Genomic DNA, 57,443 nt, shown 5'->3' on the forward strand with positions numbered 1-57,443 from the left:
GAGACGACGTGACGGCATGTAGCGAGAAGGACGCTAATTCAGCGCTTTGCCCTATTCCTGTCGCGATGATACATCACGTCATAATAAGCGGCGGCTGGCACGCCGTTTCCAGCGGTGGGGCGCGTCAGGGGTGGCGCGGACTGCCGGCCCACAACTCACCCCACCTGTTGAAACGGACATGAACAAACCCATTCGCAAGGCTGTGTTTCCCGTGGCGGGACTTGGTACGCGCTTCCTTCCCGCGACCAAGGCAATGCCCAAGGAAATGCTGACTGTCGTCGACCGGCCCGTGATCCAGCATGTGGTGGATGAGGCGCGCGCTGCCGGTATCGAGCATTTCGTGTTCGTCACGGGGCGCAACAAGGGCGTGATTGAGGACCACTTCGACAACCAGTTCGAACTTGAGCGCACGCTTCTCGAACGCGGCAAGAAGCGCGAGCTGGAAGCGTTGCTGCACGATCTGCCCGGCCCCGGCCAGACGAGCTTCACGCGCCAGCAGGGGCCGCTCGGCCTCGGCCATGCGGTGTGGTGCGCGCGCGACATCGTGGGCGACGAGCCGTTCGCCCTGCTCCTCCCTGACATGCTGCATCATGCCGAGACGCCCTGCCTCAGCGAGATGATCGATGCCTACGCCAACCACGGCGGCAACATCATCGGCGTTTACGAGGTGCCGGCCGACCAGGCGCATCAGTACGGCATCGTCGACGTTGCCGATGCCGGCGCCAAGGTCTCGCCGATCAGAGCCATGGTCGAGAAGCCCGCAAAGGGCACCGCGCCCTCCAACCTCGCCATCTCCGGGCGCTACATCCTGCAGCCCGAAATTTTCGACATCCTCGCGAAACAGGAGCGGGGGGCCGGCGGCGAGATCCAGCTCACCGACGCCATGATCACGCTTGCGACGTCGCAGCCCTTCTTCGCGACGCGCTTCGACGGCGAGATCTACGATTGCGGTTCCAAGATCGGCTTCCTCGCCGCCAACGTCGCCTACGCGCTGGCGCGCGACGACCTCGCGCCCGACTTCCGCATTGCCCTGAACGCCCTGCTCAGGCAGTGAACGGCGCCGATCGCGCCTGAACCCTCGCCGCCCGCGCCTTTCGCGCGCGTGCGGCGCGAGGCCGTTTGAAAACCGGGGAGTAATGCGATGAATCTGCCGTCGTCCCAGACCGTTATCGGTATCAGCGAACCCGGCGAGCCGGATGTCCTGCGTCCGGAAACGCGCCCGGTGCCGCGCCCGGCGGCGGGGGAGGTGCTGGTGCGGGTGCATGCGGCTGGCGTCAACCGGCCGGATGTGGTGCAGCGGCAGGGCCATTATCCGCCGCCGCCCGGCGCCTCCGACATCCCCGGCCTCGAAATCGCCGGCGAGGTTGTGGCCGCGGGCGAGGGCGCGGACGTACCCGCGCCGGGCAGCCGCGTGACGGCGCTGGTGACGGGCGGCGGCTACGCCGAATATTGCCTGGCCGACGCCGCGCTCGCGCTGCCGGTTCCCGACGGCCTCGACTTCGTCACGGCGGCGGCCGTTCCGGAAACCTATTTCACCGTGTGGTCGAACGTTTTCGACAGGGGTGCGCTGAAACCGGGCGAGACGCTGCTCGTGCACGGCGGCACGTCCGGCATCGGCACCACCGCGATCCAGCTCGGCAAGGCGTTCGGCGCGCGGGTGCTGACGACGGCGGGCTCGGCGGAAAAATGCGCCGCCTGCATGCGGCTGGGCGCGGACGCCGCCATCAACTATCGCGAGGAGGATTTCGTCGCGGCGGTAAAGGCGGCGACGGCCGGGCGCGGCGCCGATGTGATTCTCGACATGGTCGGCGGCAGCTACATCCCGCGCAACTATCAAGCGGCGGCGCAGGACGGGCGTATCGTGCAGATCGCGTTCATGCAGGGATCGAAGGTCGAGGTCGATTTCATGCGGCTGATGCTGAAACGGCTCACGCACACCGGCTCCACCCTCCGCAGCCGGCCGCTGGACGAGAAGGCGTCAATCGCCCTCTCCCTGCGGCAGCACGTATGGCCGCTGCTGGCCGAAGGACGCTGCTTGCCCGTGGTCCACAAGACCTTCCCGCTGACGGAGGCCGCCGCCGCGCATGCCCTGATGGAAACGGGCGAGCATATCGGCAAGATCGTGCTGCGGGTCGCCGGGTGAGGCTGTATTACAGCTTGCTGCCGATGGCCAGGAACTTGTCGGCGCGCGCGCGTTTCACGTCGTCCGCGGACAGCCCCGCCAGCTCCTGAAGGGAGGCGGCGATGGCGTCGCCCGTCGCGTTGATGGCGGCGTCGGGGTCGCGATGCGCACCGCCGGCGGGTTCGGGGACGATGGCGTCGATGATCTGGAAACGCAGCAGATCCTGCGCCGTGATCTTCATGGCGGTCGCTGCGTCCTGCGCCCGTGTGGGGTCGCGCCACAGGATGGACGCCGCGCCTTCCGGCGAGATCACCGAATAGATGGCGTGCTCCAGCATCAGCACGCGGTTGGCGGTGGCGAGCGCGATGGCGCCGCCCGATCCGCCTTCGCCGATGACTATCGAGACGTTGGGCGTGGGCAGAAGCAGGCATGCGTCCGTGGAACGGGCGATGGCCTCGGCCTGGCCGCGCTCCTCCGCGCCGATGCCGGGATAGGCGCCCGCCGTATCGACGAAGGTAATGACCGGCAGATCGAACCGCCCGGCGAGTTCCATCAGCCGCACGGCCTTGCGGTATCCCTCCGGCCGCGCCATGCCGAAATTGTGCCGGATGCGCGTTTCGGTCGACGAGCCCTTTTCCTGCCCGATGATGCAGACACTCTCGCCCCGAAACCGGCCGAGCCCGCCGACGATCGCCTGATCCTCGCCGAACTTGCGGTCGCCGGCGAGCGGCGTGAAATCGGTGATCAGTGCCGAACAGTAGTCGACGAAATGCGGCCGCTGCGGATGGCGGGCCACCAGCGTCTTCTGCCAGGGGGTGAGGGAGGCGTAGACATCGTTGAGCGCCTTGCGCGCCTTGGCCTCCATATGCGCGATCTCGTCGCCGATGGCGACCGCGCTGCCCGAATCGGCCAAGGCCCTCAGCTCCTCGATCTTCGCTTCGAGTTCGGCGACGGGTTTTTCAAAGTCGAGATAGCTGCGCATCGGTTAGCCAGTCGTTGCCTCGTGAACGCCGCGGACGCACGCTCTGGCGAACCGCGCCGGAGCGCTTCCCGATCGGAATCCGCTCCAGGAAAGAATCGGGAGGCGCCTGCCGGACGGGCCGTCCGGCAAACGCTCTTGTGTGCGCGGAACTTGGCGTCCGCGCGTCTTCAAGTCAAGGGCGGCGATGGAGCCCTTGCCGCGTCTCCCGCGTCTGTGCGGGCCGGGGGATCGTCAGGTGCACGGAAGACGCGGGCGCGAAAACCGGTGCCATGCGTGCGGATTTGCGCGTCGCCCGCAGCGGGATCGGCCGGTAGAGTTGTTTGACCGCCTCCATCACGTGCACCCCGGCGAACGGCAGCGACAGGCCCGCGCCGATGCGCTCCCACGCCACGGCGGAGCGCAAGGCCAGGCGGCGCGGCACGGGCGGAATGTAGAGTGCCTCCCCCCACGTCTCCGCGGAGAACAGGCTCGCCTGCATCAGGCGGGCGAGCTGCGAGCGGCTGAAGGGCTGGCCCTGCCCGAAAGGCGTGGTGTCCATGCGTGTCCACAGGCCGCGCCGGTTGGGAACGATGACGATCACCCGGCCTCCAGGCGTCAGGACGCGCCAGATTTCCTCCATCAGCGCCTGCGGGGAATCCGTGGTTTCCAGCGCATGCGCCAGAATGACGCGATCGACGCTGCCGATCTGCAGTGGCAGCGACGTCTTGTCGACGAGCGCCGTCGCGTTGGGGCCGTGGCGGGGCCAGTGCATGACGCCCTGTGCCGCCGGCATGAAGGCAAGGAGCCGGTCCGCGCTGCTGCGGTAGGCCGAGAGGTAGGGCGTGGCGTAGCCGAAGCCGAGCACTGTATGGCCGCGCGCATCCGGCCATATCCGCTCGACAGCCTTCTTCACAAGCCGGCGCGCGACTGTGCCGAGCGGGCTCGCGTAGAAATCTCTCAGTTCGACGATGTCCACATCCATGACCGATACAGCTTTAGACCATTTCCAGCGCCAGATGTAGTCTTGTATTATAAAGCGTAAATATCACGGGTGTGCGGGCGCCGGGAGAAAGATCGGCGGGCGGCTGCCGCTTTTCATACGGAACGGAGGCACTGGCACGATGACGGCTGAAACGCATGTATTCCTGGCCCGCACCGACAACATCGGTGTGCTGCTGCACGATCCGCAGACCGGCGCAACCGCCGCCATCGATGCGCCCGAGGAGGCCGCTGTCGTCGATGCGCTGGCGCGCACCGGCTGGCAGCTCACCGATATCCTCGTCACACACAAGCATGCCGATCATATCGACGGCATCCTGCCTCTGAAGCAACGCTTCCCCGCCGTCCGCGTCACCGCGCCCGCGCTGGAGCGGGACGCGATCCCGGCCGTCGACGCGACGGTGGGGGAGGGCGACAGCGTGCCGGTCGGCTCCCTGACGGCGCAGGTCATCGCCACGCCCGGTCACACGCGCGGCCATGTCGCCTACTGGTTCGCGCAGGACAGGGCGCTGTTCGCGGGTGATACGCTGTTTTCGCTTGGCTGCGGCCGTCTCTTCGAAGCCGACGCGGCAACGATGTGGGCGTCGCTCGAAAAGCTGCGGGCGCTGCCGGACGATACGCGCCTGTTCTGCGGGCACGAATATACGCTGTCGAACGCCCGTTTCGCGCTCGCCGTCGATCCGGACAATCCTGCGTTGCAGGTGCGCGCCGCCGCCGTCGAAGCCGCCCGCCGCGAGGGGCGGTTGACCGTTCCTTCCCTCCTTGGCGGCGAGAAGGTGCAGAATCCGTTCCTGCGCGCCGACGACGCGGCCTTCGCCGCCCGACTGGGGCTTGCGGGACAGGCACCGGCGCAGGTCTTCGCCGAACTGCGGGCCCGCAAGGACAGGGCATGAGCAGCAGACAAAGCCCCGGGGAAACTCCCCGGGGCAATCGTGAAACGTAGTGAAGGGCCTGTAAAGGCCGCTCAGCCGTTGGCGATGTACTGGGCGCCGTTGACGGTGAGCACCGATCCGTTGAAGAAGCTCGCCTTCTCGGAGGCGAGGAACGACACCGTGGCGGCAATTTCGTCGGCCCGACCGAGACGGCCAGTCGGGATGGTGGCGATGATCTTCTTCAGCACGTCCTCCGGCACGGCGGCGACCATCTCGGTGTCGATGTAGCCGGGCGCGATGACATTGGCGGTTATGCCCTTGGAGGCGTTCTCTTGCGCCAGCGCCTTGGTGAAGCCGATGATGCCGGCCTTGGCGGCCGAATAGTTCGTCTGCCCCGCCTGGCCCTTCTGGCCGTTGATCGACGAGATGTTGATGATGCGGCCCCAGCCGCGCGCCCGCAGGCCCTCGATCACCGGACGGGTGACGTTGAACACTGAATCGAGGTTGGTGCGCAGCACCTGCGACCACTGTTCATACGACAGGCGGTGGAACGTGGCGTCGCGCGTGATGCCGGCGTTGTTGACCACGATGTCGATGGGGCCGTGCTCCGCCTCGATCTTGGCGATGCCTTCCGCCGACGAAACCGGATCGGCGACGTCGAACTTGATGACCGGAATGCCAGTTTCGGCGTTAAACTTGGCCGCGGCCTCTTCGTTGCCTGCGTAATTGGCGACGACCTTGTGTCCGTCCGCCGCCAGTGCCTTGGAGATCGCCGCGCCGATGCCGCGCGTACCCCCGGTTACTATCGCTACCCGTGCCATGGTGATCCCTTTTCTTTTTTTGTGTGTGAGGCGGCACAGGTATTGTTGCTGAGGAGACCGATGCCGCCCGAAAGTTCTGCCAAGATCGCAGCTGTGGAGCCCTGATTCAGAACATTGTCAGGATATTACGAAACTTTAGCATTGTCTCCCGCTCAATCATTATTATGGATCAATTTTTTAGACTTGTTTCTATTGCGACTATTCAGGCGGAAGACAGAAAACGTTTACTCAAACCGAAATGCGCGCTCAGCCGGGGATAGCCGCCGGAACGCCGCGGAAAACTGCGTCATGCCAAGGCTCCCGATCCCCGGCCGCTCCGCGCAGGCTTGGCTCAAGCGCCGCACGGGCCAGTCCGATTTCCGATGAGTCGCGCCCGCCGGGAATCGGTCTTATGCTGTGGCCGCGAAATCATGTGCGCCAAGCGGACCGCCCCTTCGAGCGGACCGCCCCTTCGAAAAGTGCCGATCCGCTTCATCTTCCCGTCTCTTATCGCTGCCAGGGGAGAAGCGTCTCACGCCTCTCCCCAAACCGGCTTCAGCGTTCGACGGTCAGCGCGACACCCATGCCGCCGCCGATGCAGAGCGTGGCAAGGCCCTTCTTGGCGTCGCGGCGCTGCATTTCGTAGAGCAGGGTGGTGAGGATGCGCGCGCCCGAAGCGCCGATGGGGTGGCCGATGGCGATGGCGCCGCCGTTGACGTTCACCTTCGACGTATCCCAGCCGAGATCGCGATTGACCGAGATCGCCTGTGCGGCGAAAGCCTCGTTGGCCTCGATCAGGTCGAGGTCCTCGACCTTCCAGCCGGCCTTCTCCAGCGCCTTGCGGGCGGAGGGGATGGGGCCGGTGCCCATGATCGCCGGGTCGACGCCCGCGGTCGCCCACGAGGCGACGCGCGCGAGCACCTTCAGGCCGCGGCGCTCGGCTTCCGCCGCCGTGGTGATGACGAGCGCTGCCGCGCCGTCGTTGAGGCCGGAGGCGTTGCCGGCGGTGACGGTGCCGTCCTTCGTGAAGGCGGGGCGCAGCTTGGCGACCGCGTCATAGGTCGCGCCGTCGCGGATGTACTCGTCGGTATCGACGATCACGTCGCCCTTGCGGGACTTCACGGTGACGGGCGCGATCTCGTCCTTGAACTTGCCGGCGTCGCGGGCGGCTTCCGCCTTGTTCTGCGAGGCGACGGCGAACTCATCCTGCTCCTGGCGGGAGATCTGGTACTTCTGCGCGACGTTCTCGGCGGTCTGGCCCATGTGGTAGCCGTTGAAGGCTTCCCAGAGGCCGTCCTTGATCATGGTGTCGATGAAGTTCAGGTCGCCCATCTTTTGGCCGGCGCGCAGGTAGGCGGCGTGGGGAGCGAGCGACATCGATTCCTGGCCGCCCGCGACGATGAACGTGGCGTCGCCCGTGGCGATCTGCTGGGCGCCGAGCGCAACGGCGCGCAGGCCCGAACCGCAGACCTGGTTCAGCGTCCATGCCGTCTTCTCGACCGGGATGCCGGCGTGAACGGCGGCCTGGCGGGCGGGGTTCTGGCCCTGAGCGGCGGTCAGCACCTGCCCGAGAATCACTTCGTCGACATCGCCCGCCTCGATACCGGCGCGGGCGATGGCGGCCTGAATGATCTGCGCGCCAAGCTCATGAGCCGGCACGGTTGCGAAGGAACCGTTGAAGGAGCCGACGGCGGAACGCGCTGCGGCGACGATGACGATATCGTTGAAGGCCATGAGATCAGTCTCCAGTTGAGCGTTTTTTAAAAAACGTTCTGCGGGGCTTTCTGCCCGGAGCGGGCGGTGAAAATCCTCCCCCCGTCGCTAATGTGGACGCGGCACGTGGGGCGTCAAGCGTTGAAACCGTGAAGGGGGCGCCCGTATCCCTCGCGAGAGCTGCGGACACCCGTGTGAAACCACACCGAAGCAACGGGTTGCTGCGAAAAGTGTTTGCCAGAACGCGCGAACGGCCTATCGTCCCCGACTCAGGGGCCGGAGCAATGACTTGCGTCAATTCGCAGGACGCTGCAAAAGACCGGCGGGGACAAGAGACGGTAAGGATGCTCATGGCGACCGATAAACAACCCACGGTTATCAAGAAGTACGCTAATCGCCGCCTGTACCACACGGGAACCAGCACTTATGTGACACTCGAGGATCTGGCCGGCATGGTGCGCCAGGGAGAAGACTTCATCGTCTTCGATGCGAAGTCGGGAGAGGACATCACCCGCTCGGTGCTGACCCAGATCATCTTCGAGGAAGAGGGCAAGGAGGGACAGTCCCTGCTGCCGGTCGCCTTCCTGCGCCAGCTCATCCGTTTCTACGGCGACAGCATGGAAGCGCTGGTGCCGAGCTATCTCGAATTCTCCATCGAGAATTTCACGCGCGAGCAGCAGAAGCTGCGCGAGAAGATGGCGCAGTCGTTCGGTCCCGCCGCCGCATTCCACGCCATCGAGGAGCAGGTGCGCTCGAATATGGCGATGTTCAGCGAAGCGCTGCGGCTGTTCACGCCTTTTCCGCAGAAGACAGCCGAGGACGAACGCCGCGTCGTGCCGCCCGTCACCGATGCGTCTGATCTCGAAGTGCTGAAGAAGCAGATGGCCGACATGCAGGCGCGCCTCGATGCGCTGGTGGGGCGGAAGGGGGAGCAGGACAAAAGCGGCGGCTGAAAATCAACGGCTGCTTCGCTCAAGGCGAAGCAGCATGCCAACCCGGCGAGCGGGGTCAAGGCCTCGCTCAATCTCCGATTGCAATACAGCAGCAAGGTCTGGCGGCAGCAAGGCGCCGCTGACTTCGCGAAAACCCAGCGATTCGTAAAACGGTCGGTTGAAAGGCGCGAAGCGGTCGGTCGTCAGCGTGGCCGTCCGCAAGCCCCTTCGCCTCGTTTCCGCGATGGCCGCCAGTATCAGCGCGCGGCCGATACCGCGCCCCTGCCAGCGCCGCCACACGTCGATCTCGCCGATATAAAGCGCCCCGTTGCGCGCCTCCGCGGCCAGAAACCCGAGCGGCGCATCGTTTTCATCCGCGGCCACAAACAGCAGGCCATCGGCGGCGCACCGTTCCATCAGGTCGCGCTGCGTTGCCGATAGGTCGTCGGGCGGAATGGCGCCAGCCTCGATCAGCGCATGGGCGGCATCGATTTCAAGTGCCGCCAGGCGGTCCAGCTCGTCAAGCCGCCCGGGCCCGGACAGGGCCGGACCAGACTGCTCTTGCCGGGCGACCGCCGGCCGCGTCCATGCCGATCAGCCGAACGTGGGATCAAGCTCGCCCGAGGCGTAGCGCTTGGCCATGGTGGACAGCGGCAGCACCTTGATCTTCGAGGCGTTGCCGGCCGTGCCGAACTGTTCGAGACGCAGCTTGCACAGCTTCGTCATCGCCTCCATGGCGGGCTTCAGGTACTTGCGCGGGTCGAACTCCGCCTTGTCGGTGGCGAGCACCTTGCGGATGGCGCCTGTCATGGCGAGTCGGTTGTCGGTGTCGATGTTGACCTTGCGCACGCCATGCCGGATGCCGCGCACGATCTCTTCCACCGGCACGCCCCACGTCTGCGGCATCTCGCCGCCGTAGGCGTTGATGATGTCCTGCAGGTCCTGCGGCACGGACGAGGAGCCGTGCATGACGAGGTGGACATTCGGCAGGCGCTTGTGGATTTCCTCGATGACGTTCATCGCCAGAATCTCGCCGTCCGGCTTGCGGCTGAACTTGTAGGCGCCGTGCGAGGTGCCCATGGCGATGGCAAGCGCGTCGACCTTGGTCTTCTTCACGAAGTCGACGGCCTGGTCCGGATCGGTCAGCAACTGGTCGTGCGAGAGCTTGCCCTCGGCGCCGTGGCCGTCTTCCTTGTCGCCCTCGCCGGTTTCCAGCGAGCCGAGCACGCCGAGTTCACCCTCGACGGAGACGCCGCCCCAGTGGGCGATATCGGAGACGCGCCGGGTGATGCCGACGTTATAATCATAGTCGGCCGGCGTCTTGCCGTCTGCGAGCAGCGAGCCGTCCATCATCACGGAGGTGAAGCCGTTCTGGATCGCCGTGACGCAGGTGGGCTCACCATTACCGTGGTCGAGATGCATGCAGACCGGGATGTGCGGGTAGATTTCCACCAGCGCGTCGATCAGGCGCGCCAGCACGATGTCGTTGGCATAGGCACGCGCGCCGCGGCTCGCCTGGATGATGACCGGCGCGTCGACGGCGTCGGCGGCGGCCATGATGGCGAGGCCCTGTTCCATATTGTTGATGTTGAACGCCGGCACGCCATAGCCGTGCTCTGCCGCGTGGTCGAGAAGCTGCCTCAGGGTAATGCGGGCCACGATCGTCCTCCTGAACGAAAGGTGTAAGCGTCTGCAATAACTCGCCGACGGCGCAGCGCCACCGGCGACCGTTCATCAAGCCTGCCCGGCTGCCGCACGGGCGCGTTCGGCCGCCAGCGACAGGGCGGCGATGCCGGGCAGGGGCTTGCCCTCCAGCCATTCCAGAAAGGCCCCGCCAGCGGTCGAGACATAGGTGAAATCTTCCACGGCGTTCGCCTTGTTGAGCGCCGCGATGGTGTCGCCGCCGCCGGCCACCGACACGAGCTTGCGTTGCCGTGTGCGCTCGGCCGCGTGGCGGGCCGCCTCGACGGTGCCCCGGTCGAACGGTTCGAGTTCGAAGGCGCCGAGCGGCCCGTTCCACACCAGCGTCACGGCGTCGTCGATGGCGGCGCGCACCCGCTCGATGGACTGCGGGCCGATGTCGAGGATCATGCCGTCGTCGGGAATGGCGTCTAGGCCGTAGGCATGGCTTTCCGTGCCCGCCTTGAACTCCCACGCCACCACACCGTCGACCGGCAGGATGACGCTGCAGGAGTGCTTTTCGGCCGCATCGAGAATGCGCAGCGCCGTGGGCGCGAGGTCGCGCTCCGCCAGCGACTTGCCGACAGGCACGCCCTGCGCCAGCAGGAAAGTGTTGGCCATGCCGCCGCCGACCACGAGCGCGTCGACCCGGGTGACGAGGTTTTCGAGCAGCGCGAGCTTGGTGGAAACCTTCGCGCCGCCGACGATCGCCACCACGGGCCGCTGCGGTGTCTCCAGCCCCTTCGCCAGCGCCTCCAGCTCCGCCTGCATGGTGCGCCCGGCAAAGGCCGGCAGCACGTGGGCGAGCCCTTCTGTCGAGGCGTGGGCGCGGTGGGCAGTGGAGAAGGCGTCGTTGACGTAGAGATCGCCAAGCTTCGCAAGGGCCGCGACGAAGGCAGGATCGTTCTTTTCCTCGCCGTCGTGGAAGCGCGTGTTTTCCAGCAGCACGATGTCGCCGTCGCCGAGCGCAGCAACAGCCTGTTCGGCGGCCTCGCCGACGGCCTCGTCGGCGAAGGCGACGGGCCGCCCGAGGATTTCGGCGCAGACGGGCGCGAGCGCGCGCAGGCTTTCCTTCGGGTCGCGGCCCTTCGGGCGGCCGAAGTGCGACAGGACGACCACGCGGGCGCCCCTGTCGGCGAGTTCGCCGACAGTCGTCATGGCGCGGGCGATGCGGGTGGTGTCGGTCACGCGGCCATCGTCATCCGTCGGCACGTTGAGATCGACACGGACGAGCACACGCCGACCTTTCACATCGGCGTCGTCCAGCGTGCGAAAAGCGGTCATCGGGCATAACTCCGGTCGTGGAAAAGGCGCGGCATCCGCCGCGCCTCAGGTGATCAGATCAACTTGCCGAGGAGAACGGCGACGTCCGACATGCGGTTCGAGAAACCCCATTCGTTGTCGTACCAGCTCAGCACACGCACCAGCTTGCCGTCTATAACCTTGGTCTGGTCCAGCGCAAAAATGGACGAGCGCGGATCGTGATTGAAGTCCACCGATACGTTGGGCTGGTCCGTGACGCCGAGAATGCCCTTGAGCGCCCCGCCAGCGGCGGCCTTGACCGCCTCGTTGATCTCCTGCACCGAGGTCGCGCGGCTTGCGACGAACTTGAAGTCAATGACCGAGACATTGGGGGTCGGCACGCGGATCGAGCTGCCGTCGAGCTTGCCGGCGAGTTCCGGCAGCACGAGGCCGACGGCCTTGGCCGCGCCCGTCGAGGTCGGGATCTGCGACAGCGCCGCCGCGCGTGCACGGTAAAGGTCCTTGTGCACCTGGTCCAGCGAGGGCTGGTCGTTGGTGTAGGAGTGGATGGTGGTCATGAAGCCGCTCTCGATGCCCACCGCCTCATGCAGGACCTTGGCAACGGGCGCGAGGCTGTTCGTCGTGCACGACGCATTGGAGATGACGAGGTGCTCCTTCGTCAGCTTGTCGTGGTTCACGCCGTAGACGACGGTGAGATCGGCGCCGTCGGCGGGCGCCGAGACGATGACGCGCTTCGCGCCGGCCTCAAGGTGCGCGGCCGCCTTGTCACGGGCGGTGAAAATGCCCGTCGATTCGAGCGCGATGTCGATGCCGAGATCCTTGTGGGGCAGCTGTGCCGGATCGCGCACGGCCGTGACCTTGATCGGCCCGCGGCCCACGTCGATGGTGTCGCCGTCGATCTTCACCTCGCCGGGGAACCGCCCGTGCACGGAATCGAAACGCAGCAGGTGGGCGTTCGTCTCCACGGGAGCGAGATCGTTGATCGCCACGACCTCGATGTCGGTGCGGCCGCTCTCGACAATCGCGCGCAGAATGTTGCGCCCGATACGACCAAACCCGTTGATTGCTACCCGAACCGCCATTTTCTCGTCTCCTCGCAATAGATGCTCACTCGGTTATTCTGGCTCGGCCGAATTTTACAGCCCATATCGTCAGCTATTGTGGCGCTTGATCACCTTTTCGACGACGGCTTCGGGCGTGATGCCGAAATATTTGTAAAGTTCCTTGTAGGGAGCGCTGGCGCCGAAGCCGCTCATACCGACGAAAATGCCGTCCGAATCGATCACGGCATCCCAGCCGAAGCGCACGGCCGCCTCGATGGCGACCTTGATCCGGGCGTTGCCGACGACGGCCCTGCGCACGTCTTCCGGCTGTTCGAGGAAAAGTTCCAGCGACGGCACAGATACGACGCGCGCCGCGATACCCTGTTCCTTCAGCAGTTCCTGCGCCTTGAGCGCGATCTCGACTTCCGAGCCCGAGGCGAACAGCGAAGCCACCGCCACGCCTTCCGCCGGCGACAGTTCGTAGGCGCCGGTGGCGGAAAGGTTCTGCGGCGCGGGCTCGGTGCGCACGGTCGGCAGGTTCTGGCGGGTGAGGGCGAGCAGCGTCGGCCCCGTGGTGCGGCCAAGTGCGATCTGCCACGCTTCCGCCGTCTCCACTGCGTCCGCCGGCCGCAGCACGCGCAGGTTGGGGATGGCGCGAAGCGCCGCCAGATGCTCGACGGGCTGGTGCGTGGGCCCATCTTCGCCGAGACCGATGGAATCGTGCGTGAACACATAGATCGCCGGCGTTCCCGTCAGTGCAGCAAGGCGGATTGCCGGGCGCGCGTAGTCGGAGAACACAAGGAAGGTGCCGCCGGCCGGGCGGTAGCCGCCGTGCAGCAGGATGCCGTTCATTGCCGCGGCCATGCCGTGCTCGCGGATGCCGTAGTGGATGTAGCGCCCCGCATAGTCGCCGGGCGCGATCTCCTTCAGGCCTTTGGTGCGGGTGTTGTTGGAGGGCGTGAGGTCGGCGGAGCCGAGCAGCAGTTCCGGCACCTCGCCGACAAGCGCTTCCAGCGCCAGCTCGCTCGCCTTGCGGGTGGCGATGGCCGGCTTTTCGCCGTTGAAGCGGGCCTTCAGCGCATCGATGGCCGCATGCAGGCGCCGCGTGTCGGGCTCGCCGGTGATGCGGCGGGCGAACTCGGTGCGCACCGCCTCCGACTCGCCGGCGAGCCGCTTCTGCCAGGCCTCGCGCGCCGCCCGCCCGCGTTCGCCGAACGTCCGCCACGCCTTCAGGATGCCGTCGGGCACCTCGAACGGGCCGTGGTGCCAGCCGAGGGCCTCCTTGGTGGCGAGTATCTCTTCCGCGCCGAGCGGCTCGCCATGAGCCTTCGACGTGCCCGCCTTCTTCGGCGAGCCGTAGCCGATGACGGTTTTCGCCGCGATCAGCGTCGGCCGGTCGGCATTGCGCGCGGACTCGATGGCGGCGGCGATCGCGTCGGGGTCGTGGCCGTCGACATGCACCGCGTGCCAGCCCGCCGATTCGAAGCGCTTCGCCTGATCGACCGAATCGGAGAGCGACAGCGGCCCGTCGATGGAGATGCCGTTGTCGTCCCACAGCACGATCAGCCGGTTCAGCTTCAGGTGGCCGGCGAAGGCGATGGCCTCCTGGCTGATGCCTTCCATCAGGTCGCCATCGGAGGCGAGGACATATGTAAAGTGATCGACGAGGCCGTCGCCGTATTCCGCGTTGAGCAGCCGCTCGGCCAGCGCGAAGCCGACCGCCGTGGCGAGCCCTTGCCCGAGCGGGCCGGTGGTGGTTTCGACACCGGCGGTGACGAAGTTCTCGGGATGGCCGGGCGTCTTCGAATGGAGCTGGCGGAAGTGCCTGATTTCGTCGAGCGTCACGGAAGGCGCGCCCGTCAGGTACAGCAGCGCGTAGAGCAGCGCGGACCCGTGGCCGGCGGAGAGGATGAATCGGTCGCGGTCCGGCCAGCTCGGATTGGCGGCGTCGAACTTCAGAAAGCGGGAAAACAGGACCGTCGCGACGTCAGCCATGCCGAGCGGCAGGCCAGGATGGCCGGATTTCGCCTTTTCCACCGCGTCGATCGCCAAAGCGCGGATGGCGTTGGCAAGCTCTTTGTGCTCGACTTGTGCTGTCACGGGTGAAATCCTCTGATCGTCAAGTGCGGGTGTGGAGGAGCGGTCGGGTCCGGTGAACGCAGGCCGCAGGCCATGCTGATGAACTGGCTTGATAGCAGGCTGTATCCCCATGTCAAAAGGGAACATGACAATCAGACGTATTGACGCGCGGAAAACTGCCGTTCACCCTGCGGCGAAGTGCGTGTCGTCGTCATGTTCCGGTTCAGGGGCCATATTATGTCGCTTGCGGATGCGTTGAAAAGGCTCGACGCCGCCGTCGCGGCGCTGGAGAGAGCGACCGTGCGCAGGCTGGAACTGGACCGGCGCGGCGGCGACCTGCCAACCGAGCTTGCGCTGATGCAGGACGATCGCGCGCGCCTTGCCGTCGAACTCGACGGGACGCTGGCGCGGCTGGCGCAGCTCGAAGCGGTGGCGGGAGACGTCGACGAGCGCCTCGCCACGGCGCTCGGCAAGGTAGAGAGCGTGCTCGCGGGCGAGCGGGGGATCTGATCGTGTCAGTTGGAAGCGGCGGCACCGTCACGCATGTCAACGTCACCATCGCCGGGCGTCCATACCGCATGGCCTGCGACGCCGGCGACGAGGCGCGGATCGTGGCGCTGGCCGCGCGCGTCGATGCGCGGATCGGGGAACTCGCATCGGCCTTCGGCACCATCGATGACCTGCGCCTCACCGTCATGGCCGCCTTTTCCATCGCCGACGATCTCGCGTCGGCCGACCGGCGCCTTGTCGAGCGGGAGGCCGAGATCGCGCAGCTGCAGGAGCAACTCGCCACGGAGAAGGAACGCGCCGGAGCGCAGGAAGCGCAGATCGCCGCCGCCGTCAACGCCGTCGCGGAGCGGGTGGAGAACATCACGGCCGACTTGACGCCCACCGTGCAGGCGTGATTGCCGCCGGACGGAGTTTTCCACGGAAGGGCGCGGTTGGACGGATGCGTTCCCCGTTTGTTTTTGTTACACGGACAGCATGACGGGAAGACACGTGATTCGCATTCTGGGGATCGATCCGGGCTTGCGCCGCACGGGCTGGGGCGCGATCGCGGTCGACGGGTCGCGATTGTCTTTTCTTGGCTGCGGCTGCGTGGAGTCCGACGGCGCGCTGTCGCTGGCGGAGCGGCTGCGCCAGCTGCACGACGGGCTCGCGCGGGTGCTCGCCGAGGCCGCTCCGGACGAGGTGGCAGTGGAGGAAACCTTCGTCAACAAGGATGCGCAGGCGACGCTGAAGCTCGGCCATGCGCGCGCCGTTGCCCTGCTGGTGCCGGCGCTCAGGGGGCTTTCGGTGTCGGAATACGCGGCTAACCAGATCAAGAAGACGGTGGTGGGCGTCGGTCATGCGGAGAAGGCGCAGATCGCGGCGATGATCCGCGTGCTGCTGCCGCTCTCGAACGCGAGGACGCCCGACGCGGCGGACGCGCTCGCCGTGGCCATCACCCATGCGCATCACCGCCGGGCGCGGGCGCTCTCGAACAGCCTGCTGGCGCGGGTGGCCCCATGATCGGCAAGCTCAGGGGCATCGTGGATTCGCAGGGCGAGGATCACGTCATCCTCGATGTCCATGGCGTTGGCTACATGGTGCATTGTTCCGCCCGCACCCTGCAGGCGCTGCCGCAGGCGGGGGAGACGGCGACGCTCGCCATCGAGACCGTGGTGCGCGAGGACATGATCCGCCTCTACGGCTTCCGGTCGGAGGCGGAGCGCGAGTATTTCCGCCTGCTGCAGACCGTGCAGGGCGTGGGCGCCAAGGTGGCGCTGGGAATTTTGACCGCGCTCGATCCCGCCGCGCTTACCGCCGCCATCGCGCGCGCCGACAAGACTGCGCTGGCGCGCGCGCCAGGTGTGGGGCCGAGGCTCGCGGTGCGCATCGCCACCGAGCTGAAGGACAAGGCGCCGGTCTTCGTGCCCATGCCGGGCGGGCCCGCCGCGCCACTGTCGCCCGCCGTGGCGGACGATGCGCCGCAGCCGCTGGCGGATGCGGTTTCCGCGCTCGTCAACCTGGGCTATGGCGAGCCGCAGGCCGCGCGTGCCGTGAGCGCGGCGGTGGAACAGGCGGGTGAGGGCGCCGATGTCGCCCGGCTCATCCGCCTCGCGCTCAGGGAGCTTGCCTCATGAGCAAGGGCGTGCTCAGCCCGGAGCAGCGGGCGGACGATCAGGAACTGTCGCTGCGGCCGCTGGCGCTCGGCGAATTCATCGGGCAGGCACAGGCGCGGGCGAACCTTTCGGTATTCATCGAGGCGGCGAAGACGCGCGGCGATGCGCTCGACCATGTGCTGTTCGTCGGTCCGCCAGGGCTCGGCAAGACGACGCTCGCGCAGATCGTGGCACGGGAGCTTGGCGTCAATTTCCGCTCCACCTCCGGCCCGGTGATCGCCAAGGCGGGCGATCTCGCGGCGCAACTCACCAATCTCGACGAACGCGACGTGCTGTTCATCGACGAAATCCACCGCCTCAACCCGGCCGTGGAGGAAATCCTCTATCCGGCGATGGAGGACTACCAGCTCGATCTCATCATTGGCGAGGGGCCGGCCGCGCGTTCCGTCAAGATCGACCTGCCCAAGTTCACGCTCGTCGGCGCGACGACGCGGCAGGGCCTGCTGACGACGCCGCTGCGCGACCGCTTCGGCATCCCGATCCGGCTGCAGTTCTATACGGTCGAGGAGCTGGAACTCATCGTCACGCGCGGAGCGAAGGTGATCGGCATCGGCATGAGCGCGGATGGAGCGAACGAGATCGCGCGCCGGGCGCGCGGCACGCCGCGCATCGCCGGACGGCTGCTGCGCCGTGTGCGTGATTTCGCCGTGGTGGGCGGCTCCGACATCATCACCCGCACCATCGCCGACCGGGCGTTGCAGTTGCTGGAGGTTGACGGGGCGGGGCTAGATCTGATGGACCGGCGCTACCTCACGCTCGTGGCGCAATCCTTCGGCGGCGGGCCGGTCGGCATCGAGACCATCGCCGCGGCGTTGTCCGAGCCGCGCGACGCCATCGAGGAAATCATCGAGCCCTATCTGATCCAGAAAGGCTTCGTGCAGCGCACGCCGCGCGGGCGCACGCTGACGCCGCATGCCTTCGGCCATCTGGGGATGGTGGCGCCAGGGGGCGGCGAGAGGCGCGACGAAAAGTCGCAGGCGGCGCCATTCTCCGCCGGTCTGTTCGACGAGGAATCATCCGATGACGCATGACGACGCATCCAGCGGCCCAATTCGCCCGCGCGGCGACTGGCCTGATCTGGCCGGCCGGTTCGCGGGCGATACGCACATCCTGCCGGTGCGGGTCTATTATGAGGACACGGATTTTTCCGGCGTCGTCTATCACGCGGGCTACCTGCGCTTTCTGGAGCGCGGACGCACGGACAGCCTGCGCCTCTCCGGCGTGGGGCAGGGGGAGTTGCACGCGGGCGGCGAGGGGCTCATCTTCGCCGTGCGGCGCATCACCATCGACTATCATCGCCCGGCTCTGATGGACGACGTGCTGGAGGTGCGCACCCGCACGGAGGAGGTGCGCGGCGCCTCGCTCGTCCTCGCGCAGCGGATCGTGCGCGGGCAGGAGCTGATCGTCTCGGCCGATGTGCGGGTGGCGGCGATCGCGGGCGGACGCCCTGCGCGTATACCGGATGGGCTTCGGCAAGTGCTGGAGGGCGTGTCCGGCCCGCGTTCGTAACCGGGCGTTAACCGTAACGGGTGTTTTGTGTTGTAGCAGCGTCTCGCGGAGTGGCGGCGGCCGTCGAGACGGTCGGCCCTCATTTCGACAGATTCGCACGCGAGTTACAGACCGGTAATCATCAAAGGTGCGGCGTCGTCCCGACGTCCTGCGGATGCGATTCCGAAGGCGGACGAAAGGAAACCCTGCAGGAGGCGCTGCCGTCGCGCCGGCAATGTCCCTGGGGCGTTCGGGAGCGCGTTCGTGCCGGTCGGGTGATTCCGTTCGACGGACGGATGCTCGGGCGTCGTGACCGGAGTTTGAAAGGAATTTCGATGAATACCGCCGCTGTGGTCCAGACGGCCCTGCCATCTGCGGAGATTTCACTCTTCGGCATGTTCTGGCAGGCGCATATCGTCGTCAAGCTGGTGATGATGGGGCTCATTGCCGCCTCGGTCTGGTGTTGGGCGATCATCATCGACAAGTCGCTGCTGTTCGGCCGTTACCGCCGGTCCATGAACCAGTTCGAGGAAGTGTTCTGGTCGGGCCGCTCGCTCGACGAACTCTACCGCTCGCTGGAGGACCGGCCCGTGCACGGCATGCAGGCCCTGTTCCAGGCGGCGATGCGGGAGTGGCGGCGCACGTTCGACGGCCAGCGGCGCGCCGTCGGCAGCCTGCAGCAGCGCATCGACCGGGCGCTCGACCTTGCCATCCAGCGCGAGGGCGAGACGCTGCAAGCCCGCCTCGGCGTGCTGGCGACGGTGGGATCGTCGGCGCCGTTCATCGGCCTTTTCGGCACGGTGTGGGGCATCATGACCAGCTTCCGCTCGATAGCGGCCTCCAACAACACCAGCCTCGCCGTGGTGGCGCCCGGCATCGCCGAGGCGCTGTTCGCGACGGCCATCGGCCTTTTCGCCGCCATTCCGGCGGTGATCGCCTACAACAAACTGCAGTCGGAAGCGACGCGGACGCAGGCCCGCCTCGAAGGTTTTGCCGACGAGTTCTCGTCGATCCTGTCGCGCCAGATCGACGAGCGCGTGGCCGCCTGAGCCGTTAAGGGAGTTTGCGATGGGCATGTCGGTTGGCGGAGCGGGAGCGGGCAGCACGCGGCGGGGACGCCGCGGCGCGCGCACACCCGCCGTGATGTCCGAAATCAACATGACGCCGTTCATCGACGTGATGCTGGTGCTGCTGATCATCTTCATGGTCGCGGCGCCGATGATGGTGGTCGGCGTGCCGCTCGACCTGCCGCAGACGGCAGCGAAGCCGCTCAACATGGAGCACAAGCCGCTGACGGTTTCCGTCGACGAGGCGGGGCGGATTTTCGTCGTCGACACAGAGGTGACGGACGGCGACATCGTCGAGAAGCTGCGGGCTGTCGCACCCGCGGGCGAGGAAGAGCGCATCTATGTGCGCGGCGCGAAGGCCGTTGATTACGGGCGCGTGGCGGAAGTCATGTCACTGATCACGGCGGCGGGTTTCAAGAAGGTGGCGCTGGTGACGGAGCCTGCCCCCGAAAAGCATGCCAGCGGATCGAACTGAGGAAGGGTGAGGTGCGCATCTCGAAGAACGAGCCCGGACTGCTCGCCTCGGCGATCGCGCATGGCGTGTTGCTGGTGGTCGGGCTCGTGGCTTTTTCATCGCCGTCGAAGTTCGCCGACCAGCAGGAGTCGATCGCCGTGGAAGTGATCTCGGAAGAGGCCTTCTCCACGATGACGCAGGGTGACCGCAAGGCGAAGACCGTGCAGGACAGCCCCAAGCCACGTGTCGACAGGGTGGCCGACGTTGAGCAAACCCGGCCCGAGCCGGGGGAGGCGAAGCAAGACGTGCCCGCCCCCGTAGCGCGGCCGGTGGAGCAGGACAAGAGCGAGGACCGTGCGGCCGTGGAGCCGGCGCCGACGCCCGAACCCGCTACGCCGCCGCCCGCGCCCCAGCCGGTCGCCGAGCAGGCCAAGCCCGAACCTGCGAAACCCGAACCCGCGCCGCCGCTGCCCCAGCCGCGGCCGCAGCAGACCGCGCAGGCAGAGGTGACGAAGCCCGAGCCCGCGCCGAAACCTGAACCGAAACCGGAACCAAAGCCCGAGCCCAAACCGGAACCAAAGCCTGAACCCAAGCCAGAGCCGAAGCCGGAACCGAAGAAGCCTGAGCCTCCCCGGCAGGAGCCGAAACCGGAGCCCAAAAAGCCCGAGCCGCCGAAACCGGAACCGAAGAAACCCGAGACCAGGAAGCCGGAGCCGAAGAAGCCTGAGCCCAGCGAGACGCAATCGAAACAGGCGGAGGCGAAAAAGCCGGCTGGCGGCAAGGAGCCGGTGAAGGCCGCCTCGCGCTCGCAGAACGACAAATCGTTCGATCCGAACGCGATCGAGAAGCTTCTGGCCAGCAAGGACACGGCGCAGTCGGCCGGTTCTTCCGGGCGCCAGAAACAGGCGGCCTCGGCGGGCACGCCCACAGGCAACGCACCCAAGCTCTCGCTGTCGCAGAGGGATGCCATCGGCAACCTGATGAAGGAGCAGATTTCGCGCTGCTTCTCCGCGCCGCCGGGGCTGGCGGATGTGCATACGTCGCCGCTGGTCCGGGTGTCGCTGAACGAGGACGGCACGCTCGCCGCGCCGCCGCAAGTCCTGAGCGGCGCAAACGATGCGGCTTCGCGCGCGTTCGCGGAAAGCCTGATGCGGGCGATCCGCCGCTGCGCGCCATACAGCTTCCCGGCGCAATATGCGCCCTATTTCCACGAATGGCGCGACTGGCGAATCGATGCCTCGCCCGGCGATTTTCTGGGCTGATCGGGGGACACGTGCCATGGCGGCATCGTTTGACGTAATTCCTTCATGCGAAACGGTATCCACTGGGCGCGCAAGTGCCGCGGCGGGGGCGGGCACGCCGCTGCCCGCGGCCTTGCCGGCCGGACAATCCGTGATCAAGAGACTGGCGACGATGAAGATGAAATTCCTGCTGTCCCGGATCGCCGCTGCCCTGCTGGCGATGCTTCCGGTCGGTCTGACCATTCCCGCCGCGCGGGCGGAAATCTCGATTACGCTCAACAGCGCGACATTCGCGCCGCTGCCCATCGCGGTCGTCGATTTCTCGGGCGATCCGGAGGTTGCCGCCGGCATTACCGAGGTCATTACCGCGAACCTGCGCCGCATCGGCTACTTCGCGCCGCTAGACCCCTCGACCTTTATCGAGAAGTCCGTCAACTTCGACGCCGTGCCGGATTTCGCGTCGTGGCAGAGCATCAACGCGCAGGGCCTCGTGACCGGCCGCGCCGTGCGCGAATCGGGCGGGCGTATCCGCGTGGAATTCCGCCTGTGGGACGTGTTCGCCGGCCAGCAGCTCGCCGGCCAGCAGTTCTATACGGACCCGGTGAACTGGCGGCGCATCGGCCATATCATTTCGGACGCCGTGCTCACGCGCGTCACCGGCCTCAAGGGCATGTTCGACACGCGGGTCGTTTTCGTCGACGAGACCGGCAGCAAGGAAAACCGCCGCAAGCGGCTTGCCGTTATGGATCAGGACGGCGGCAACCTCCGCTACCTGACGCGCGGCGAGGAGCTGGTGGTGTCGCCGCGCTTCTCGCCCGTGTCGCAGGAAGTCGCCTTCATGTCCCAGCGGCTGAATGAACGCACCCGCGTGCAGCTCCTCAATATCGAGACAGGGCAGCGCGAAGTCGTCGGCAGCTTCCCGGACATGACGTCGAGCCCCCAGTTCGCGCCTGACGGCCAGCGCGTGGTGTTGAGCCTGCAGCAAGGCGGCAACGCCAATATCTATGCGATCAACCTGCGCTCGCGCACCACGACGCGCGTCACCTCGACCAACGCCATCGACACGTCGCCCTCCTTCTCGCCCGACGGCAGCCGCGTCGTGTTCGAGTCGGACCGCGGCGGCGGACCTCAAATCTACGTGATGGGCGCGGATGGTTCCGGCCAGCAGCGCGTCTCCTTCGGCGAGGGGCGCTACAGCCAGCCGGTCTGGTCGCCGCGCGGCGACTACATCGCCTTCACCCGTCAGCGGGGCGGCCAGTTCGCGATCGGCATCATGAAGCCGGACGGCTCCGGCGAGCGCATCCTGACGGAGGGCTTCCACAACGAAAGCCCGACCTGGGCGCCCAACGGCCAATTCATCATGTTCTTCTCCGATCCCGGCGGACAGGGCGGCGGACGACTCTATATGGTGGACGTCACCGGCCGCGTGAGGACGCAGATACCGACGCCGTCCTACGCATCCGATCCCGCCTGGTCGCCGCTGCTGAGCGATCTGCGCTAGATCACGTCATCGTTTCACGGAAACACTGACATGATCTAATTCTTTGATTTCGAGCGATTATTATCGATCAAACGATTCCATTCGATCGAAACGCGCTCCAGGCTTTTCACGTCATACGGTTCAAGGCACCCCATTCAATTCCAGGAGATTAGACGATGTTCGGTATCAGGGTTTCCGCCGGTCTCAAGGCGGCTGCCGTCATCACGGCGACGCTGGCGCTCGGCGCGTGCGCTTCCAACAAGACGGACCAGGCGGGAGCCGGCGGCGCGGGAGGCCTTTACGGCGCGGGCGCGTCGACGCCGGGCTCCGCGCAGGATTTCGTCGTCAACGTCGGCGACCGTGTATTCTTCGAGACCGACAGCACCGACCTGACGTCGACTGCGGTCGCGACGCTCAACAAGCAGGCCGTGTGGCTGCAGCGCTATCCGCACTACACGTTCCTGATCGAGGGTCACGCCGACGAGCGCGGCACGCGCGAATACAACTACGCGCTCGGCGCCCGCCGTGCCCAGACCGTCTATGACTACCTCGTCTCGCGCGGCGTCACCTCGAACCGCATCCGCGTGGTCTCCTACGGCAAGGAACGGCCGGTCGCTGTCTGCAACGACATTTCCTGCTGGTCGCAGAACCGCCGCGCCGTCACTGTTCTCGACCGCCCGGCCGGCTCGTGACGACGGCTCGCCGGCGCGACAGCGGCGGCGGCCGGGCAGGGCGTGCCATCGGGCCGTTTCCCTCCCGGGAAGCGGCCCTGGCGGCGCTTTGAAATGACGCGGTGAATGGTTTCGGGTAAGAATGCCTGTCTGTGGTTTATGCCATCGTGTAGAAAAGGACGAGGTTCTTTGCTGATGACCGCACGTCGTTTGTTTTTTTCCCGCGCCGGGCTGGCGCTCGCGGCTCTCGTGCTGCCGGCGTTGTTGCTCGTGGCGGCGGCCCTGCCCGCGAGGGCGCAGGACAGCACCGATTTCTTCCTGCGCCTGAACCGGCTGGAAAACCAGGTGCGCGAACTTTCCGGCACCGTCGAGAAGCTCCAGTTCGAGAATCGCCGCCTGCAGGACCAGTTGAAACGCTTCCAGGAGGACGTCGAATTCCGCTTCCAGGAGCAGCAGGGCTCGGGTGCGCAGCCCGCCCCTCCGAAGCAGAAACGGTCGGACCTCGGTCCGCAGGACGCTTCCCCGACGATACAAGCAACGACGCCGGCTCCGCCGGCGTCGTCTCTTCCGGCCGATGCAGCAGCAGCGGGAACGGAGATGCCGGCGCAGCCCGAGGGGGAGGCGGTCGCCGCCGCCGGAGAAAGCACGGAAAAGCGGGCCGAACCGCAGGTGAACGCATCCATCGCCGGCGAACAGCCTGCCGGGAGCTTTGCCGGGCCGGGGCGCCCGCTCGATCTCGGCGCCGTTGCCGGCGTCGCCTCCCGTCAGAGCCGTAACGGATCGGCGACGGCCAGCGACGGGACCGCCGGGGCGGAAGACGCCGCGCCGATTCCTTCCGTGGCCGCCACCGCGCCCGGCGATCCGCGTGCGAGCTACGACGCGGCAGTCGCCCTGATGCGCCGGCAGGCGTATGAGGAGGCGGAGATGAGCTTCCGCCAGTTCCTGCAAAGCCATCCGCGCGACAAGCTGGCGCCCGACGCCACCTTCAATCTCGGTGAGAGCTATTTCTTTCGCGGCCGCTACCGCGAGGCGGCGGAGCAGTATCTCAAGCTGAGCACCGCCTATGCCGACAGCCCCCGTGTGCCCGAGGGCATGCTGAAGCTTGGCATGTCGCTCGATGCGCTAGGCGCCCGCGATCAGGCCTGCGCGACGTTCTCCGAAACCACGCGGAAGTTTCCCAATGTCGGCGCCGACGTCAAGGCCGCGCTCGGCCGCGCCCGCAGCCGCGCCAATTGCGCCTGAGCCCCTGTTTTCGAAGAGACGCGCCGACCGCGCCGCATCCATGGCCGAAGCCGATCCATCCTTTGCCGACAGCGTTTTCTCCGCCCGCGGACCCTTCGCTGCAATCGCCGATGCGGACGTTGCCGCGTTATTCGCGCCGCTGCTCGCGGCGCGCGGTCTGGTGCTCGCGGTCTCGGGCGGTCCCGATTCGCTCGCGTTGCTTCTGCTCGCCGCGCGTTGGAGAGAAGTGGCCGGGCGAGCATCCTTTCCGGCGATGACGGTCGCGACCGTCGACCATGCGCTGCGCGCCAGCGCCGCCGACGAGGCACACATGGTGGCGCACCTTGCATGCGCCATGGGCTTGCCGGCGCGCGTACTGGTTTGGCGCGGGGAAAAACCCGCCCGGGGTATCCAGGAGGCGGCGCGCGCGGCGCGATATGGCCTGCTGGCGCAGGCGGCGCGTGAGGCCGGCGCGAGCCACATCGTCACCGCCCACCATGCCGACGATCAGGCGGAAACCGTGCTGATGCGCCTTGCTGCCGGCAGTGGCATCGGCGGGCTCGCGGCCATGCGCCCCTGCCGCGCGCTGGACGAGGCGACGGTGGGGGAGGGGGGGCCTCTTGTTCTGGCCCGGCCGCTGCTTGGACTGACACGGGCGCGACTGGACGCGATCGTGCGGGAGGCAGGGATCCAGGCCGTCGACGATCCTGCCAACCGCGACCCGCGTTTCACCCGTGCCCGGCTGCGCGCGCTGGCGCCGGAGCGCGAGGCGCTCGGCCTGACGACGGCGCGGCTTGCCCTGCTCGCCGCGCGCTGCGCCCGCGCGGATGCCGCGCTGGCGGCGGTCGCGGTGCAGCGATATGCCGCGCTCGCGCGCCATGAGGGCGACCGCCTGACGATCGGCGCCGATCTGTGGCGCGAGCCGGACGAGATCGTGCTGCGCTGCGTGGCGCTTGGCGTCGAGGCAGTCGCCGGGGGCGGGACGAATGCACCGCTGCGGCTCGAACGGCTGGAGCGCCTCGTCGAGGCGCTGCGCGACGCGACGAAAGAGGGAAACATGCTGCGGCGCACGCTCCACCATGCCGTCGTCAGGATCGCTCGCAGCGGCGAACTCGATATCCGGCGGGAACCGGAGCGCCGCCGGGGCGTTGAAACGGGCAGTCGGAAGGCCTAAAACTGTCCGTCGGTTACAGGAGAACGGCCGGAAGATGGCGATTCTTGCCGGTTACTCCTATCAGGACCTTGGCAAGCGCGGCCACGGCACCTAGATTATCGCCAGATATGCTATCGTTCCAAAGGCGCTCAGCCTTTCAACCACGCGGGACAACAGACACACGATGAACCCCAATTTCCGGAATTTCGCCCTGTGGGTCATCATATTCCTGCTGGTGCTTGCTCTGGTCAGCCTGTTCCAGAACCCGGGTCAGCGCGGCAGCAGCAACGAGATCCCCTATTCCCAGCTTCTGAACGATGCGGAAAGCGGCGGCGTCGCTACCGTCACCATTTCCGGCCAGGAAATTACCGGCACGTACAAGACGGGCGGCACCTTCCGCACTTACGCGCCCTATGACCCCAGCCTCGTCAGCCGGCTGTCCGAGAAGGGCGTGCAGATCACGGCGCGTCCGCCCAGCGATTCGACGCCGTGGTTCATCGCGCTGCTGGTCAACTGGCTGCCGCTGATCGTCTTTATCGGCGCGTGGGTGTTCCTGTCGCGCCAGATGCAGAACGGCGCGGGACGCGCCATGGGCTTCGGAAAGTCGAAGGCCAAGCTTCTCAGCGAGGCGCACGGGCGCGTCACCTTCGAGGATGTCGCCGGCGTCGAGGAAGCCAAGGAAGATCTGCAGGAGATCGTCGAGTTCCTGCGCGATCCGCAGAAGTTCCAGCGCCTCGGCGGGCGTATCCCGCGCGGCGTGCTGCTCGTAGGCCCGCCCGGCACAGGCAAGACGCTGATCGCGCGCGCCGTCGCGGGCGAGGCGAACGTGCCGTTCTTCACCATCTCCGGTTCTGACTTCGTGGAGATGTTCGTCGGCGTCGGCGCTTCGCGCGTGCGCGACATGTTCGAACAGGCCAAGAAGAACGCACCTTGCATCATCTTCATCGACGAGATCGACGCGGTCGGCCGCCATCGCGGCGCGGGCCTGGGCGGCGGCAACGACGAGCGCGAACAGACTCTCAACCAGTTGCTGGTCGAGATGGATGGTTTCGAGGCCAACGAGGGCGTGATCATCATCGCCGCCACCAACCGGCCTGACGTGCTCGACCCCGCGCTGCTGCGTCCCGGCCGCTTCGACCGCCAGATCGTGGTGCCGAACCCGGACGTGCTGGGCCGCGAGCGTATCCTGCGCGTCCACGTGCGCAAGGTGCCGCTGGCGCCCGACGTCGATCTCAAGACCATCGCGCGCGGCACGCCGGGCTTCTCCGGCGCTGACCTGATGAACCTCGTCAACGAGGCGGCCCTGCTCGCCGCCCGCCGCGGCAAGCGCATCGTCACCATGGCCGAGTTCGAGGACGCCAAGGACAAGGTCATGATGGGCGCCGAACGGCGCACGCTGGTGATGAGCGAGGACGAAAAGCGCCTCACTGCCTATCACGAGGCCGGCCACGCCATCGTGGCGCTCAACGTGCCCGCGACCGATCCTGTGCACAAGGCCACCATCATCCCGCGCGGGCGGGCGCTCGGCATGGTCATGCAGCTCCCGGAGCGCGACAAGCTCTCCATGAGCTACGAGCAGATGACCTCGCGGCTTGCCATCATGATGGGCGGGCGCGTGGCGGAGGAACTCATCTTCGGCCACGACAAGGTGACCTCCGGCGCCGCCTCCGACATCCAGCAGGCGACGCGGCTCGCGCGCGCCATGGTGACGCAGTGGGGCTTCTCGGAGGAACTCGGCACCGTCATGTACGGCGAGAATCAGGACGAGGTGTTCCTCGGCATGTCGGTCGGGCGCCAGCAGAATGTGTCGGAAGCCACGTCGCAGAAGATCGATGCCGAAATCCGCCGCTTCGTGGAGGCGGGGCTGCGGGAGGCGCGGCGCATCCTGACCGAGAAGAGTGCCGACCTCGAAGCCCTGGCGCAGGGGCTGCTGGAGTACGAGACGCTGACGGGCGACGAGATCGTCAACATGCTCAACGGTAAGCCGCCGGTGCGCGACTCCGGCGAGCCCACACCCTCGCGCGGTTCGCCGGTGCCGTCGGCCGGGCGCAACAAGCCCAAGGACGAGCCGGGGCTGGAGCCGCAGCCGCAGTCGTAGCAGCCCGCGCCCGTCGGCGCTTCCTGCATCGTCATGTCATGAACGGCCGGAACCATCCGGCCGTTTGCCTGTGGGGTGACATTTTTGCTTACAATTTTTGAACAGATTTCAGCGTATGGCGGCTTCTTTACGGTTTATTCAGCCAAACGGGACGCATATTCTGCGCAGGCAACCCGATAGACAGGCTCAGCGCAGGTGAAAAGACAGATGACGCGAAGCTATTTCGGAACCGACGGCATCCGTGGCCGCGCCAATGCGGCCATCACGCCGGAACTGGCCCTGAAAGTCGGGCAGGCGGCCGGGCTGATCTTCCAGCGCGGAGATTATCGCAACAGGGTGGTGATCGGCAAGGACACACGCCTTTCAGGCTACATGATCGAGAATGCGCTGGTTGCCGGCTTCACGTCGGTGGGCATGGACGTGCTGCTGCTCGGCCCCATGCCGACGCCGGCCGTGGCGATGCTGACCCGTTCCATGCGCTGCGACCTGGGCGTGATGATCTCCGCCTCGCACAATCCTTATGAGGATAACGGCATCAAGCTGTTCGGGCCCGATGCGTACAAGCTGTCCGACGATGTCGAGGCAGAGATCGAGGCGCTGATCGGCGCCGATCTGCGGCTGCGGCTCGCTTCGCCGGAGCGCATCGGCCGGGCCAAGCGCATCGAGGGCGTGCATGCGCGCTACATCGAGTTCGCCAAGCGCACCCTGTCCTACGGCAGGGGGAACGGCGGCGGGGCCGGCCTCGGCCTCGATGGCCTGCGGATCGTGGTTGACTGCGCCAACGGCGCCGCCTACCGCGTCGCGCCCGAGGCATTGTGGGAACTCGGCGCCGATGTCGTCACCATCGGCGTGGACCCGGACGGCTTCAACATCAACCGGGATGTGGGCTCCACCGCACCGGGCGCGTTGATCGCCAAGGTGCACGAGACGCGCGCCGACATCGGCATCGCTCTCGACGGCGACGCCGACCGGGTGATCGTGGTCGACGAAAAGGGCAGGGTCGTCGACGGCGACCAGTTGATGGCGGCCATCGCCACCCAATGGAAGGAAGACGGGCAGTTGTCGCGGCCGGGCGTGGTGGCGACGGTGATGTCCAACCTCGGTTTCGAGCGCTACCTGCGCCATATCGGCCTCGACCTGGCGCGCACCGCCGTGGGCGACCGCTACGTGCTGGAGCGGATGCGGGCCGAGGGCTACAACCTCGGCGGCGAGCAGTCGGGACATGTCATCATGTCCGACTACGGCACGACGGGGGATGGCCTGCTGGCCGCGCTGCAACTGCTGACGGTAGTGCGCCGGCGCAACCGACCGGTGAGCGAGGTCTGCCACCTGTTCGAGCCGCTGCCGCAGGTGCTCAAGAACGTGCGTTTCGCCAAGGGTGCCGCGCCGTCCGACGCCGTGATCTCGCCGGTCATCGAACGTGGTCGCGAGCGGCTGGGCGAGGGCGGGCGGCTGGTTGTGCGGCCCTCGGGCACGGAACCTGTCATCCGTGTGATGGGCGAGGGCGATGACCGCGATCTCGTCGACGAGGTGGTCGACGATATCGTTCAGGCGCTGGCGAAGGCTGTCGCCTGAAGGAGCTTTCCCCATCCATCCCCATGGTTAACGAACAAGGTTAATTTCTTGTTTACCATGATGGGTAAAAGTGCCTCCGGGTCCCTTGCGAGTTCAGGGGCCGGATGGAGGCGCGCGACAGATGGCGACAGGGAATTCGTGGTGCGGTGCGGCGGCGCTGGTGACGGTGCTGGCCTTGTCCGAAGTGGCTGCGCCCGGTGCGGCGCGGGCCGGTGACAATCTGCTCCAGCCCGAATTCTCCGATGGCGCGACCTTCACGGCCGCTGCCGATGGCGCCCTGCCCGACGCACCGGACCTCGATTCGATCCCGTTCTTCAGCACACCTGACCACGCGGCCTATTTCAGGATCGACACCGGCTTCGGCGCGCTGGCCGCCGGCGATGCGCTCACCGCGAACGGGCGCTTCAACCCGACGTTGTCCGGGCCGGTGATCGCGGGCGTCGGCATCGGCTACAAATTCGGTTTTCTGTTGCGTGGCGACGTTACGGCCGAATATCGCTCCCGCGCCCGGGTGCGGACGCCGGACGGCATACATGCGCATCTATCTGGCGCGAATGTGATGGCCAATGTCTATGCCGACATCGGCACGTGGTATGGCGTCACTCCTTATATCGGCGCGGGTGCCGGCATCGGCTGGGACAGATTTTCCCGCCATGATGCCTTCGGCTCCGGCGGAACGCGCTCCGGCTTCGTCTGGGCGCTGATGGGCGGGTTCGCCGTCGAGGTCACGCCGTCGGTGACGATCGATGTGGGATACCGTTATCTCGATGCCGGCACACGGCGCGCGCCGGGCCTTGCCCTGAAGGAAAGCGGCTCGCACGACCTGCGCATCGGCCTGCGCTGGCGTTTCGGCGCAACCGCCGATGCGGCGAGCCTGCCGTAGCGGGAGCGTGATGCGGAAGGCTCACCCGTTGCTTGACCGGACGCTTGAACGGAGAGCGGGATAGCGATTCCGGGAGCGGCGAATCCTGCCCGAAGGGCCCTGCGTCTCGTCCGCTTGTCCATCGAAAACAACTGTCTGTGTTTCTCCACCTGTATTCCCCTGGCGGCGCGTCCGGCTGCGACCTGTGGTTGCATGCCTCGGCTTCCGCATGCCCTCGGCACGGGGGTGAATTATCGTCCGGAATCCGCTGCACGCGCGGCGGCTGTCATGTCACCGTTATTGGGTTATGGCACAGACTTGCGGAATGGCGGGTATCGTTCTTTTGCAACCCGGAATTTTGCCCCCGGTTTGTGTAGCGTCAAGGCACGTCAACGCAAATTCGGGTGGAGTATCCGGCAAGCATGGGCGATGCGCGGCGGACGTTGAGGCATTTCTGTTTCCCCGGACGGCTCGAATGCTTTCAGCGTTTCTGTTTTTATTGCGCTTTCGGCGGGCAAGGGCGGGTATCCGTTCCTTCCGGTGGCGCATGGCAGGATATCGGCCGTGCTCGGATGTGCATGCTGATCGTGTATGCAGAATGGCGTATTCACCGGCGCGTGCGCCGGACGGTCTGACGGGATTGGTGGCTGACCGGCGATGGTGCCGGCCATAGATGCAGCAATGGATGGAGAGTGGGACATGACGCAGACAGATAACGTCCTGAATGAACGGATTGCACAGGTCGCGAAGATCGTCGACGATCAGATCTCGACCGCGCAGCGACTGGCGAACAATCTGTCCGAGAGCAGCCGGGCGATCGTCTCGACCCACACCAACGAGGCCATCGATCGCTTCTCGCGCAACCAACAGACGCTGGTCGCGATCGACCCGCTGACGCTCGGCAAGGACTGGGTCGAATACGCCGCCGACGCGGTGGAGCGCGGCGTGCTGTACCTCGACATCCTGCGCCAGCGCGGCAACAACTATCTCGCCCATGAGGCGGCCGGCATGCCGCCGGTGCTCGACTTCGAGTATGAGACGATCGTCGACGGCCGCTCGCTGGCGCGCCCCGTCAACTACTCGCTGCTGCGCATCCTGCCGCCCCCCGGCGTGACGGTTGACGACACGAAGCGCCCCTTCGTGGTGATCGATCCGCGTGCCGGTCACGGCGCCGGCATTGGCGGCATGAAGCCCGTCAGCCAGGTGGGCGTCGCGCTGCATGCGGGCCATCCCTGCTACTTCGTGGTGTTCCGTCCGAAGCCGGAACCGGGCCAGACCATCGCTGACGTCTGCGAGGCCGAGGGCCTGTTCCTGAACGAAATCGCCGAGCGCCACCCCAAGGCGCCGCGTCCGGTCGTGATCGGCAACTGCCAGGGCGGCTGGGCCAGCATGCTGCTCGCTTCCTCCAACCCGGAGAAGACGGGCGCCGTCGCCATCAGCGGCGCGCCGCTGTCCTACTGGGCCGGCAAGGAAGGCGGCAGCCCGATGCGCTATTCCGGCGGTCTTGGCGGTGGCGTGGTGCCGGCGCTGATCTCGTCCGACCTCGGCAACGGCGTGTTCGACGGTTCGTCGCTGGTGACCAACTTCGAGAACATGAGCCCCGGCAACACCTGGTGGAAGAAGTACTACAACCTCTACGCCAAGGCGGACACGGAAGGCCCGCGCTTCCTTGAGTTCGAGCGCTGGTGGTCGGGCTTCTTCTTCATGAACGAGGCCGAAATCCGCTGGATCGTCGAGGACCTGTTCATCGGCAACAAGCTGGGCACCGGCGTGTCCAAGCTCGGCCACAAGAACATCGACCTGCGCGACATCGCCTGCCCGGTGATCGTGTTCGCCTCGGTGGGCGACAACATCACCCCGCCGCAGCAGGCGCTGAACTGGATCGTCGACCTGTACGGCTCGACGGAGAACATCAAGGCGCGCGGCCAGCGCATCATCTACATCGTCCACAAGACCATCGGCCATCTGGGTATCTTCGTCTCGGCCAAGGTCGCCGGCCGTGAGCACGGCGCCATCACCGACACCATCGAGGCCATCGAGGCGCTGTCGCCGGGTCTGTACGAGCTGGTGCTGGAGGACGGCGAGGACCGCCTGCACATCAGCCTCGAACCGCGCACCATCGACGACATCAAGGCGCTCGATGACGGCCGCTCGGAAGATGCCGCCTTCGCCGCCGTGGCGCGCTACTCGGAACTCGGCGCCCAGTTCTATGAACTGACGATGCGTCCGATCATCCGCTCGCTGGTGACGCCGCAGAGCGCCGACCAGTACTTCAAGTCGGCCTGGCCGCGCGTGCAGCGCGTCTCGGTCTCCGACCAGAACCCCCTCGTCGCCCCGATTGCCGGCATGGCGGAGCAGGTGCGCGAGAACCGCCACGCGGTGAAGCCGAACAACCCGTTCTTCGCGCTGCAGAACGTGTGGGCGGATGCCATCGAGAACACGCTCGACACGTGGCGCGACATCGGTGACGCCCTCAAGGAGTTCGCCTTCATCTCGATCTACGACACCCCGTGGATGCAGGCGGTCGGCAACGAGGAGCTGCGCCGCCGCGCCACACAGAGCGACAATCCCGAGGAAGATCTGCGCGCCCGCGCCGAGGTGCAGGCCATCCTGGGCCGCGTGGCCGAGGGCGGCTTCGCCGAAGGCGTCGTGCGCATCCTGATCTTCCTGGCGAAGGCTCGTGGCGGCGCGGTGCGCCGCACCCGCCTCGCCCGTTCCGCGCAGGTGCTGACGCAGACGGCGCCGTTCGACACCCTGAGCGAACCCGCCCGCGCGCGTCTCATCCACGAGCAGAGCGTGATCGTGGAACTGGAGCCCGGCGAAGCGCTCGCCACGCTGCCGGACCTCATCAAGGACCCGAACGAGCGCCAGCGCGCCATCGAAGTGGCGGTTTCCATCGCCGGCCCGACGCGCGAGGAGATCGATCCTTCCGCGCTCGTCAAGCTGCAGGAAATCGAAGCGACTTTCGCCGCTGCCCCGCATACCCGGCCGGTTGCGATCGCAGCCGCGGAATGACCGCCGGTCGCTGAAGGAGACAGGACCATGACGGAACAGACGACCGTTCGCAACACGACCTGGGATGAACTCCAGGTCGGCGACGAGGCTTCGGTGGAGCGCACCGCTTCTGCGCAGGACTTCTACCTGTTCGCGCACGTGACGGGCAACATCAACCCGGCCAACCTGCCGGGCAACGAGGGGGCGCAGCCGCTTGCGCCCTCCATGTGGATAGGCTCGCTCATCTCGGCCGTGCTGGGCAATCGCCTGCCGGGGCCGGGCACGCTCTACCGCGTGCAGAACCTCGCCTTCCACGAGCGCGTGCATCTGGGCGAGAAGCTCATTGCTTCCGTGCGCTGCACGCAGAAGGGCGAAAAGCCGCTCGCGACCTTCGAGACGCGGGTGACGAAGGAAGGCGGCGCGCTGGTCGCGGAAGGCATCGCGGAAATCGAGGCGCCCATCGAGACGATCGTGGCGGATGCGCGCCAGCTTCCGGAACTGATCCTCGATGAGCATGACCACTTCGGCAAGCTGGTGGCAATCGCGGCGCAGCTGCCGCCGCTGCCGACCGCCGTCGTGTCGCCAGACGACCACAACTCGCTCGGCGGCGCGGTGCTGTCGGCGCGCAAGGGCCTCATCATCCCGATCCTGATCGGCGACCGCGTGGCCATCGAGAAGGCGGCGCAGGAACTCGGCGTCGACATCAGCGGCTACAGGCTGATCGAGATCGAGAGCCACCGCGCCGCCGCGGCCAAGGCCGTGGAGCTGGTGCACTCGGGCGAGGCCCGCGCGGTGATGAAGGGCAATATCCACTCCGACGAACTGCTCGGCCAGGTGGTGAAGAAGGAAGGCGGTCTGCGGGGTTCCCGCCGCATCAGCCACACCTTCGTCATGGACGTGCCCACCCTCGACCACCTGCTGTTCATCTCGGACGCGGCCATCAACATCGCGCCCGACCTGCTGACCAAGGTTGACATCACGCAGAGCGCGATCGACCTCGCCATCGCCTGCGGCATCAAGGAGCCGCGCGTGGGTGTGCTGTCGGCGGTGGAGACGGTCAACGTCAACATCCCCTCGACGCTCGACGCCGCCGTGCTGTCCAAGATGGCCGAGCGCGGCCAGATCCAGGGCGGCATCGTCGACGGTCCGCTCGCGATGGACAACGCGATCGACATGGAAGCAGCGCGCACCAAGGGCATCGCCTCGCTGGTGGCTGGCCGCGCCGAAATCCTCGTGGTGCCGAACCTTGAGGCGGGCAATATGCTGGCGAAGGAACTGACCTTCGTGGCACGCGCGGAAGCCGCCGGCCTCGTGCTGGGCGCCAAGGCGCCCGTGATGCTCACGAGCCGCGCCGACGACGACCGGGCGCGTCTGGCTTCGGCGGCTCTGGCGCAGCTCTATGACTACTGGCGCCGCAACGGCAGGGCCTTCGAGCCCGCCGAGCAGACCGTCGCCGACGCCGCGGAATGATGCGATCGGGGCCGGTTCCTCAGGGGACCGGCCCTCTTTTTCGCGCGGTTTCCGCCCCGAAAGTTCTTGCCGTGCTGCAAACTATCGCCTCGCCAAAGGATTTCCCATGTCCAAGACCCTGATCGTTCTGAACGCAGGTTCATCCTCCATCAAGTTCGTGGTGTTCGACGTTACCGAAGGCAAACCGGTCAATATGGCGACGGGGCAGGTCGAGGGCCTCGGCGCCTCGGTCTCCCGCTTCACCGCCAAGGACGGCGAGGGCCAGTCGCTCGGCGAGAAGGACTTCGACAAGGCGAGCGGTGCGATCTCGACGCACACGCAGGCGGTCGACCTGATCCTCAAATGGATTGACGACACCTTCCCCGGCACCGAGGTCGTGGCCGTTGGCCACCGCGTCGTGCACGGCGGCGTGCGCTTCACCAAGCCGGTGCAGATCAATGACGATGTCGTCGCGGCGCTGGAAGAGCTGACGCCGCTCGCGCCGCTTCATCAGCCGCACAACGTCGCCGGCATCCGCGCCGCGCAGGCGGCTTTTCCGGGCGTGCCCCAGGTGGCGGTGTTCGATACCTCGTTCCACCGCGGCCATCCCTTCGTCAACGACACCTTCGCCATTCCGCGCGAATACTATAACGAGGGCGTGCGCCGTTACGGCTTCCACGGCGTGTCCTATGAATACGTCACCCGCCGCCTGAAGCAGATCGCCCCGCTCGATGCGGAAGGCCGCGTGGTCATCGCCCATCTCGGCAACGGCGCCTCGATGTGCGCGGTGCGCTACGGCCATTCCATCGCCTCTACGATGGGTTTCTCGGCGCTCGACGGCCTGCCGATGGGCACGCGCTGCGGCAACCTCGACGCGGGTGTGCTGCTCTATCTGCTCGACCAGAAGGGCCTGTCGTCGTCCGAAATCCGCGAGATCCTCTACTCGAAGTCCGGCCTGCTCGGCCTTTCCGGCATTTCGCAGGACATGCGCGAGCTTGAGGCTTCCGACAAGCGCGAGGCGCGTGAGGCGATCGACTACTTCGTGTTCCGCGTGCGCCGTGAAGTGGGCGCGCTCTCGGCCGCGCTTGACGGCCTCGACGCGATGGTGTTCTGCGGCGGCATCGGCGAGAACTCCTGGCGCGTGCGCGAGCGCGTGCTGCAGGGCATGCAGTGGATCGGCATCGACCTCGACGAGGAGGCCAACCACCGCAACGCCCGCCTTATCTCCTCGCCGCTGTCGCGCGTGCGCGTCTACATCGTGCGCACCAACGAGGGCCTGATGATCGCAGAGCACACACTGACCGTGCTCGGCCTTGCCGCGCCGGAAATCCAGGCCTTCTCGGCCGACGGCACGGCTGCTCAACGCCCCAGCGCCTGAAGGCTTTCCGGTTTTTCGCCTTCTGGCTGAAGCGAAAAACGTCGCGATCATGAATACAAGTCGGGGCGGGCAAGCAAAGCCCGCCCTGTTTCATTTCCTGTCGGAGAGGATGTCCCGCGCGCGTTCGCGGTGCTCGGGCCTGATCGAACCCGCCACTGCGCCGAACGCCGCCGCGAGCACGGCGATGTCGTCGCCGTAGCCGAGTATGGGCAGAATGTCCGGCAGGGCATCGAAGGGCAGGATGAAGTAACCCAGCGCGCCGAGCAGCAGATAGCGCACCCGCGCCGGTGTCTGCGGATCCTTCGCGCAGAGGAACGCCGCCACCAGATCCTCCGCGAAGGGCGTGTTGTTGACCACACGCCGCAGCGATTTCCAGAACGAGCGTGTGACGCTTTCCTCGTCACGCGCAGCGCGGCGCATGGCGTCCATCTCTTCCCCCGTCAGGGGGCGGGCAAGGGGCTCTTCCACCGGGCCGTCTCCCAGCATGTCTCGATAACCGTCGTTCATGGCCGGCCGGACTCATCCCGGCCGGGCCGCCCCCATGAAATGGTGGATCCCGACCCGCGCGACAAGCGTCGGCGTTGCCTTTTCCCGTTCAGGGGCAGGGATTGCCGTTGCGCAGGTGGATGGTGTTGATCCGTTCCTCGATCTCGGGCGTGATGTCGATGTCGGCGGCATCGATGTCGGCCTTCAACTGCGCGATCGACGTCGCGCCGATGATCGTCGAGGTGACGAAGGAGCGGCTGTGCACGAAGGCGATGGCGAGCTGCGCCGGATCGATGCCGAGTTCCGCCGCGAGGTCCAGATAGGCGTCGATGGCGCTCTCCGCGCCGGGCGTTTCATAGCGCTGCAGGCGGTCGAAGAGGCGCTTGCGGGATCCCTCTGGCAGCGCGCCGTTGCGATACTTGCCGGTGAGATAGCCTTGCGCCAGCGGCGAATAGGCCAGCAGGCCGACCTGCTCCCGCAGGGCGATTTCCGCAAGCCCGGTCTCGAAGACCCGGTTGACGAGCGAATAGGCGTTCTGGATAGATTGCACGCGCGCCTGCCCGCGCACCTCGGCGTGATGCAGGAACGTCATCAGCCCCCACGGGGATTCGTTGGAGACGCCGATGTAGCGCACCTTGCCCGCTTTCACGAGGTCGTCGAGGGCGTCGAGAGTCTCGGGGATCGGATTTTCCTGCACCTCGCCGCGCGTATCGCGAAAAACAGTGGGGACGGAGCCGAAGACGGGAACCGCGCGGTCGGGGAAATGAAGCTGGTAGAGATCGATATAGTCGGTCTGCAGCCGGCCTAGGCTCTTGTCGACGGCTTCGAAAATCTGCTTGCGGCTGAGTTCGGTCGTCGCGCCGTCGTCGCGGAACCAGGTGTTGGGCGAGCGGCCGACTACTTTCGTCGCCAGAACGACCTTGTCGCGGTTGCCGCGCGCCTGGAACCAGTTGCCGATGATGCGCTCGGTGCTGCCCTGCGTCCCGGCGCGGGGCGGAATGGCGTAAAGCTCGGCGGTGTCGAGGAAGTTGATGCCGCGCTCGAAAGCGTAGTCGAGCTGCGCGTGGCCTTCCTCCTGCGTATTCTGCTCGCCCCATGTCATGGTGCCGAGCGTGATGCTGGGGACGGTGAGGTCCGTGCGGCCGAGTTTGCGGTATTGTATCGGCATTGTGCCTCCGAAGGAAGGATGACAGGAAACCGGACGGGTGGGCGGCCCGAGGCGGGGTTCAGCGCGCTGCCTGCAGCGAGACGATGAATTTCTCGACAGTTGGCAGGATGCGCTCGACGATGGTTTTCACCCCGGCTTCGTTGGGGTGGAGGCCGTCCGGCAGGACGCGGGCGTTATCTCCAGTTACTCCATCGAGAAAGAAGGGATAAAGCACGAGATCGTGCTTGCTGGCAAGCTCGGTATAGATTTTCTCGAACCGCTCCGCATACGCCTGTCCCAGATTGGGCGCGGCGCGCATGCCGGCGAGCAGCACGGCGATGTTGCGTGCCTTGAGGCGGGTGATGACGGCGTCGAGCGCCTGCCGGGCGATGGCGGGATCGATGCCGCGCAGCATGTCGTTGGCGCCGAGCTCCAGAATGACGGCGTCCGTGCCGTCTGGCACCGACCAGTCGAGCCGCGCGAGACCGCCGGTCGTGGTATCGCCCGAGACGCCGGCGTTGGCGATGCTGACGTTGTGCCCCCGCGCGCGCAGCGCCGCTTCGAGCAGTACGGGGAAGGCGCTTTCCGGCGGCAGGCCGTAGCCGGCGGTGAGGCTGTCGCCGAACGCGACGATGCGCAGCGGCGTCTGCGCGCTGGCGGGGAGGGGGGCGAGGCCGGTCATGATGAAGGCTGCGATAGTGGCGAAGAGGGCGATGAAAGCGGGAAAGCCCGGCGCTGCCGGCACGCGCTGATCACGATGATGTTTATGAACGGATGGCCGGCGCACGCTGCACTCCCTTGTCGTTTTCCGGATAGGACGTTTATCCTGCACTTATGCGACAGTGTCGATGCAACAATTCGGGGCCTGTGCGCCCCTGTACATTTTGCCGAAAGCAGTCCCTCCATGACGATCGCCCCCGCGCATGACGCCTCCCCCGGTTCCGCTGCCGATGCTCCGGCCATGGTGCGCCTGCGCGCGGTGCGCCTCAGCCTCGGGCGCGGCGCCGCGCGGGTGGAGGCGCTGAAGGGCGTGTCGCTGGACGTGCGCGCGGGCGAGGCGGTGGGGCTCGTCGGCCCCTCAGGCTCCGGCAAGTCGAGCCTGTTGATGACGCTGGCCGGGCTGGAGCGCGCCGATTCCGGCCGGGTGATCATCGACGGCCACGACATCACGGATCTCGATGAGGACAGTCTGGCGCGTTTTCGCGGCCGCCATATCGGCATCGTGTTCCAGTCGTTCCATCTGGTGCCGACCATGACCGCGCTGGAGAACGTGGCGCTGCCGCTGGAGCTGGCGGACACGCCGCAGGCCTTGCCGCGTGCGCGCAAGGCGCTGGAGCGGGTGGGCCTCGGCGCGCGCCTCGGCCATTACCCCGCGCAACTGTCCGGCGGGGAGCAGCAGCGCGTGGCGATCGCGCGCGCCGTGGTGGGCCGCCCGCCGCTGATCGTGGCCGACGAGCCTACCGGCAACCTCGACGAGGCGACGGGCGCGGCCATCGTCGACCTGCTGTTCGCGCTGCGCCGCGACGAGGGAGCGACACTGGTGCTGGTGACGCACGATCCGGAACTGGCGGCGCGCTGCGACCGCACGGTGCGGCTGCGATCGGGGCTGATCGAGCACGATCCGGCAGCACAGGCGGGCTGAGCGATGCACGGATCGTTCGGGAACAAGAGCCATCCCCGCCGCCTGGCGCTGATCCTGCGCGTTGCCATGCGCGACATGCGCGGCGGGCTTCGCGGGTTCGGCATCTTCCTCGCGTGCATCGCGCTGGGCGTTGCCGCGATTGCCGGCGTCGGGTCGGTCGCCAGCGCGCTTTCCGACGGTCTGGGCCGGGAAGGGCGCGCCATTCTGGGCGGCGACGTGGCGGTGGCGCTGACGCAGCGGCCGGCGAACGACCGGGAGCGGGCCTTCCTCGCCGCCCAGGGGACCGTCTCGGCGATTGCGGACCTGCGCGCCATGGCGGTGGCGGAGAACGGCGAGGCGGTGCTCGTCGAGCTGAAGGCCGTCGACGATGCTTATCCGCTCGTCGGGGAGCTGGCGACGACACCGCCGCTGGCGCGCTCCGCGATGCTCGACGAGGCGCGGGGGCGTTTCGGCGCGCTGGCCGATCCCGCCCTGCTGGCGCGGCTCGGCATCGGTGTGGGCGGTAGCCTGCGGATCGGTGAACTGACCGTGGAGGTGCGAGCGGCGCTCGACAGCGAGCCGGACAAGATCGCGGCCGGTATCGGCTTCGGCCCGCGCCTCATGGTTTCTGACGCAGCGCTCGCGCGTGCGGGCCTGCTGCAGCCCGGCAGCATCGTGCGCCATTCCTACCGGCTGCTGCTGCCTGGTGGCGAGGCGGACGATGGCGCGCTCGTCCGTTTCGAGGAGCGCGCGAAGGCGGCGTTTCCCGACGACGGCTGGCGTGTCCGCGACCGGCTCAACGCCGCGCCCCAGCTTGAGCGCAACATCGGGCAGTTCACGCAATATCTGACGCTTGTGGGCATGACGGCGCTGCTCGTCGGCGGCGTGGGGGTGGCGAATGCCGTGCGCGGCTTCGTCGACCGCCGGCGCGTCACCATGGCGACGCTGAAGGCGGTGGGCGCCTCGGGCAGCCTCGTTGTCGCCATCGCGCTCGCTGAAGTCATGCTGATCGCGGGGCTTGGCATCCTGCTCGGCCTTGCCACAGGGGCGGCGATGCCGTTCGTGGCGGCGTGGGCGGGGCAGGGGCTGCTGCCGCTGCCCATCGAGGCGCGGCTGGCGCCCGGCCCGTTGCTGGCGGCGGCGCTCTACGGCGGGCTGACGGCGCTCGCGTTCTCGCTGGTGCCGGTGGGGCGGGCGCATGACGTGCCGGTGGCGGCGCTGTTTCGCGATCATGTCGAGGCGGCGCAAACGCCCGTGCGGCGGCGATACCGGATCGCCGCCATCGCGGCCGGCGCGCTGCTGGTGCTGGTGGCGCTCGCGCTGGCGCACAATCCGCGCGTGGCCGCCGTGTTCCTGCTGGCGGCCGGGCTCGCCTTCCTGCTGCTGCGCGCCGTGGCTGCAGGGCTGATGCGGGCGGCGCGCGCGATGCCGCCGTTCGGCGGCCCGACGGGACGGCTGGCGCTCGCCAGCCTGCACCGGCCGGGCGCGCTGACGCCGGCGCTCGTGCTCTCGCTGGGGCTCGGTGTGACGCTGGTCGTCACGCTCGCCCTCGTCGACGCCGGCCTGCGGCGGGAACTCACGCGCGCGCTGCCGGAAAGGGCGCCGGCCTTCTTCTTTCTCGACGTGCAGGCGCAGGATGCGGATGCTTTCGGCGCCTATCTGAACACGGTCATACCGGGCGCCGTCGTCGAGAAGGTGCCGATGATCCGCGGGCGTATCGTCTCCCTCAAGGGCATCCGCGCGCAGGACTACACGCGGCCCGAGGAAGTGGCGTGGGTGCTGGAGGGCGACCGCGGCATCACCTTCGCCGAGTCGCTGCCTGAGGGAAGCCGGCTCGTGGCGGGCGAGTGGTGGCCGCCCGGCTATGCCGGGCCGCCGCTCGTTTCCTTCGACGCCGAGATTGCGCGGCAACTGGGGCTCGGCGTGGGCGACGCGGTCGTCGTCAACGTGCTGGGCCGCGAGGTCGCGGTGACCGTCGCCAACCTGCGCACGGTGGAATGGCGCTCGCTCGGCATCAACTTCGTCATGGTATTCTCGCCCAACACCTTCGCCGGCGCGCCCTATACGCTGCTCGCCACGCTGACGGAACCGGCGGGGGCCGATCCCGCCCGCAGCCTTTCGCTCGTGCGTGGGGTCGCGGCGCGCTTTCCGGCCGTCACCAGCGTGCGGGTGCGCGATGTGCTGGAGGCCGTCAACGACATGGTGGGGCAACTTGCCGTCGCCATCGCGGCCGCTAGCACGGTGGCGCTCGCGGCGAGCGCGCTGGTGCTCGGCGGGGCGCTCGCGGCCTCGCACCGGGCGCGGCTCTACGACGCCGTGATCCTGAAGACGCTCGGCGCCACGCGCGGGCGCCTGCTGCGGGCCTACCTGCTGGAATACGGCCTGGTTGCGGGCGCCTCGGCCGCGGTGGGCTTTCTGGCGGGCAGCGCCGCGGCGGTGCTGATCATGACGCAGGTGATGCGCCTGCCGCTGACATACCAGCCCGCGCCGGCGCTCGCCGCCGCCGCGGCGGCCGTCATCGTCGCCGTGGCGCTGGCGCTTGCGGGCACGTGGCGCATCCTCGCGCAGAAGCCGGCCCCCTATTTGCGGGAGCGCTGACATCCGGCGGGATTAACGCACTGTAACGTCAAATATCTTGTATCGGGCTGCGATGCAGACCATATTACCGGCAACGTCCGTCAAGGTGGCGGGTGCGACTTTCAGGGTTTCGGGAGAGGGTCTCATGTCAAATTGGAACCAGAATACGCCGGCTTACGAGCGCGGCGTGGCCCGGGCCGGTCGCGCGGAAATCGATCAGGGTTTGCGCGCATTCATGCTCGGCGTCTACAACAACATGGTGCTGGGGCTTGCCGTCACCGGCGTTGCCGCGCTTGGCGTGTTCCTGGCGGCCGTCACCAACGATCCCGCGTCGGCGGTGGCGCAGGTGAACGGCGGCATCATGCTGACGTCCTTCGGCCACGCGCTGTTCGTTTCGCCGCTGAAGTGGGTGGTGATTCTCGCGCCGCTGGCGATGGTGTTCTTCATCAGCGCGCGCATCGCGCGCTTCCAGCCGGCGACGGCGCGGCTGCTGTTCCTCGGCTTCGCGGCGCTGATGGGCGTGTCGATCTCGTCGATCTTCCTCGTCTACACGCAGTCCTCCATCGTGCAGGTGTTCTTCATCACGGCGGCCGCGTTCGGGGCGCTGAGCCTCTACGGCTACACGACGAAGCGCAGCCTGTCGGGGATGGGCTCGTTCCTGATCATGGGCCTGTTCGGCCTGATCATCGCCTCGCTGGTGAACCTGTTCCTTCAGTCGAGCGGGCTGCAGTTCGCGGTCTCGGCCATCGGCGTGCTGATCTTCGCGGGTCTGACCGCCTATGACACGCAGCGCATCAAGGAAATGTACTACGAACTCGATGCCGGCGACGTGGCGGCAAAGAAGTCGGTGCTCGGCGCGCTCAGCCTGTATCTGAACTTCATCAACATGTTCATGATGCTGCTGCAGCTCTTCGGCCAGCAGCGCAGCAACTGACCGGCAGCGCCATTTCATGACAACGCGGCCCCGGCATTCGTGCCGGGGCTTTTTCATGTTCAGCGCACGATTTTCAGCGGCCGGTCGAGCACGGCGAGCACGCGCGCCAGCTCGGCGCCGCGCTTGAGGATGAGGCCGGAGGCCGCCACCGCCGCATATTGCCCCTGCTTGCGGGCGAGGCGTGGCGTTTTCTCGATGCGGTAGAGCGGCACCTCCGACGAGCGGCGGTAGACGGAGAAGATCGCCCGGTCGCGCAGGAAATCGAGCGCATAGTCGCGCCATTCCCCGCCCGCGACCTTGCGGCCGTAAAGGCCGAAAATCTGCCGCAATTCACCCTGATCGAAGGTGACGACGGCTGCTTCGGCCGGCGAGGCAGGGGCAGGTGACGCCGGAACCGGCGCGAGCGCTTTCGGGGTAATCCGGGCGTTGAGGGAGACGATGGCGGCGCTGCCGCCGGATTCGCCGGGACGGCCGGCGGCATATGCCTCGCCGTGCAGCGCCCCGCTCTGCTCGGGTTCTTCCCCTCCCGCCTCGCTCAACCGCGCCTCCTGCGTCAGAAACAGCTCTCTGCGGAAACAGCCATGCCCAGGATGCCTTGCTGTCGCACCGTTGTCATGATGGCGGTGCCAGCCGTGGGATGCAAGTGCAAAGGCTGCCCCGGGCGCAAGGCTCGCATGCGGTGGTGGCAGGGCGATGAAATGCCCCGATATTGCCGCGCGGCGGGCGAGGGTTCGCCGCGATGCTGCCCCAATCTCCGGCGATAGTCTTTACCGTCATCCAGATGGTCTGGCGGTTCGCTTTACCGACTTTCATAGCCCCCCAGCCCCCTCGGTAAGGAAGAGGGCCGGATCATCTGGATGCAATACTTTTCCAAGTTTCATCCATCTTCAGTCTTCTATCGCGATCGACTTTGTCTCCACGCCCGCGACCGGCTCCTCCGGCGCGGGCGTATTTGTATCCGCAGGCCGCCGCGCGGCTCCGTGACATGTTCCTCGCATTGCTACTTTTTTATGCACAAGGAAAGGGCAGGCTGCTTTCATTCCCCGTCCGGTGTGTCAGAATGCCCGTGCGCGAACGCGGCATGAACGTCGTGCCGGCGCAGGATATGTCATCTGCTCCTTGGCGGCGGCAGGTAACGGGAGGAAATCGTGACGGTATCGGACTTGATCGCACGGGTCGAAGGCGGGTTGTCTGAGGAGGGCGCTTCGGCGCCCGGCTGGTTTGTGGAAGCCCTGCTGGGGCAGGTGGCGGCGGAGGACCTCACCGTCTATCCGGAAACATTCCTTGCCGCGCTCGTGGAAGAGGCGTTCGGGCATCTGACGCAGCGGCGTCTGCGCGGGCAGCCGAGCATTCGCCTCACCGATCACGAAACGGAGACGACCACCGGCGCGCGCCAGATCACGGTTGTGGAGATCGTCAACGACAACAGGCCGTTCCTGCTCGACTCGACGCTGGCGGCGGTGGTCGACCTCGGCTTCGAGCCGCTGCTGGTCGCCCATCCCATCATCGAGGTGGCGCGCGACGAGACCGGCGGTGTGCTTTCCGTGCGGGGCGAGGCCGGGGCGGAAGTGCCGCCGGCGGGCGTGAGCCGCGAGAGCCTGATCCACATCCACCTGCCGCGCATCGAGGACGAGGAGGCGCGGGAGCGCCTGGCCGACGAACTGACGCGCGTATATGCCGACGTGTCGAGCGCTGTCGGGGACTGGCCGGCAATGCGCGCGCGGCTCGTCGCCACGCTGACCACGCTGCGCGAAACGCCGCCGCCGTTGCCTGGCGAGACGCTGAGCGAGGCCGTTGCCTTCCTGCAATGGCTGGTCGATGACAACTTCACCTTCCTCGGCATCCGCGAATACCGCTTCCGGGCCGACACCGTCGCCGATCCGGTGGCGGGCACGGGGCTCGGCATTCTGCGCGATCCGGACATGCGTGTGCTGCGGCGTGGGCGCGAACTCGTCGTCATGACGCAGGAAATCCGGGAGTTCCTGCAGAAACCGGTGGCGCTGATCATCGCCAAGGCCAACGTCAAGTCGCGCGTGCACCGGCGGGTGCACCTCGACTACATCGGCGTCAAGCTGTTCGACGACGTTGGCGAGGTGGTGGGCGAGCTGCGCATCGTCGGCCTGTTCACCGGCAACGCCTATACGCAGTCGACGACGGCCATCCCTTACCTGCGCCAGAAGGTGGCGGAAGTGGTGCGCCGGGCGGAATTCGACCCGGCGAGCTATTCCGGCCGCGCGCTTCTGCACGTGCTCGACGATTATCCGCGCGACGAGCTGTTCCAGATCGATGTCGGCACGCTTTATGACTTCGCGCACGACATCCTGCGCCTCACCGAGCGCCCGCGTGTGCGCGTGCTGTCGCGGCTGGACGAGTTCGGCCGCTTCGTGTCGGTGCTCGTCTACGTGCCCAAGGACCGTTACAACACGGATACGCGCGCCCAGATCGGCGCGTTTCTGACGCGGCTCTATCAGGGCCGGCTGTCGGCGACTTATCCGTCCTATCCGGCGGGGCCGTTGGCGCGCATCCACTACATCATCGGGCGCGACGACGGCGACACGCCGGTCATCGACCGCACGACGCTGGAAGCGGGGATCGCCAGCCTGATCCGCACCTGGGGCGACTCGCTCCGCGAGGCGCTTTCCCGCCATGTCGGCGGCGCGCGGGGCCGGCAGCTCGCCGTGACCTACGGCGAGGCGTTCGGCGGCGCCTACCGCGAGGCATTCTCGGGCGAGGCGGTGATCGATGACATCGCCGGCATCGAGGCGCTGGCGCCCGAGCATCCGCGCGCGGTGAAGTTCTACAGGCGCGAGGGCGACCCGGAGATGCGCGTCGGCCTCAAGGTGTTCTCGCGTGGCGCGCCGACGCCGCTGTCCGAGCGCGTGCCGTTGCTCGAAAAGCTCGGCTTCAGGGTCGTCAACGAGCGAACCTACCGCGTGGTGCCGCGCGGCGCGGAGCCGGAGGCGCGGGTGTGGCTGCACGACATGACGCTGGAACGCGCGGCGGGCGGAGCCATCAACATCGAGCGGGCGAAGGCCGAGCTTGAGGCGGCGCTGATCGCGCTGTTCGAGGGGCAGGCGGAGTCGGACGGCTTCAACGTGTTGGTGCTGGAGGCCTCCCTCGGCTGGCGCGATGCGGCTATCCTGCGCGCCTACGGCCGGTATCTGCGCCAGATCGGCGCGCCGTTCGGGCAGGAATACCTGGCGCAGACGCTGGCGCACCATCCGGAAATCACGGCCCGTCTCGTCGCGCTGATCGGCGCGCGCTTCAATCCGGACCTCGACGGCGGGGAGGATGTCGATCGCGCGGCGCGCGAGACGGAGGTGCGGGCCGATATCGAGACGCGCCTGCAGGGCGTTTCCAGCCTCGATGAGGACCGCATCCTGCGTCGCTTCGCCAACCTGATCGCGGCCACCGTGCGCACCAACATCTTCCAGCGCGGCGCACAGGGCGGCCCCCGCGACACCATCGCCTTCAAGTTCGAATGCGCGAAGGTGGAGGGGCTGCCCAAGCCCGTGCCGCTCTACGAGATCTTCGTCTATTCGCCGCGCGTGGAGGGCGTGCACCTGCGCTTCGGCAAGGTGGCGCGCGGCGGCCTGCGCTGGTCCGACAGGCCGCAGGACTTCCGCACCGAGGTGCTCGGCCTTGTGAAGGCACAGCAGGTGAAGAACGCGGTCATCGTGCCGGTGGGCGCCAAGGGCGGCTTCGTGCCGAAGCGCCTGCCGCCGGCGAGCGACCGCGCGGCGTGGCTGGAGGAAGGCCGCGGCGCCTACCGCGTGTTCATCGCCAGCCTCCTCGACCTCACCGACAACCGGGCGGGCACCGAGATCGTGCCGCCGCCGCGCACCGTGCGCCACGACGGCGACGATCCGTATCTTGTCGTTGCAGCGGACAAGGGCACCGCGACCTTCTCGGACCTCGCCAACGAAATCTCACTGGAGCACGGCCACTGGCTCGGCGATGCCTTCGCCTCGGGCGGCAGCAACGGCTACGATCACAAGGGCATGGGGATCACCGCGCGCGGCGCGTGGGAAGCGGTGAAGCGGCATTTCCGCGAGATCGACATCGACATCCAGACCACCCCCGTCACCGTTGCGGGCGTGGGCGACATGTCGGGCGACGTATTCGGCAACGGCATGCTGCTGTCGCAGGCGCTGAAGCTTGTCGCCGCTTTCGACCACCGCGATATCTTCCTGGATCCCGATCCCGATCCCGCGACGGCCTGGGCGGAGCGCAAGCGGCTGTTCGAGCTGCCGCGTTCGAGCTGGCAGGACTACGACCGCGGGCTGATTTCCACGGGCGGCGGCGTGTTTTCGCGATCGGCCAAGACTATTCCGTTGTCGGAGCAGGTCCGCGCACGGCTCGGCATCGACAAGGCGGAGGCGACGCCGCAGGAGCTGATCTCGGCCATCCTCAGGGCCTCCGTCGACCTGCTGTGGTTCGGCGGCATCGGCACCTACATCCGCGCCTCGGGCGAGAGCGACGACAAGGTGGGCGACCGCGCCAACGACTCCATCCGCATCGCCGGCCGCGATGTGCGGGCGCGCGTCATCGGCGAGGGCGCCAACCTCGGCGTCACCCAGCAGGGGCGCATCGAGGCGGCGCGCAGGGGCGTGCGCATCAACACGGACGCCATCGACAACTCGGCGGGCGTGAACACCTCGGACGTGGAGGTGAACCTCAAGATCGCGCTCAGTATTCCCGAGAGCGACGGACGGCTGAGCGGAGAGGAGCGCAACGCGCTGCTGGCGCAGATGACGCCGGAGGTGGCGCAGCTTGTGCTCGTCACCAACTACGAGCAGCCGCGCGCCATCTCGCTGATGGAACGGCGCGGGGCCGGGGAAATCGGCTACGCGCGCCGCTTCATCCAGGTGCTGGAGGCGGCGGGCCGCCTTGACCGGGCCATCGAGTACCTGCCCGACGACGCGGAACTGGCGGCGCGCGAGAAGCGCGGCGAGGGGCTGACGCGGCCGGAAATCGCGGTGCTGCTGGCCTATGCGAAGCTCGCGCTCTACGACGCGATCCTGGAATCCGGCGTGCCGGACGACCCCTACGTGGCGCACGAGCTGGAACAGTATTTCCCGCCAGAGCTGGGTGAACGCTTCCCCGACGCCATCGAGCACCACCGCCTGCGGCGCGAGATCATCGCGACGCGGTTGTCGAACGCGATCATCAACCACGCGGGCGCGACCATTGTCACCAAGGTGGCGGACCAGACGGGAGCGGACGCGCCGACGCTGGCGGCAGCCTATATCGCGACGTGGGCGTCGCTGGGGCTCGACGGGATCGTGCGCGGCATCGATGCGCTCGACGCGCGCATCGGCGCGGGCGAGGGGGCGGTGAGCGGGGCGACGCAGCTGGCGCTCTATGCCGACGTTCAGGACATGCTTGTGGACCGGCTGGTGTGGTTCAGCCGCAACGTCGATTTCTCGGCGGGCGGCATCGAGGCTGTGGTGACGCGCTACCGGGCGGGCGTTGAGGCAATCGGGCACGTCCTCGACACGACGGCCGGGGCCGAGGCGCCCGACCCGCGGGTGGCGGAACTGCTGGCGCGCAACGTGCCGGAGGCCGTGGCCGAACAGCTTGGGCGTCTCGAAGCGCTGGTGGAGGCGCCGGACATCGTGCGCACGGCGGCGCGGGCCGGCCATCCCGTCGAGGAGGTGGCGCGGGTGCATCTGGCGCTCGCGGACGTGTTCGCCTTCAACGAGCTGGCACAGGCGGGCCGCGACATCAGCCTGCCGGATTATTACGACCGGCTGGCGCTGGAGCGGGCGGTCACCGCGCTCGCGGACGCGCACGTGCGGCTGACGTCGGAAATCGTCGCCGACGGCGAGGGCGCGGGCGACGAGGCCGTGGCGCAATGGCAGCAGCGGCGCGCGGGCGACGTTGCCCGCATCCGAGACGCTGTCGACAATATCCGTGCCTCCGGCCTCACCCTCTCAAGGCTCATCGTCGCCGCGAGCCTCGTCGGCGATCTCGCGCGCGGATAAGCCCGCGCAACACCGCCGCAACACAACGCGCGCGCCCTCCGGGACGCGCGCGTTTTCGCGTCCAGGGCCGGGTTCGGAATTCGTCCTTGAATTTCAGGCGATTGGAAGATAAAACAGCGCCAGCGGTTTCTGGTGTTTTCCAGAACAGGCGCAAGGTGACCGTGAGCGCCGCATAATTTCTCGACAGCAAGGATGTGGAATTGAACGACAGATCGAACCTGCAGACACCGTATTACCTGATTGACAAGGAAAAACTTCTTCGCAACATGGAAGTAATAGCCAAGGTTCGCGAGAAGTCGGGCGCAAAAGCTTTGCTGGCTTTGAAATGCTTCGCGACCTGGTCGGTGTTCGATCTGATGCGTCAGTATATGGACGGGACGACATCGTCGTCGCTCTATGAGGCCAGGCTCGGCCGGGAGAAGTTCGGCGGCGAGACCCACGCCTACAGCGTGGCCTATGCCGAGAACGAGATCGACGAGGTGCTGGCGCAGGCCGACAAGATCATCTTCAATTCCATCGGGCAGCTCGCGCGGTTTTCGGCACGTGCGCGGGCGCACGGCGTCCGGCAGGGGCTGCGTGTCAACCCCGGCGTCAGCAGCTCCGGCTTCACCCTGGCCGACCCCGCGCGCCCCTTCAGCCGTCTGGGCGAATGGGACGTGGAGAAGGTCGAAGCCGTGATGGGGCAGATCTCGGGTTTCATGATCCATAACAACTGCGAGAACGCCGACTTCGCGCTTTTCGACGACATGCTCGGGCAGATCGAGGGCCGTTACGGTGCGCTGCTGCAGCGTCTCGACTGGATCAGCCTTGGCGGCGGCATCCATTTCACCGGCGAGGGCTATCCGGTCGAGGCCTTCGCGGAGCGGCTGAAGGCTTTCGCCGACAGGCATGGCGTGCAGATCTATCTGGAGCCGGGCGAGGCCGCCATCACCAACAGCACTACATTGGAAGTGACGGTGCTCGACACCATGTTCAATGGCAAGAACCTCGCGATCGTCGACAGTTCCATCGAAGCGCACATGCTCGATCTGCTGATCTACCGGCAGAACGCCAAGATGAAGCCCAATGACGGCGCTCACTTCTATGAGATATGCGGCAAGTCCTGCCTCGCCGGCGATATCTTTGGCGAGTTCAGCTTCGAGAACCCGCTCCAGGTCGGCGACAGGCTGTCCTTCGAGGACGCCGCCGGCTACACGATGGTGAAGAAGAACTGGTTCAACGGCGTGAAAATGCCGTCCATCGCCGTTCGCCAACTCGACGGCACTGTGGATGTCGTCAGGGAGTTCGGCTTTGATGACTTCGCAGGCAATCTTTCGTAAGTTTGCCATCGATACTTTTACCCACGTACATGGAGAACCCCGCGTGAAATGAAAAAGAACGTCCTCATTATCGGTGCTGGAGGTGTAGCACAGGTCGTCGCCCATAAAGCCGCGCAGAACAACGATATTCTCGGCGATATTCATATCGCCTCCCGCAGCATCGCCAAATGCGAGAAGATCGTCGCGGAGGTGCTGGAGAAGGGCAGCCTCAAGGTGCCCGGCGTGCTGAAGGCGCATGCGCTCGACGCGCTCGACATCGAGGCGACGAAGGCGCTGATCCGCGAGACGGGTGTCGAGATCGTCATCAATGTCGGCTCGGCCTTCGTCAACATGTCGGTGCTGCGCGCCGTGATTGACACCGGCGTCGCCTATATCGATACGGCCATCCATGAGGACCCGGCGAAGATCTGCGAAACGCCGCCGTGGTACGGCAACTATGAGTGGCATCACGGCGATGAATGCGCCGCGAAGGGCATCACGGCCATCCACGGCGCGGGTTTCGATCCCGGAGTCGTCAACGCCTATGCAGCGCTCGCCGTGCAGGATTACTTCGATCAGGTCGATTCCATCGACATCATCGACGTCAATGCCGGCAGCCACGGACGTTACTTCGCCACCAACTTCGATCCGGAGATCAATTTCCGCGAGTTCACGGGGCAGGTCTATTCGTGGCAGAACGGCGAATGGCAGACCAACCAGATGTTCGAGATAAGCCGCATTGACGACCTGCCGGTTGTGGGCGAGCAGACGACCTATCTCTCCGGCCACGACGAGATCCACTCCCTGTCGCGCAACCTGCCCGTGAAGGATATCCGCTTCTGGATGGGCTTTGGCGCGCATTACATCAACGTGTTCACGGTGCTGAAGAACCTCGGCCTCCTGTCCGAGCAGCCGGTGATGACGGCGGAGGGGCTGGAGGTCGTGCCGCTCAAGGTGGTCAAGGCGGTGCTGCCCGATCCCTCGTCGCTCGCGCCCGACTACACGGGCAAGACCTGCATCGGCGATCTCGTCAAGGGCACCAGGGACGGCGCGGCGCGCGAAATCTTCATCTATCAGATCTGCGACCATAAAGAGTCCTACGACGAGGTCGGCAGCCAGGCGATCTCCTACACCGCGGGCGTGCCGCCCGTCGCGGCGGCCATCCTGATCGCCAGGGGCGACTGGGACGTGAGACGGCAGGTCAACGTGGAGGAGCTGCCGCCGCATCCCTTCCTCGACCTGCTGAACCGTATCGGCTTGCCGTCGCGCATCCGGGACGGAGAGGGAGATCGGGCGCTGGAATTCACGCAGGCCGAAGACGGCCGGTGGAGCGTCGCCGGCGCGTAGCAGAACCGGACAGGCGGGCGCGCCGGCGCGCCCGCATCCCGGTGGCCGTTGCGCCGGTGGCGGGGAGGGGAGCTGTTCGCGCCCGGCCTGCCGGGGGAAATTGTCAAATCGCATTCGACCCTGTAAGCCAATAGGCGGGTGCCGTCGCGGCATGCGGCCTGGCGGCAGGACGGTTGTGCTGGTCGGGCCGCCAGCACGGGAGAAGCGAACCCATGATCCGCCCCTTGTCCGAAACAGCCCCAACCCGTGCCCAGATCGTCACGCAAAAAGCGTTCCGTGCGATCGAGCATTTCATGCATATCGAGGCGGTGAGCGGCATCGTGCTGCTCGTCGCCGCGGCCTTCGCGCTGGCGTGGGCCAACTCGCCCTGGGCGCACAGCTACCACGACCTCTGGCATACGCCGGTCTCGATAGGGATCGGCGATCTCGTCTTTTCCAGAAGCCTGCATTTCTGGATCAACGACGTGCTGATGACGGTGTTTTTCCTCGTTGTCGGCATGGAAATCCGGCGCGAGATCCACGACGGCGCGCTGGCCAGCCTGAGGCTTGCGGCGCTGCCGATCGTCGCGGCGCTCGGCGGCGTGACGGCGCCGGCGCTGATCTACCTCGCCATCAACGGCGATCCGCTTCTGCGTCACGGGTGGGCAGTGCCGACGGCCACCGATATCGCCTTTGCCGTGGGCGTCATGGCGCTTCTCGGCAGGTCGATCCCCGGCAACCTGCGCATCCTGCTGCTGGCGCTGGCGATCATTGACGATATCGTGGCCGTCATCATCATCGCGCTGTTCTATTCGGGCGGGCTCGACTACAGCGGCCTCATGATCGCGGCGCTCGGCATCGTCGCCGTGCTCGGCCTGCAGTGGATAGGCATCGGCAATGCCTATGCCTATGTCGTGCCGGGCGCGATCATCTGGCTCGGCCTGCTGCAGACCGGGGCGCATCCGACGCTGGCTGGCGTCGTCCTCGGGCTGATGACGCCGGTGTTTCCGATGCGGGCGCAGGAGAACCCGCTGACCGTCGCGGAGCGCGCGATGCACGAATGCGTGGAGAATGCGCGCGCCGGTGGCGGGCGCGCCGATGTGCTCATCCGGCCGCTGCGGCAACTGCGGCTGGCGCAGCGCGAACTCGTGCCGCCGGTCGTGCGCGTGCAGCAGGCGCTGCATCCGTGGGTGGCCTTCGGCATCATGCCGCTCTTCGCGTTGGCGAACGCGGGTGTCAGCCTCGGTGATGTCGACGCCGCCGCTCCCGGTTTCGGCCCGGTGATGTTCGGCGTCGCGCTCGCGTTGGTCGTTGGCAAGCCGCTCGGCGTCATGCTGGCGTGCTGGGCAGCGGTGCGGCTTGGCATCAGCCGGCTGCCGCCGCAGGTGACGTGGCCGGGCGTGCTGCTTGTGGGGCTGCTCGCCGGCATCGGCTTTACGATGTCGATCTTCATCGCCAACCTCGCCTTCGATGATGCGACGCTGCTGGCCGCGGCGAAGTTTGGCGTGCTGCTCGCTTCCACCTCGGCCGCTGTCCTTGGCCTGATCTACGGTCTGTATTATGCCCGCGCGTCGGCAGGCTGATCAGGGCTCGTCGTCGGGCATGGCGGAGATGCCGGCATCCGTGAACCGACCCGCGAGTTGGCCGACGGGCCGGCCGCCGATCCGCAGGTCGCCGGCGATCTCGGCGAGGGGAATCAGGACAAAAGCCCGTTCGAGAAGATGGGGATGGGGCAGCGTCAGGGTGTCGCTGGCGATCGGCAGGCCGTCGTAGTCGAGCAGGTCGATATCGATGATGCGCGGCCCCCATTTGCGGAGGCGTTTCCGGCCCATGGCGCGCTCGACATCGAGGCACACCTCCAGCAGCGCATGGGGCGAGAGAGTGGTGTCGACGGCGGCGCAGGCGTTGACGAACCAGTCCTGATCCGTGTCGCCCCACGGCGGAGTGCGATAGTCGCGCGAGCGCGCCGCCACGGCGACGCCCGGCAGGGCGGCGAGTCTCGCCAGCGCTTCGGCGATCATGGCGCGCTTGTCGCCCATGTTGCTGCCGAGGCCGAGATAGGCGCGTGCGGACATCGCGTCAGGCGCCGGGGCGAAAGCGCGTGATCTCGACCGCGACGTTGTCGATGATGGCGGGGATGGGGGCCGCCGGCTTCTCGACGCGCACGGTGACGCGCACGAGTCGCGACACGGTGGCGAGAAGGGCCGAGGCGATGGCCTCCGCCAGTCCTTCAAGGGTGTTGAAACGCTGGCCAGTGCCCACGCTCTGCACGGTCTCGGTCATCCCCGCGTAGCAGGCGGTGCTGTTCCAGTCATCGTTGCATCCGGCTTCCCGAAGGTCGAGCCCGACGTCGAGCGATATGAAGAAGCGCTGCCCCAGCTTCGCCTCTTCGGCATGCAGGCCGTGATAGGCAAAAAGCGCGATGCGACTGACGATGATGCGGTCCGCGGGAAGCTGCCCGCCGGGAGATGGCTGGTTCATGGATCGTGTCAGACCTTCCGTACCGGATAGATATGTCCGGAGACAAGCCGGTGATAGAGAAGCGCGAAGGCGACAATCACGACGGCGCCCGTCGCCACCGGGGTGACGAGGTACCACAACCCGTAGCCGCCGCCAATCACGATGACGGGATTGCCGGCTCCCGGTGGATGCAGGGTGGCGGTAACCGCCATCGCGAAGATGGCGAGGCCTACGCCCGCCGCCATGGACAGGGGCGTCTGCCCGAACACGGACAGCGACAGCAACCCGGCGGCGGCGGACAAGATATGCCCGCCGATAACGTTGCGCGGCTGTGCCAGCGGGCTCTGCGGCAGGGTCAGCACCAGCACGCACGACGCGCCGAAGGAGGCCATCAGAAACAGGGCGTGCGCATATTGCCCGGCGCTCGCCAGCCCGAAGATGACAAGGGCGCTGCAGCCGCCGACGACCGCGCCCTCCTGCGTTCGCCGCACGACGGGATAGGCGCGAAGCCGGATCATGTAATCGAGCAGCAGGCGGGACCTTGACACGACGGGATGTCTTTCACGGAACCGGCGGGCTTCGCCAGGCAGCGGCGGGGCGCTCACCCCACCTTGCGCACGCGGATGATCTTGAAGAAGCCGAGCGGGAACGCCGGCCGCACCTCGACCAGCGACGCGGCAGGATGCTGCTCCGCCCACGTCTCGATGCGGCGCGTCTTGAACGCCGAACTCCAGCCGAGTTTGCGCACCGCCGGCGCGACCGCCTCCTCGGCACGGGCGATCGGCCCGTCATCGACGCCAAAATGGTTCGCCAGGATGATTTCGCCGCCGGGCCGCAACACGCGCAGGAATTCGTCGAGCGCCCGTTCGGGATGCGGCACAAGCGTGATCAGGAACTGCGCCACCACGGCGTCGAACGCGGCATCGGGAAAGCCCAGCCGGCAGGCGTCCATCACGGTGAGCAAGCGCACATGGGAAAGCTTGTGCTTTGCCACCTTGTCCTGCGCCCGGAGCAGCATGTGCTCCGAAATGTCGAAGCCGATGACATTGGCCTGCGCCGGATAATCCCCGAGCGACAGGCCGGTGCCGACGCCAGCCTCCAGCACCTTGTTGCCGCAGGCGAGCGCGGCCGCCACTGCGTCCCGCCGCGCGGAAGCGGTCAGTCCATCATAGACGATATCGTAGATGGGCGCCCAGCGCGCGTAGGCCTTGCGCATCAGCGAGGTGTCGGGTCCGTCGGCAATCGTGCTCATTCACAGGGGTTCCGTTACGGTTGCAAGCCTGGGTGACGTGGCGGGAGGCACCACGAGCGGAACGAGAGGGCGTGTGCGCCGGATGGTGCCGCCGCCGAGAACGCGCGCGCGCGGCTCCTCGCTCTCGTAAATGACGCACGCCTGCCCGGGCGCGACCCCGAGTTCGGCGACGGGCAGCGTGATGACGGCGCCCTCGCCGGTCATCTGCAGGAAGGCCGGATGGGGCGGGCGGGTGGAGCGGACCCGCACCGCGACCTCGACAGGCTCGCCGCCCGGGACGAGCGGCGTCTCGCCGAGCCAGTTGAGGTCGCCCAGCGTGATCGCGCTCGTCGCCAGCATGTCGCGCGGCCCGACGATGACACGCGCGTTCTCGGCGTCGAGCTTCACGACGTAGAGCGGCTCGCCCGTCGAGAGGCCGAGGCCCTTGCGCTGGCCGACGGTGAAATGGATGATGCCGCTGTGCCTGCCCAATACGCGGCCGTCGGCATGGACGATGTCGCCCGGCAGTACAGCCTTGGGGCGCAGGCGCTCGATGATGTCCGCGTAGCGGCCGTCGGGAACGAAGCAGATGTCCTGGCTGTCGTGCTTGTCGGCGATCTCAAGGCCGAACTCGCGCGCCAGCGCCCGCGTCTGCGGCTTCGTCAGGTCGCCCAGCGGGAAGCGCAGGATCGACAGCTGCTCGGCGGTGGTGGCGTAGAGGAAATAGCTCTGGTCGCGGTCGGGGTCGGCGGCGCGGTAGAGCGCCCGCCCGTCCACGGCGCCGGGAGCCGGCCGGCTCGCGACATAGTGGCCTGTGGCGAGGACGTCGGCGCCCAGATCGCGCGCAGTGTCGAGCAGTTCGGTGAACTTGATCGACCGGTTGCATTCTACGCAGGGGATCGGCGTCTCGCCGTTGAGGTAGCTGTCGGCGAATCGTTCGATGACCGCGTCCCGGAAGCGTGACTCGTAATCGAGCACATAATGAGGGATGCCGATTCGCTCGGCGACACGGCGGGCATCGTGAATGTCCTGACCGGCGCAGCAGGCGCCCTTGCGGTGGATGGCTGCGCCATGGTCGTAGAGCTGGAGCGTGATGCCGATGACCTCGTATCCCTCGCGCGCGAGCATGGCCGCGACCACGGATGAATCGACCCCACCGGACATCGCCACGACGACCCGCGTGTCGCGCGGGGCCTTGGGCAGATCAAGACTGTTCAACATTACTTTCGCCTCTTGCGCGTCCTTGCGGACACGCGCGCTGCTGCCTCTATACCTGTCCCGTGCCGTTCCCGCCAGTCCCGCGATGCATCAGCCTGCGGCAGGGGAGGGCGATTTCGGAAGAAACATAATTATAAAATATTATCCATCTTCTGTTCTTGAAAGGGCAAGCTGAAGCGCGGGCACGGCCTTTAGGCAATTCTTAAATGGAACCCTTTAGCGTCGCAGATTGACGTAGATCGGTTGAGGGGCGCCACTTGAGCCGGATCGGTCTAGTCGGATCTGTCGAATTGGGTCAGTCAGAATAATGTGAGCGTATCAATGACCGAACTTTTTCGCCCGCGTGTAAAATACGTCATCGGACCGGACGGCAGTCCGCTGACGATAGCAGATCTTCCGCCTACGACTACCAAGCGATGGGTGATCCGGCGCAAGGCCGAGGTCGTGGCGGCCGTCCGTGGAGGACTCCTCAGCCTGGACGAAGCCTGCCAGCGCTATACGCTGACTGTGGAGGAGTTCCTGAGCTGGCAGCAATCCATCGACGAACACGGCCTGGCGGGCCTGCGCACGACGCGCATCCAGCATTACCGGCAATAGAGCGGCGCTGCGGCCCGCGGCACGGCGGGCGAAACGGTTTTCCGAAAACGACAATGGCCAGCCGGACGATCCTCCCGCTGGCCATATCATTTTATACGTCCAAATTGTTTTATACGGCGGGGCCGGGGAGCTACACCGTGCGCCCGAACCAGCGCACGCGGCCCTCGATGACAAGGCGTCCCGCATCCTCCGCCGATACCGTCTCGACCTCGTAAGCAGGATTATCGTTCCGCAGCACCAGCGAGCCGTCGTGGCGGAGTTGCACGCGCTTGACGAGTAACCGCCCGCCCACGAGCAGCACATAAATGCCGTGATCGATGATCTGCCCTACCGAACGGTCGATGAGCAGGAGGTCGCCGTCGCGGATCGTCGGCTCCATGCTGTCGCCGCCGAAGGCCAGCAGGCAAGCGTGGCGCGGGTCGGCGCCGATGCCGCGCAGCCAGCTTTCGCGCATCGCGATCGCGGACGACTGGCTGCCATCCTGCCCGATGCCGCGCGCGGCATCGGCCGCCTCGAACTTCGGCACGTAGACGAACTGGTTGCCGCTGCCCGATCCGGGCGGCTGCAACGTCGGCTCGTCGCCGCCGAACAGGATCCAGTCGGCGGAAACGCCTGTCGCCTGCGCGAGCGCCTTGACGACGCTCGCCGGCGGCTCCGCGCCGGAGAAATACCGCTGCAGCGAGCGAATGGACTTGTCCGTCGCCGCCGCGGCCTTCTGGCCACCCAGACGCTCGAACAGGAAACGGATCCTACGTCCGATATCCGGATCGCGATCCGTGCGGGAAACGTCATCTTTCACTG

50 protein-coding genes are annotated in these 57,443 nt (G+C 66.9%); 31 read left to right on the plus strand and 19 right to left on the minus strand.

Annotated features, from left to right (window positions below; genetic code table 11):
- Positions 1–178 precede the first annotated feature (178 nt).
- The gene (gene galU, locus FHS82_RS16355) at positions 179–1,054 is read left to right on the plus strand and encodes a UTP--glucose-1-phosphate uridylyltransferase GalU (RefSeq protein ID WP_166954757.1); all 876 of its coding nucleotides are present in this window, start codon (positions 179–181) and stop codon (positions 1,052–1,054) included.
- An 87-nt stretch (positions 1,055–1,141) separates the two neighbouring features.
- Entirely contained in the window at positions 1,142–2,143 is a 1,002-nt protein-coding gene (locus FHS82_RS16360) for an NAD(P)H-quinone oxidoreductase (RefSeq protein ID WP_166954759.1), read from the plus strand.
- A 7-nt stretch (positions 2,144–2,150) separates the two neighbouring features.
- Here the strand turns inward: FHS82_RS16360 and FHS82_RS16365 are convergent, their stop codons facing one another.
- Both FHS82_RS16365 and FHS82_RS16370 read right to left on the minus strand, forming a co-directional pair.
- Positions 2,151–3,104, minus strand: a complete 954-nt coding sequence (locus tag FHS82_RS16365) for an acetyl-CoA carboxylase carboxyltransferase subunit alpha (RefSeq protein ID WP_166954761.1) — start codon at positions 3,102–3,104, stop codon at positions 2,151–2,153.
- Positions 3,105–3,276: 172 nt separating this feature from the next.
- The gene (locus tag FHS82_RS16370; protein ID WP_166954763.1) at positions 3,277–4,065 is read right to left on the minus strand and encodes a class I SAM-dependent methyltransferase; all 789 of its coding nucleotides are present in this window, start codon (positions 4,063–4,065) and stop codon (positions 3,277–3,279) included.
- 139 nt (positions 4,066–4,204) lie between these two features.
- On the opposite strand from FHS82_RS16370, the gene gloB reads away from it, so the two are divergent.
- On the plus strand, positions 4,205–4,975 hold the full coding sequence (gloB, locus tag FHS82_RS16375) for a hydroxyacylglutathione hydrolase (RefSeq protein WP_166954765.1): 771 nt from the start codon (positions 4,205–4,207) through the stop codon (positions 4,973–4,975).
- Positions 4,976–5,046: 71 nt separating this feature from the next.
- Here gloB and phbB read toward each other — a convergent pair whose 3' ends face one another.
- A complete protein-coding gene (gene phbB / locus FHS82_RS16380) occupies positions 5,047–5,781 on the minus strand; it encodes an acetoacetyl-CoA reductase (protein WP_166954860.1) in 735 nt (244 codons plus the stop codon).
- Positions 5,782–6,309: 528 nt separating this feature from the next.
- A complete protein-coding gene (locus tag FHS82_RS16385) occupies positions 6,310–7,488 on the minus strand; it encodes an acetyl-CoA C-acetyltransferase (RefSeq protein ID WP_166954767.1) in 1,179 nt (392 codons plus the stop codon).
- Positions 7,489–7,817: 329 nt separating this feature from the next.
- Here FHS82_RS16385 and phaR point away from each other — a divergent pair, with 329 nt between their 5' ends.
- Complete coding sequence (gene phaR, locus FHS82_RS16390) at positions 7,818–8,420, plus strand: polyhydroxyalkanoate synthesis repressor PhaR (RefSeq protein ID WP_166954769.1); 603 nt, start codon at positions 7,818–7,820, stop codon at positions 8,418–8,420.
- A gap of 3 nt (positions 8,421–8,423) precedes the next feature.
- Here phaR and FHS82_RS16395 read toward each other — a convergent pair whose 3' ends face one another.
- The 5 genes from FHS82_RS16395 to tkt all read right to left on the minus strand — a co-directional run bounded on the left by FHS82_RS16395 (position 8,424) and on the right by tkt (position 14,485).
- Positions 8,424–8,816, minus strand: coding sequence for a GNAT family N-acetyltransferase (locus tag FHS82_RS16395; RefSeq protein ID WP_246225382.1), 393 nt, complete (start codon positions 8,814–8,816; stop codon positions 8,424–8,426).
- 177 nt (positions 8,817–8,993) lie between these two features.
- Positions 8,994–10,058 carry a class II fructose-bisphosphate aldolase gene (fba, locus tag FHS82_RS16400; RefSeq protein ID WP_166954771.1) on the minus strand — a complete coding sequence of 355 codons (1,065 nt, stop codon included), beginning with the start codon at positions 10,056–10,058 and terminating at the stop codon, positions 8,994–8,996.
- Positions 10,059–10,133: 75 nt separating this feature from the next.
- The gene (locus FHS82_RS16405) at positions 10,134–11,363 is read right to left on the minus strand and encodes a phosphoglycerate kinase (RefSeq protein WP_166954773.1); all 1,230 of its coding nucleotides are present in this window, start codon (positions 11,361–11,363) and stop codon (positions 10,134–10,136) included.
- A 53-nt stretch (positions 11,364–11,416) separates the two neighbouring features.
- Positions 11,417–12,424 carry a type I glyceraldehyde-3-phosphate dehydrogenase gene (gene gap, locus FHS82_RS16410; RefSeq protein ID WP_166954775.1) on the minus strand — a complete coding sequence of 336 codons (1,008 nt, stop codon included), beginning with the start codon at positions 12,422–12,424 and terminating at the stop codon, positions 11,417–11,419.
- A 69-nt stretch (positions 12,425–12,493) separates the two neighbouring features.
- The gene (gene tkt, locus FHS82_RS16415; protein WP_343042600.1) at positions 12,494–14,485 is read right to left on the minus strand and encodes a transketolase; all 1,992 of its coding nucleotides are present in this window, start codon (positions 14,483–14,485) and stop codon (positions 12,494–12,496) included.
- Positions 14,486–14,701: 216 nt separating this feature from the next.
- Between tkt and FHS82_RS16420 the strand changes: the two genes are divergently transcribed.
- From FHS82_RS16420 to FHS82_RS16510, 19 genes are all read left to right on the plus strand, one after another.
- Positions 14,702–14,974, plus strand: coding sequence for a DUF4164 domain-containing protein (locus FHS82_RS16420; RefSeq protein ID WP_166954779.1), 273 nt, complete (start codon positions 14,702–14,704; stop codon positions 14,972–14,974).
- Between the two features lie 2 nt (positions 14,975–14,976).
- Positions 14,977–15,369 carry a cell division protein ZapA gene (locus tag FHS82_RS16425; RefSeq protein ID WP_343042601.1) on the plus strand — a complete coding sequence of 131 codons (393 nt, stop codon included), beginning with the start codon at positions 14,977–14,979 and terminating at the stop codon, positions 15,367–15,369.
- Positions 15,370–15,448: 79 nt separating this feature from the next.
- A complete protein-coding gene (gene ruvC, locus FHS82_RS16430) occupies positions 15,449–15,976 on the plus strand; it encodes a crossover junction endodeoxyribonuclease RuvC (protein WP_166954781.1) in 528 nt (175 codons plus the stop codon).
- Positions 15,973–16,590, plus strand: coding sequence for a Holliday junction branch migration protein RuvA (gene ruvA / locus FHS82_RS16435; RefSeq protein WP_166954783.1), 618 nt, complete (start codon positions 15,973–15,975; stop codon positions 16,588–16,590). The genes ruvC and ruvA overlap by 4 nt, the downstream gene beginning before the upstream one ends.
- Positions 16,587–17,660, plus strand: a complete 1,074-nt coding sequence (ruvB, locus tag FHS82_RS16440) for a Holliday junction branch migration DNA helicase RuvB (RefSeq protein WP_166954785.1) — start codon at positions 16,587–16,589, stop codon at positions 17,658–17,660. Before ruvA ends, ruvB begins: the two co-directional genes overlap by 4 nt.
- Complete coding sequence (gene ybgC, locus FHS82_RS16445; protein WP_166954787.1) at positions 17,650–18,138, plus strand: tol-pal system-associated acyl-CoA thioesterase; 489 nt, start codon at positions 17,650–17,652, stop codon at positions 18,136–18,138. The genes ruvB and ybgC overlap by 11 nt, the downstream gene beginning before the upstream one ends.
- Positions 18,139–18,452: 314 nt before the next feature.
- Positions 18,453–19,166 carry a protein TolQ gene (gene tolQ, locus FHS82_RS16450; RefSeq protein ID WP_166954789.1) on the plus strand — a complete coding sequence of 238 codons (714 nt, stop codon included), beginning with the start codon at positions 18,453–18,455 and terminating at the stop codon, positions 19,164–19,166.
- A gap of 19 nt (positions 19,167–19,185) precedes the next feature.
- Complete coding sequence (tolR, locus tag FHS82_RS16455; protein ID WP_166954791.1) at positions 19,186–19,659, plus strand: protein TolR; 474 nt, start codon at positions 19,186–19,188, stop codon at positions 19,657–19,659.
- An 11-nt stretch (positions 19,660–19,670) separates the two neighbouring features.
- Positions 19,671–20,900, plus strand: coding sequence for a hypothetical protein (locus tag FHS82_RS16460; protein ID WP_166954793.1), 1,230 nt, complete (start codon positions 19,671–19,673; stop codon positions 20,898–20,900).
- Positions 20,901–21,057: 157 nt separating this feature from the next.
- Entirely contained in the window at positions 21,058–22,380 is a 1,323-nt protein-coding gene (gene tolB / locus FHS82_RS16465; RefSeq protein ID WP_377592057.1) for a Tol-Pal system beta propeller repeat protein TolB, read from the plus strand.
- 155 nt (positions 22,381–22,535) lie between these two features.
- Positions 22,536–23,051: a peptidoglycan-associated lipoprotein Pal gene (pal, locus tag FHS82_RS16470; protein WP_166954795.1), complete on the plus strand. Its 516-nt coding sequence runs from the start codon at positions 22,536–22,538 to the stop codon at positions 23,049–23,051.
- Positions 23,052–23,225: 174 nt separating this feature from the next.
- Positions 23,226–24,272 (plus strand): tol-pal system protein YbgF, encoded by a 1,047-nt coding sequence (gene ybgF / locus FHS82_RS16475; protein WP_166954797.1) that lies wholly within the window; start codon positions 23,226–23,228, stop codon positions 24,270–24,272.
- Between the two features lie 40 nt (positions 24,273–24,312).
- On the plus strand, positions 24,313–25,425 hold the full coding sequence (gene tilS, locus FHS82_RS16480) for a tRNA lysidine(34) synthetase TilS (protein ID WP_166954799.1): 1,113 nt from the start codon (positions 24,313–24,315) through the stop codon (positions 25,423–25,425).
- A 163-nt stretch (positions 25,426–25,588) separates the two neighbouring features.
- Positions 25,589–27,502 (plus strand): ATP-dependent zinc metalloprotease FtsH, encoded by a 1,914-nt coding sequence (gene ftsH / locus FHS82_RS16485; RefSeq protein ID WP_166954801.1) that lies wholly within the window; start codon positions 25,589–25,591, stop codon positions 27,500–27,502.
- Positions 27,503–27,709: 207 nt separating this feature from the next.
- Positions 27,710–29,077, plus strand: a complete 1,368-nt coding sequence (gene glmM / locus FHS82_RS16490; protein WP_166954803.1) for a phosphoglucosamine mutase — start codon at positions 27,710–27,712, stop codon at positions 29,075–29,077.
- A 121-nt stretch (positions 29,078–29,198) separates the two neighbouring features.
- A complete protein-coding gene (locus tag FHS82_RS16495) occupies positions 29,199–29,960 on the plus strand; it encodes an outer membrane protein (protein ID WP_166954805.1) in 762 nt (253 codons plus the stop codon).
- A gap of 678 nt (positions 29,961–30,638) precedes the next feature.
- Positions 30,639–32,954, plus strand: a complete 2,316-nt coding sequence (locus FHS82_RS16500; RefSeq protein WP_166954807.1) for a DUF3141 domain-containing protein — start codon at positions 30,639–30,641, stop codon at positions 32,952–32,954.
- Between the two features lie 27 nt (positions 32,955–32,981).
- A complete protein-coding gene (locus FHS82_RS16505; RefSeq protein WP_166954809.1) occupies positions 32,982–34,403 on the plus strand; it encodes a bifunctional enoyl-CoA hydratase/phosphate acetyltransferase in 1,422 nt (473 codons plus the stop codon).
- 106 nt (positions 34,404–34,509) lie between these two features.
- The gene (locus FHS82_RS16510) at positions 34,510–35,760 is read left to right on the plus strand and encodes an acetate/propionate family kinase (RefSeq protein ID WP_166954811.1); all 1,251 of its coding nucleotides are present in this window, start codon (positions 34,510–34,512) and stop codon (positions 35,758–35,760) included.
- Positions 35,761–35,850: 90 nt separating this feature from the next.
- On the opposite strand, the gene FHS82_RS16515 is transcribed toward FHS82_RS16510, so the two are convergent.
- From FHS82_RS16515 to FHS82_RS16525, 3 genes are all read right to left on the minus strand, one after another.
- Positions 35,851–36,267: a YkvA family protein gene (locus tag FHS82_RS16515; RefSeq protein WP_246225383.1), complete on the minus strand. Its 417-nt coding sequence runs from the start codon at positions 36,265–36,267 to the stop codon at positions 35,851–35,853.
- 88 nt (positions 36,268–36,355) lie between these two features.
- Positions 36,356–37,408, minus strand: a complete 1,053-nt coding sequence (locus FHS82_RS16520; RefSeq protein WP_166954870.1) for an aldo/keto reductase — start codon at positions 37,406–37,408, stop codon at positions 36,356–36,358.
- 64 nt (positions 37,409–37,472) lie between these two features.
- A complete protein-coding gene (locus FHS82_RS16525) occupies positions 37,473–38,075 on the minus strand; it encodes an arylesterase (RefSeq protein ID WP_166954872.1) in 603 nt (200 codons plus the stop codon).
- Between the two features lie 279 nt (positions 38,076–38,354).
- On the opposite strand from FHS82_RS16525, the gene FHS82_RS16530 reads away from it, so the two are divergent.
- The 3 genes from FHS82_RS16530 to FHS82_RS16540 all read left to right on the plus strand — a co-directional run bounded on the left by FHS82_RS16530 (position 38,355) and on the right by FHS82_RS16540 (position 42,525).
- On the plus strand, positions 38,355–39,035 hold the full coding sequence (locus tag FHS82_RS16530; protein ID WP_377700138.1) for an ABC transporter ATP-binding protein: 681 nt from the start codon (positions 38,355–38,357) through the stop codon (positions 39,033–39,035).
- A 3-nt stretch (positions 39,036–39,038) separates the two neighbouring features.
- A complete protein-coding gene (locus FHS82_RS16535) occupies positions 39,039–41,612 on the plus strand; it encodes an ABC transporter permease (RefSeq protein WP_166954815.1) in 2,574 nt (857 codons plus the stop codon).
- Positions 41,613–41,736: 124 nt separating this feature from the next.
- Positions 41,737–42,525, plus strand: coding sequence for a Bax inhibitor-1/YccA family protein (locus tag FHS82_RS16540; RefSeq protein ID WP_166954817.1), 789 nt, complete (start codon positions 41,737–41,739; stop codon positions 42,523–42,525).
- A gap of 59 nt (positions 42,526–42,584) precedes the next feature.
- On the opposite strand, the gene FHS82_RS16545 is transcribed toward FHS82_RS16540, so the two are convergent.
- On the minus strand, positions 42,585–42,944 hold the full coding sequence (locus FHS82_RS16545; RefSeq protein ID WP_166954874.1) for a DUF2794 domain-containing protein: 360 nt from the start codon (positions 42,942–42,944) through the stop codon (positions 42,585–42,587).
- A 729-nt stretch (positions 42,945–43,673) separates the two neighbouring features.
- Here FHS82_RS16545 and FHS82_RS16550 point away from each other — a divergent pair.
- The 4 genes from FHS82_RS16550 to nhaA all read left to right on the plus strand — a co-directional run bounded on the left by FHS82_RS16550 (position 43,674) and on the right by nhaA (position 52,719).
- Complete coding sequence (locus FHS82_RS16550; protein ID WP_377700083.1) at positions 43,674–48,512, plus strand: NAD-glutamate dehydrogenase; 4,839 nt, start codon at positions 43,674–43,676, stop codon at positions 48,510–48,512.
- A gap of 218 nt (positions 48,513–48,730) precedes the next feature.
- Positions 48,731–49,831, plus strand: coding sequence for a carboxynorspermidine decarboxylase (nspC, locus tag FHS82_RS16555; protein WP_166954878.1), 1,101 nt, complete (start codon positions 48,731–48,733; stop codon positions 49,829–49,831).
- Positions 49,832–49,879: 48 nt separating this feature from the next.
- Complete coding sequence (locus FHS82_RS16560; protein ID WP_166954819.1) at positions 49,880–51,157, plus strand: saccharopine dehydrogenase family protein; 1,278 nt, start codon at positions 49,880–49,882, stop codon at positions 51,155–51,157.
- Positions 51,158–51,369: 212 nt separating this feature from the next.
- Positions 51,370–52,719 carry a Na+/H+ antiporter NhaA gene (gene nhaA / locus FHS82_RS16565; protein WP_166954821.1) on the plus strand — a complete coding sequence of 450 codons (1,350 nt, stop codon included), beginning with the start codon at positions 51,370–51,372 and terminating at the stop codon, positions 52,717–52,719.
- Here nhaA and folK read toward each other — a convergent pair whose 3' ends face one another.
- The 5 genes from folK to mnmA are packed head-to-tail and all read right to left on the minus strand — an operon-like array spanning position 52,720 to position 56,045.
- Positions 52,720–53,211, minus strand: coding sequence for a 2-amino-4-hydroxy-6-hydroxymethyldihydropteridine diphosphokinase (gene folK / locus FHS82_RS16570; protein ID WP_166954823.1), 492 nt, complete (start codon positions 53,209–53,211; stop codon positions 52,720–52,722).
- A gap of 4 nt (positions 53,212–53,215) precedes the next feature.
- The gene (gene folB / locus FHS82_RS16575) at positions 53,216–53,617 is read right to left on the minus strand and encodes a dihydroneopterin aldolase (protein ID WP_166954825.1); all 402 of its coding nucleotides are present in this window, start codon (positions 53,615–53,617) and stop codon (positions 53,216–53,218) included.
- Between the two features lie 8 nt (positions 53,618–53,625).
- Positions 53,626–54,144, minus strand: a complete 519-nt coding sequence (locus FHS82_RS16580) for an HPP family protein (RefSeq protein WP_208394290.1) — start codon at positions 54,142–54,144, stop codon at positions 53,626–53,628.
- A gap of 53 nt (positions 54,145–54,197) precedes the next feature.
- Positions 54,198–54,848: a class I SAM-dependent methyltransferase gene (locus tag FHS82_RS16585; protein ID WP_166954827.1), complete on the minus strand. Its 651-nt coding sequence runs from the start codon at positions 54,846–54,848 to the stop codon at positions 54,198–54,200.
- Positions 54,849–56,045, minus strand: a complete 1,197-nt coding sequence (gene mnmA / locus FHS82_RS16590; RefSeq protein ID WP_166954882.1) for a tRNA 2-thiouridine(34) synthase MnmA — start codon at positions 56,043–56,045, stop codon at positions 54,849–54,851. It abuts the gene before it with no gap.
- 321 nt (positions 56,046–56,366) lie between these two features.
- Between mnmA and sciP the strand changes: the two genes are divergently transcribed.
- Positions 56,367–56,642, plus strand: coding sequence for a CtrA inhibitor SciP (sciP, locus tag FHS82_RS16595; protein ID WP_166954829.1), 276 nt, complete (start codon positions 56,367–56,369; stop codon positions 56,640–56,642).
- Positions 56,643–56,772: 130 nt separating this feature from the next.
- Here the strand turns inward: sciP and FHS82_RS16600 are convergent, their stop codons facing one another.
- Positions 56,773–57,441, minus strand: coding sequence for a S24 family peptidase (locus tag FHS82_RS16600; protein ID WP_166954831.1), 669 nt, complete (start codon positions 57,439–57,441; stop codon positions 56,773–56,775).
- Positions 57,442–57,443 lie beyond the last annotated feature (2 nt).

The sequence above is a fragment of the Pseudochelatococcus lubricantis genome, from assembly GCF_011762225.1.
GTDB lineage: Bacteria > Pseudomonadota > Alphaproteobacteria > Rhizobiales > Beijerinckiaceae > Pseudochelatococcus > Pseudochelatococcus lubricantis.

What these genes read in the sequence shown, in the direction of transcription:
- folK (WP_166954823.1), bottom strand. Translation starts at nt 53,211, where the DNA reads ATGTCCGCACGCGCCTATCTCGGCCTCGGCAGCAACATGGGCGACAAG.
- gloB (WP_166954765.1), top strand. Translation starts at nt 4,205, where the DNA reads ATGACGGCTGAAACGCATGTATTCCTGGCCCGCACCGACAACATCGGT.
- tolB (WP_377592057.1), top strand. Translation starts at nt 21,058, where the DNA reads ATGAAATTCCTGCTGTCCCGGATCGCCGCTGCCCTGCTGGCGATGCTT.
- ybgF (WP_166954797.1), top strand. Translation starts at nt 23,226, where the DNA reads ATGACCGCACGTCGTTTGTTTTTTTCCCGCGCCGGGCTGGCGCTCGCG.
- ruvC (WP_166954781.1), top strand. Translation starts at nt 15,449, where the DNA reads ATGACGGGAAGACACGTGATTCGCATTCTGGGGATCGATCCGGGCTTG.
- FHS82_RS16535 (WP_166954815.1), top strand. Translation starts at nt 39,039, where the DNA reads ATGCACGGATCGTTCGGGAACAAGAGCCATCCCCGCCGCCTGGCGCTG.
- FHS82_RS16370 (WP_166954763.1), bottom strand. Translation starts at nt 4,065, where the DNA reads ATGGATGTGGACATCGTCGAACTGAGAGATTTCTACGCGAGCCCGCTC.
- gap (WP_166954775.1), bottom strand. Translation starts at nt 12,424, where the DNA reads ATGGCGGTTCGGGTAGCAATCAACGGGTTTGGTCGTATCGGGCGCAAC.
- pal (WP_166954795.1), top strand. Translation starts at nt 22,536, where the DNA reads ATGTTCGGTATCAGGGTTTCCGCCGGTCTCAAGGCGGCTGCCGTCATC.
- FHS82_RS16365 (WP_166954761.1), bottom strand. Translation starts at nt 3,104, where the DNA reads ATGCGCAGCTATCTCGACTTTGAAAAACCCGTCGCCGAACTCGAAGCG.
- FHS82_RS16420 (WP_166954779.1), top strand. Translation starts at nt 14,702, where the DNA reads ATGTCGCTTGCGGATGCGTTGAAAAGGCTCGACGCCGCCGTCGCGGCG.
- sciP (WP_166954829.1), top strand. Translation starts at nt 56,367, where the DNA reads ATGACCGAACTTTTTCGCCCGCGTGTAAAATACGTCATCGGACCGGAC.
- FHS82_RS16385 (WP_166954767.1), bottom strand. Translation starts at nt 7,488, where the DNA reads ATGGCCTTCAACGATATCGTCATCGTCGCCGCAGCGCGTTCCGCCGTC.
- tilS (WP_166954799.1), top strand. Translation starts at nt 24,313, where the DNA reads ATGGCCGAAGCCGATCCATCCTTTGCCGACAGCGTTTTCTCCGCCCGC.
- ybgC (WP_166954787.1), top strand. Translation starts at nt 17,650, where the DNA reads ATGACGCATGACGACGCATCCAGCGGCCCAATTCGCCCGCGCGGCGAC.
- FHS82_RS16515 (WP_246225383.1), bottom strand. Translation starts at nt 36,267, where the DNA reads ATGAACGACGGTTATCGAGACATGCTGGGAGACGGCCCGGTGGAAGAG.
- FHS82_RS16525 (WP_166954872.1), bottom strand. Translation starts at nt 38,075, where the DNA reads ATGACCGGCCTCGCCCCCCTCCCCGCCAGCGCGCAGACGCCGCTGCGC.
- tolQ (WP_166954789.1), top strand. Translation starts at nt 18,453, where the DNA reads ATGAATACCGCCGCTGTGGTCCAGACGGCCCTGCCATCTGCGGAGATT.
- phaR (WP_166954769.1), top strand. Translation starts at nt 7,818, where the DNA reads ATGGCGACCGATAAACAACCCACGGTTATCAAGAAGTACGCTAATCGC.
- ruvA (WP_166954783.1), top strand. Translation starts at nt 15,973, where the DNA reads ATGATCGGCAAGCTCAGGGGCATCGTGGATTCGCAGGGCGAGGATCAC.
- ruvB (WP_166954785.1), top strand. Translation starts at nt 16,587, where the DNA reads ATGAGCAAGGGCGTGCTCAGCCCGGAGCAGCGGGCGGACGATCAGGAA.
- FHS82_RS16510 (WP_166954811.1), top strand. Translation starts at nt 34,510, where the DNA reads ATGTCCAAGACCCTGATCGTTCTGAACGCAGGTTCATCCTCCATCAAG.
- FHS82_RS16505 (WP_166954809.1), top strand. Translation starts at nt 32,982, where the DNA reads ATGACGGAACAGACGACCGTTCGCAACACGACCTGGGATGAACTCCAG.
- FHS82_RS16500 (WP_166954807.1), top strand. Translation starts at nt 30,639, where the DNA reads ATGACGCAGACAGATAACGTCCTGAATGAACGGATTGCACAGGTCGCG.
- ftsH (WP_166954801.1), top strand. Translation starts at nt 25,589, where the DNA reads ATGAACCCCAATTTCCGGAATTTCGCCCTGTGGGTCATCATATTCCTG.
- galU (WP_166954757.1), top strand. Translation starts at nt 179, where the DNA reads ATGAACAAACCCATTCGCAAGGCTGTGTTTCCCGTGGCGGGACTTGGT.
- FHS82_RS16560 (WP_166954819.1), top strand. Translation starts at nt 49,880, where the DNA reads ATGAAAAAGAACGTCCTCATTATCGGTGCTGGAGGTGTAGCACAGGTC.
- folB (WP_166954825.1), bottom strand. Translation starts at nt 53,617, where the DNA reads ATGAACCAGCCATCTCCCGGCGGGCAGCTTCCCGCGGACCGCATCATC.
- nhaA (WP_166954821.1), top strand. Translation starts at nt 51,370, where the DNA reads ATGATCCGCCCCTTGTCCGAAACAGCCCCAACCCGTGCCCAGATCGTC.
- FHS82_RS16585 (WP_166954827.1), bottom strand. Translation starts at nt 54,848, where the DNA reads ATGAGCACGATTGCCGACGGACCCGACACCTCGCTGATGCGCAAGGCC.
- FHS82_RS16360 (WP_166954759.1), top strand. Translation starts at nt 1,142, where the DNA reads ATGAATCTGCCGTCGTCCCAGACCGTTATCGGTATCAGCGAACCCGGC.
- glmM (WP_166954803.1), top strand. Translation starts at nt 27,710, where the DNA reads ATGACGCGAAGCTATTTCGGAACCGACGGCATCCGTGGCCGCGCCAAT.
- FHS82_RS16540 (WP_166954817.1), top strand. Translation starts at nt 41,737, where the DNA reads ATGTCAAATTGGAACCAGAATACGCCGGCTTACGAGCGCGGCGTGGCC.
- FHS82_RS16405 (WP_166954773.1), bottom strand. Translation starts at nt 11,363, where the DNA reads ATGACCGCTTTTCGCACGCTGGACGACGCCGATGTGAAAGGTCGGCGT.
- FHS82_RS16395 (WP_246225382.1), bottom strand. Translation starts at nt 8,816, where the DNA reads ATGGAACGGTGCGCCGCCGATGGCCTGCTGTTTGTGGCCGCGGATGAA.
- tolR (WP_166954791.1), top strand. Translation starts at nt 19,186, where the DNA reads ATGGGCATGTCGGTTGGCGGAGCGGGAGCGGGCAGCACGCGGCGGGGA.
- FHS82_RS16530 (WP_377700138.1), top strand. Translation starts at nt 38,355, where the DNA reads ATGGTGCGCCTGCGCGCGGTGCGCCTCAGCCTCGGGCGCGGCGCCGCG.
- FHS82_RS16495 (WP_166954805.1), top strand. Translation starts at nt 29,199, where the DNA reads ATGGCGACAGGGAATTCGTGGTGCGGTGCGGCGGCGCTGGTGACGGTG.